Genomic DNA, 57,671 nt, shown 5'->3' with positions numbered 1-57,671 from the left:
GCGGAGATCATCGAGGCCGGCCGCGCGGCCCGCGGCCACATCTTCAACCTCGGTCACGGCGTGATCCCCTCGACCGACCCCGACCAGCTGGCCCGGCTGACCGAGTTCGTCCAGGGCTACCCCAGATAGTCGGCGAGGAGTCGGGCAGCTCAGCCGGGCAGCTCAGTCGGCGACGCCGGCCGTCCGCCGCCGCCGCACGCCGCGCACGGCGCCCCGGCCGGCCACCGCGAGCGGCGGCCCGACCAGCAGCAGCACCACCAGGAACGGGAGCAGCAGGCCCAGCGTGGTGGCCAGTCCGGTCCCGAGGGTGGTGAGCGCGCCCCAGCCGTCCCTCAGGCCGGGCAGGAACCCGCTCTCGTCCGGCTCGGGGGTGCCCGCCTGCTGTGGGGTGCTGGCGAGGTGCACGCTGATCGTGGACATCGAGGTCTGGTCCTTGAGGTAGGCCTGCTGCGACTTCAGCGAGTCGAGGTCGGCCTGGCGCCGGGTCAGCTGGCTCTCGATCGCGACGATCTCCTGCAGGTCCTCGGCGCGGGCGAGGAGCGCCTCGATCCGCTCCAGGCTCCGGGACTGGGCCCGGATCCGGACCGCGTTGTCGATGACCTGGGTGGTGACGTCCTCGGAGCTGCGCGACGACGACTCGAGCTCGGCCACCTCGGCCAGGTCGGCCATCGCCTGGTCGAAAGCGGCCGACGGCACCCGCACCACCAGCCTGGCCCGGCGCATGTCGCCGTCGTCGTCGGTGCTGGTCTCCTCGTCGGCGATCTCGCCGCGGTGCCGGTCCAGCACGGCCAGCACCTCGAACCGGGCGTCGGAGACCTTCGGGCTGGTCAGCTCGATCACCCCCGTCGAGATCACCGCCCGGGTCGCCGGCTCGGTGCGGGCCCGGATCGCGGTGTCCGCGCCCTTCCCCTCCTCACCTGACCCGGTCCGGTTGGCTAGGTCGGCCTGGGCATCGGACTGCGGATCGGACTGGGGATCGGGCTGGGAGTCAGCGCCGCCGCCGGCGGTGTCCGGGAGCCCGAACGCCGGCTCGCCCGCGCTGTCGGAGCCGCCGGCCGAGCCCGCGGAGCCGCAGGCCCCGAGCAGCACCAGGAGCATCAGAACCATCAGGACGGGGGACAGCAGCAGCGCCGGGAGGGTCCGGGGGCGCGGGCGGCGCCGGGCCGGGTCGGCGGGACGGGCGGTCCGGGGAGCGGTGGTGGTCGTCATGGCACTGGGACGCGGCGGGCCGCGCCCCGGTTCCCGGGGCACCGGACCACCCCGGTTCCAGCCCCGGTTCCCGGCCCGGCCGGACGGCCTCACCGGGCACCGGCCATGCTGGGGCGCATGGGACGCACAGTCGTGATCGGTGCCGGCATCGCCGGACTCGCGGCAGCACGGCTGCTGGCCCGCGACGGCGGCGAGCCCGACGAGGTCCTCGTCCTCGAGGCCTCGGCGGAGGTGGGCGGCAAGCTGCGGCTCGGATCGGTCGCGGGCGTGCCGGTGGACCTCGGTGCCGAGGCGATGCTGAACCGCCGTCCCGAGGCCACCGACCTGGCCCGTTCGCTGGGGCTCGACCTGGTGCACCCGGCCACCACCACCTCGGCGATCTGGACCCGGGACCGCCTGCGGCCGCTGCCGCGCTCGGTGCTCGGCGTCCCGGCCGACCTCGACCAGCTGGCGGGCTCCGGCGTGCTCTCCGCCGACGGCCTGGCGCGGGCCCGCGAGGAGCGGGTGCTGCCGGCACCCGACGGCGACCAGACGGTGGCCGACTTCGTGGGCTCCAGGCTCGGCGGCGAGGTGGTCGACCGGCTGGTGGAGCCGCTGCTCGGCGGCGTCTACGCCGGGCACGCCTCCGTGCTCTCGGCCCGGGCGACGATCCCGCAGGTGGTCGCCCTCCTCGACCGCGACCCGTCGCTGCTGTCGGCGGCGGCGGCGACCCCGCCCTCGCCGGACGTGCCGGTCTTCGCGGGCCTGGCCGGCGGGGTCGGCCGGCTGCCGCAGGTGCTCGCCGAGCGCGGCGGCTTCACCGTCCGACGCGGGACGACCGTGCGCGAGCTGCGACGCACCGCCTCCGGCTTCGAGCTGACCGTCGGCCCGACGCCGACGCCCGAGCTGATCGAGGCGGACCGGGTGCTGGTGGCGGTGCCGGCGGCCCCGGCCGCCCGGCTGCTCGGGGAGGTCGCCCCGGTGGCGGCCGCCGAGCTGGCCGGCATCGAGTACGCCTCCATGGCGGTGGTCACGCTCGCCTTCCGGACCGCCGACGTGGCCGGGCTGCCGCGGGAGTCCTCCGGCTTCCTGGTGCCACCGGTCGACGGGCGCCGGATCAAGGCCGCCACGTTCAGTGCCCACAAGTGGGACTGGGTGCGGGAGGCCGGCTCGGCCGAGGACGTCGTGCTGCTGCGGACCTCCCTGGGCCGCCACCGCGAGGAGGCCACCCTCCAGCGCTCCGACGAGGAGCTGGTCGCCGACTCGGTGGCCGACCTGGCCGCCGCCACCGGGATCACGGCCGCCCCGGTGGACGCGCACGTCCAGCGCTGGGGCGGCGCGCTGCCGCAGTACGCCGTGGGTCACCGCGACCGGGTGGCCCGGATCCGGGCCGACCTGGCGGTGCGGTCGACCGACGGACCGGGCCGGATCGCGGTCTGCGGGGCCGCCTACGACGGTCTCGGGATCCCGGCCTGCATCGCCTCCGCCCGGGCCGCCGTCGTCGCCCTCGCCTGAACACCGCCGACCCGTCGCTTGTGTCGGCCGCAGGACCGCCGACCCGTCGCTTGTGTCGGCCCCAGGAGCGCCGACCCGTCGCTTGTGTCGGCCCGCCCCTCGTGGCCGGGGCTGCCGGCACCCCCGGCACAATGGGCCCATGGCAACGAAGGCAGCCCGGACCCGCGACCTCAACGACACGATCCGCTACACGATGTGGTCGGTCTTCCGCCTCGACGAGGTCCTCGGGGACGCCGACCGGGCCGCCGAGGCGGCCGACGTCGAGGCGCTGTTCGAGGTGCTGGCCGAGCAGGACGTCGTCGTCCGCGGGGTGTACGACGTCTCCGGCATGCGGGCCGACGCCGACGTCATGGTCTGGTGGCACGCCGAGACCTCCGAGCAGCTCCAGGGCGCCTACAACGCGCTCCGCCGTACGGCGTTCGGTCGCCGCCTCGCGCCGGTGTGGTCGCAGATGGCGCTGCACCGGCCGGCCGAGTTCAACAAGAGCCACATCCCGGCCTTCCTCGCCGACGAGGAGCCGCGGGCGCACATCTGCGTGTACCCGTTCGTGCGGTCCTACGAGTGGTACCTCCTCGAGGACTCCGAGCGTCGCGGGATGCTGGCCGAGCACGGCAAGATGGCTCGCGACTTCGCCGACGTCCGGGCCAACACCGTGGCCTCGTTCGCGCTGGGCGACTACGAGTGGATGCTCGCCTTCGAGGCCGACGAGCTGCACCGGATCGTGGACCTGATGCGGCACCTGCGCGGCTCGACGGCACGGCGGCACGTCCGGGAGGAGCTGCCGTTCTACACCGGCGCCCGGACCGCGGTCGCCGACCTGCTCGACCGGCTGCCCTGAGCGCCGGGCCGGCCCTTCCGAGGAGACACCGGGAACCGGTGACGGGCCGAGTGCGTCCCATCGGCATGAAGAGCCACCTCCTCGTCCTGGCCTGCCTCCTGCTCGCGGGGTGCGGGGGCGCCGGCGACGTGCAGGCCACGGACCCCGGCGCCGAACCCAGCGCCCAGCCAGGCGCCGAGGCGATGCCGACCGACATCCCACCCGCGGACGGCACCGTCGCGACCCGAGCGCTGGGCACCGTCCTGGACACCGGCTCGCCCGAGCTGTGCCTGGGCGCGGTGGCCGAGTCCTGGCCGCCGCAGTGTCGGGGGATCCCGCTGCGGGACTGGGACTGGTCCTCACTCGACGGGGTCTTCGAGCGCTCCGGGGACACCCGCTGGGGCGAGTTCTTCGTGGCCGGCACCTTCGACGGCACCGCGATGACCGTGCGGCAGGCGGTCCCCGCCGCCCTGCACAGCCCGGTCTCGGAGCCGCCCGGGCCGGAGCCCGATCCCGGGGACGCCTCGGCCGGCGAGCTCGAGTCGATGGCCGAGGAGCTGGGCGACCTCCCCGGCGTCCTCACCGTGGTCCCGACCGACGGCCGGCTCGACGTCTCGGTCGTCCACGACGACGGGACGCTGCAGGCGTGGGCGGACCGCACCTACGGGCCCGGCCAGGTCGTCCTCGAGTCCGCGTTCGTGCCGGTCGGCTGAGTCACCGCCGACCCGGCAGCGGGTGGTTGCCGAGGAAGACCCCGTCCGGGTCGATCTCCTCCTTCAGCCGCACCAGCCGCGACCAGGTCTCGTCCGGGTAGCCGGTCCGCGGGTCCACCGACTCCTCGGCGAAGTTGAGATACGTCCGCGCGGAGGACCACGGTCGCAGCGCCTCGACCACCCGGGCGGCGTCGGCCGACCCCCGCTTGGCCAGCTCCGGGGTCATGGCGACCGCGACGCAGTAGAGCGCGTACTCCGTCGGGAGGTGGCTCAGCGCCCCGGCCCCCGGCGGTGCCGTGGCCAGCGCGCCGCCGAGGTGCCGGAGCTCGGCGAACAGCAGCGAGGTGTCGGCATCGGGCCCGACCTCCGCCAGGAGCGCCGCCACGGCCTCCTCCGGCACCGACTCGATCATCGCGTGGCCGGAGACGGCGGGCGTGGGCTGCGGCGGGTCCATGTGTACGTCGATCAGGCCGGCCGCCGGCATCCGCGCGAACGTGTCCATCTCGGGGCCGAGATCCCGCAGTGGCCGCAGCAGGTCCTCGGCCGTCCCGTCGTCCTCGAGGACGGCGCCGTCGACCACGACCAGCCGACGCCCGCTGAGGAACGGCGGGAGCTCGGGCAGGGGCGGGAAGCTCATCACCCGCACCGAGGTGGTCACCGAGTCCGGGAGGTGCCGCGTCCACGTCGTCCAGGCGCGGAGCACCTCCGGGGCGTGCGCACGATCCCACAGCAGCATCCCCCCGTAGACGTCGGCGAGCGGCAGCAGCCGGAACTCGAGGGCGGTGACCACGCCGAGGCCTCCGCCGCCACCGCGCAGCGCCCAGAACAGGTCGGCGTGGTGCTCGGCGTCCGCCCGGAGCAGCGTGCCGTCGGCGGTCACGATCTCGACCGCGGTCAGCTGGTGCGCGGCCAGTCCGTGCCGGCGTGCGTACCAGGACAGCCCGCCGCCCAAGGAGTAGCCGGCCACCGCGACGTCCGGGGAGCTCCCGTGCAGGGCCGCCAGGCCGTGCGGTGCGGCGGCTGCGACGACGTCCTGCCACAGGGTCCCCCCGACCACGCGGGCGGTCCGGGCTCCCGGGTCGATGTCGACCCCGGTCATGTCGGAGAGTCGCACGAGCACCGTGCCCTCCAGTCCGGCATGGGCGAGGGGTCCGGCGTTGTGGCCGGTGCTCTGGGGCGCCACCCGGAGGCCGGCCGCCGCGGCGGCCCGGACGACGGCCACCACGTCGTCGACGTCCTGGGGGAGGGCCACCGCGGCCGGGCGCTGGTCCACGGCCAGGTTCCAGGCTGCCCGGGCCGCGTCGTACCCGGGCTCGCCGGGCAGGTGCACTCTCCCGCCGCAGAGGCCCCGGAGGGACTCGGCGGGACCGGAGGCGGGGGGCTCGAGCGTCTCCTCGATGGTCATGTCGTCTTCCTTCTGCATCGGTGGGTGGTCCCGGGTAGGTCCGGGTCGGGCGCGAGGTCAGCGGGGGGCGGCCACCTGTGGCAGCCAGGTGGTCTCGACGGGGCCGCCGGGCCACGGGGGATCGACCCTCCGCAGCCGGTCGACGGCGAGGAAGCCGCGCTGCAGCTCCGGGCCCATGGCATCGAACGGCGGCACCTGCGAGGCATGGGTCCGGATCGCCTGCCAGCGACGGTCGAGGTGGGCCGAGACGTCGACCAGGGTGGTGATCTGCTCCGCAGGTGTGCCCAGCGTCGGGTCGCCGGTGAACTCCGTCATCAGGGACCGGGCCAGGCAGAACAGGTAGGTGCGCCGGGGTCGGTGCGCGGCGCGGTCGAGCGCCGCCAGCGTGGCGTCCCGCATCGCGGCGTGGTCGCGGTGGCCGTCGCTGGCGTCGAGGGTGACCACGACCTCGGGCCGGACGTCGTCCAGGAGCCGCGCGACCCGGTCGCGGAGCTCGGCGGGGTCGGCCGCGGCGAGGGACCCCGGGGCGGGATCGCCGGCGACCCCGGAGTCGGTGTAGTCGAGCAGCTCGACCCGACCCACCCCCAGCAGCTGGCAGGCGCGACGCAGCTCGGCCTCCCGGACCCGCGGGAGCCGGTCGGGGTCGACGCCCGAGCCGGGGGCGGGCTCGCCCAGCTCGCCTCGGGTGGCGCAGACCACCACGCTCGCGAGCCCGTGGGCGCTCGCGTGCGCCAGCACCGAGCCGCACCCGAAGGCCTCGTCGTCGGGGTGGGCGACCACGACCATCAGCGTCCGCGGCCGCAGCCGCCCGGTCAGACCGACCAGCATGCCGGGGACCGCCAGCCCCGGCACCGGCTCGACCCTCAGCCGGGGTCGCCCCGGGGCCCTGCCCAGCCGCTCCTCGACGACGTCGAGCGCGGAGCCCAGGGCCTCCGGCTCGGTGGTGCGGACGGTCAGCTCGGCGAGGTCCCGGGTCCCCAGGCCCTCCTCGGCCAGGGCCTCCTCGAGCCGTGCCATGGAGAGCGCCAGCTGGGCCACGAGGTCGTCCTCGTGCAGCAGGCGGCCGTGCTCGTCGAGGGGACCGTGCTCGTCGAGGGTCAGGTCGTCGGCGCTCATGGGAGCCAGCGTCCTCGCCCGGAGGGCCGCGCACCATCCCACCGTCGGGGGGTCTGCGGCCCCGGGTGCCCCGGGGGCGCCGGGCCTCCAGAAAACTGGGATGGTGCCCGGGGCCCGGGAGGTGGACACTCGTGCCATGGCACTGGGTCTGACCGCGGAGCGGGTGCGCCGCGACGTCGACGTGGTCGCCCGTGCCGGCCTCGACCTGGACTCCTTCATCGGCGAGGCGGTCGAGTCGCTGGGTCGTGCGGTGCCGTTCGTGGCGGGATGCCTGGCCAGCATCGACCCCACCACGCGTCTCATGACCGGCGCCCGCAAGTACGGCGACCTGCTGGGGCGCAACAGCCACGACCGCGAGTGGGGGCTGCTGGAGTACGGCGTCCCGGAGCCGACCGCGTTCACCGAGCTCGCGGAGCACGGCATCGCGGCGGCGGGGGTGCACGCCCTGACCGAAGGCCGGATCGAGGAGTCGGCCCGGATGTCGCGCTTCATGATCCCGCACTTCGGGTACGCCGACGAGCTCCGCGCGGTCTGCCGGGAGGGCGAGCGGGTGTGGGGTGGCGTGGCGCTGTTTCGTGGTGCCGACGACACCCCGTTCACCCAGGAGGAGGCCGCCTTCGTCGGGTCGCTCTCCGACGTGCTCGCCCTGGGCATCCGCGGAGGCATGTTGGCCTCGATCGCCACGGCCACGACCGGGCCGCGGCCGTGCGACACCGGCCCGACGGTCCTGATCATCGGTCGCGAGGACACCGTCCTCCAGCGCAGTCAAGGGGCGGACGAGCGGGTCGCCGATCTGCTCTCGGGCGACAACAGCGCCTCGCCGGAGGCGGTGATCGCGGGTCTGGTCGGCGCCGCCCGTCGCTACGCGCGTGGCGAGACCTCGCGCCCGCCCCGTGGTCGGTTGCGCGGTGCCAGCGGGATGTGGCTGGTGCTGCACGCGGCTCCGCTCTCGGGAGCGGGCGCCGACGGCGCGGACGTCGTCATCACCATCGAGGAGGCCCGGCCGCCGGAGATCGTGCCGCTGGTCGTGGCCGCGTTCGACCTCACCCGGCGCGAGCGCGACGTCACCTCATTGGTGCTGCAAGGGGTGCCGACCAAGGAGATCGCCATGGCGATGAGCGTCTCCGCGTACACCGTCCAGGACCACCTGAAGTCGGTCTTCGCCAAGGCCGACGTCCGTAGCCGCCGCGAGCTGATCTCGCGGATCTACTTCGACCAGTACGTCCCACGCATGGGGACCGAGCTCGGCCCGTCGGGGTGGTTCGCGACCGCGGACGGGCCGCGGGTCAGTCCTTCGGCTCCAGGGTGAGCGCGATCGAGTTGATGCAGTAGCGGTCCCCGGTCGGGGTGCCGTAGCCGTCGGGGAACACGTGACCGAGGTGCGACCCGCAGTTCGCGCAGCGGACCTCGGTGCGCTTCATGCCGTGCGAGGTGTCGTCGAGGTACTCCACGGTGTCGGACACCGGCTGGTAGAACGACGGCCACCCGCAGCCGGAGTGGAACTTGGTGTCCGACTCGAACAGCGTGGCCTGGCAGGCCTTGCAGCGGTAGACGCCGGTGGTCTCGGTGTCGGTGTACTCACCGACGAAGGCCGGCTCGGTGCCGGCCTTGCGCAGGACGGCGTACTCCTCGTCGCTGAGCTGGGCGCGCCACTCGGCGTCGGACTTGTCGACTTCGTAGGCCATGCCCCCACGGTAGTTCCCCCGCGGTAGGGCGGGCACCGCTCCCGGGTCCCGGACCGCCGGTTGACACCAGTCAGTGAACATGTGTTCACTGACGACCTGCCCCCTCACCCTCGACCCGGGAGGTCACGTGAGCGACACCGCGCTCGGCTGGGACCGGGTGCGCGGACTCGGCTCGAAGCTGACCACGCCGCTGCACCCCGACGACTACCTCTCCCTGCTCAACCCGTTGTGGAGCACCCGCGAGCTGCGCGGGCGCGTCGAGCAGGTCGTCCCGGAGACCGACGACGCCGCCACCCTCGTGATCCGGCCCGGCTGGGGCTGGCGTTACGACCACCGGCCCGGACAGTACGTCGGGATCGGGGTCCAGGTCGCCGGGAGGTTTCAGTGGCGCTCCTACTCGGTGAGCTCCCCTCCGCGGCGTCGTGGGCGGACCATCTCGATCACCGTGCGGGCGATGCCGGAGGGCCTGCTCTCGGCCCACCTGGTGCGCGGCCTGGCGCCGGGCACCATCGTCCGCCTCGCCCTCCCCGAGGGCGAGTTCGTCCTGCCGGACCCGCCCCCGGCGCGCCTGCTCTTCCTGGTGGCCGGCAGCGGCGTGACGCCGGTGATGGCGATGCTCCGGACCCTCGACCGTCGCGGCACGATGCCCGACGTCGTCCTGCACTACTCCTCACCGACGCCGGAGCGGATGATCTTCCGCGACGAGCTGGCCGCCCTGGCCCGGAAGCACGCCGGCCTGACGCTGCACGAGCAGCACACGGACCGGGACGGGATGCTCGACCTCGCGGACCTGGACCGGCTCTGCCCGGACTGGCGGGAGCGGGACACCTGGGCCTGCGGCCCGGGGCCGATGCTCGACGCGGTCGCCGCGCACTACGACGCGGCGGGCGTCGAGGACCGGCTCCGCCTGGAGCGGTTCTCGCTCGCCCTGGACGGGCAGGGCGGCGAGGGCGGCACGATCACGTTCCGCAACTCCGGCAAGCAGGTGGTCGCGGACGGAGCCACGACGGTGCTCGAGGCGGGGGAGCAGGCCGGGGTCGGCATGCCGTACGGCTGCCGCATGGGCATCTGCCACACCTGCACGCTGACGCTGGTCTCCGGCACCGTCCGCGACCTGCGCAACGGCACCGAGCTCGGCCAGCCCAACGAGCAGGTCCAGACCTGCGTCACGGCGGCGGCGGGCGACTGCACGCTCGACGTCTGAGGGTCCCGAGACGCTCGTCGGCGCTCGCTCCGTGACCACTGACACCGACCACCGACCACCGACCACCGACCACCGACCACCGACCACCGACCACCGACCGAAGGAGACACCGATGGCCATCTCGGACGTCAAGGAGTACACCCACCTCTCCGAGGAGGACGTGGAGCAGCTCGGCCGTGAGCTGGACGCGATCCGCGCCGACGTCGAGGAGTCCCGCGGCGCCGCGGACGCGGCCTACATCAACCGGATGATCACCGTGCAGCGCTCGCTGGCGGCGGCCGGCCGGGTCACCCTGCTGGTCGGTGCCCACGCCCGGCGCGGCTCCCGGCCGGCCTGGGTCGCCGGGACCGCGATGCTCGGGCTCGCGAAGATCCTGGAGAACATGGAGATCGGGCACAACGTCATGCACGGCCAGTGGGACTGGATGAACGACCCCGAGATCCACTCCAGCAACTGGGAGTGGGACACCGCCCAGCCGGCCGAGCAGTGGAAGCACTCGCACAACTACGTGCACCACCAGTTCACCAACGTCCTGGGCCACGACAACGACATCGGGTACGGCGTGCTGCGCATGGCCCGGGAGCAGCGGTGGCACCCGCTCAACCTCGGCCAGCCGGTCTACAACGCCCTGCTGGCGGGGCTGTTCCAGTGGGGAGTCGCCCTCCACGACCTCGACCTCGACGCGATCCGCAAGGGCCGCAAGGACCCGCAGGAGATGAAGCGGCAGCTGCGCCAGATCGTGAGGAAGGGCCGCAACCAGATCCTCAAGGACTACGTCGTCTACCCGGCCCTCTCCGGCCGCGGGTGGAAGGGCACGCTCAAGGCCAACGCGACGGCCAACCTGAGCCGCAACCTGTGGTCCTACATGATCATCTTCTGCGGGCACTTCCCCGACGGGGCGATGCACTTCACCGAGGAGGAGCTCGAGGACGAGACCCGCGCCGAGTGGTACCTGCGGCAGATGCTCGGCTCGGCGAACTTCGAGGGCGGCCCGGTGCTGCACATCGCCTCGGGCAACCTGGGCTACCAGATCGAGCACCACCTCTTCCCGGACCTGCCGAGCAACCGGTACGCCGAGATCTCGGTGCGGGTGCGCGCGCTGTGCGAGAAGTACGACCTGCCGTACACGACCGGACCGCTGGCCAGGCAGTACGGACAGGCACTGCGCACGATCCTGAAGCTGTCGCTGCCGAACTCCATGACCGCCCCGGACACCCCCGAGCCGCCGTCGCCGCCGGTGGAGCGGGGCCGCCGCGCAGACGCCGAGCGCCCGACCCGGCGCACCGAGACCGGCGCCTGGTCCCGCTCGCGGACCGCGTCGTGACCCCCGCGGCCGGCACGGCGCCGTTCGCCTGGGCCGAGGACGGGACGCTGGACACCCGGCGCGTCACCCAGTGCGCGCTGAGCCGGATCTGTGGCGTCTGCGGTGCCGGCCTCGGCCGGCCGATCGCGTTCCTCGGCACGCAGGAGGAGGTCGACCGGAACGCGTTCCATGCCCCGCCGCTGCACCTGGCCTGCGGGGAGCGGCTGCTGGCGACCGGGGGCGCCGACGGGGCCGCAGGGTCGGTGCTGGTCACCACCGCCGGCTTCGAGTACGTCCGAGCGGCGAAGGAGGACGCCGACCGGCGGGCGACGTTCCGCCCCAACTCGCTGCTCCGATCCCGCTAGCGTGGGGCCATGGCCAAGCCACCAGCCGCGGAGGTCGACGCGGGCGGGCGCGCGGTGCGCGTCTCCAGCCCGGACCGGGTGATCTACCCGGCGACCGAGCGCACGCCCGAGGTCACCAAGCTCATGGTCGCCCAGTACGTCGCCTCCGTCGGCGACGGCCTGATGCGCGCGCTGCGGGACCGGCCGACGGCCCTCGAGCGCTGGCCGTCGGGCGTGCTGCCCGGGATCACGCTCGGCACCGGCCGCCCGGGCGAGAAGGCCGAGGCGTTCTACCAGAAGCGGGTGCCCAAGGGGGCTCCGGACTACCTCGAGACCGCCGAGGTGACCTTCCCCTCCGGCCGCACCGCCGAGGAGATCTGCCCGACCGAGATCGCGGTCCCCGTCTGGTGCGCGCACATGGGGACGCTGACCTTCCACCCGTGGCCCGTCCGCCGCGACGACGTCGACCACCCCGACGAGCTGCGGATCGACCTGGACCCGCAGCCGGGGACCTCCTTCGCGGACGCGGTGCGCGTCGCCGGGGTGGCCCGCGAGCTGCTCGAGGAGCAGGGGATCACCGGCTTCGTCAAGACCAGCGGCAACCGGGGCGTGCACGTCTACGTCCGGATCGAGCCGCGCTGGGAGTTCACCGACCTGCGGCACGCCGCGATCGGCTTCGGGCGCGAGCTGGCCCGCCGCGACGACGGGGTGACGATGGAGTGGTGGAAGGAGGAGCGGGGGGCGCGGATCTTCGTGGACTTCAACCAGAACAACCGCGACCGGACCATCGCCTCCGCCTACTCGCTGCGCCCCCAGCCTGGGGCCCCGGTCTCGACGCCGCTGTCCTGGTCGGAGCTGTCCGCGCTGGGCGACCCGCGCGAGCTCAACCTGTTCACGGTCCCGGACCGGCTGAAGGACGGCGACCCGTGGGCCGGCATCGACGACGTGGCCCACTCCCTCGACCCGCTGCTGCGCCTGTGGGAGGAGCTCCCCGGTGGTGAGATGCCGTTCCCGCCGGACTACCCGAAGATGCCCGGCGAGCCGCCGCGGGTGCAGCCGAGCAAGAAGGTCGAGTCTCACTGGGACGCCGAGGGCAACCGGATCGAGTCGTGACCGAGGACCAGCGGGCGGCGCGCCACCCCGAGGAGCCCCCGAAGCGCGGGCCGGCCGGTGCGGCCCGCTGGTCGGCGTACCTCGACTGGCTCCGCGCGGATCTCACCGCCGCGGTGCTCGCCCTGCCGGAGGACCAGCAACGCCGGGCGCTGGTGCCGTCCGGCTGGACGCCGATCGAGCTGCTCTCCCACGTGCTGCACATGGAGCGCCGCTGGTTCGTGTGGGGCTTCCTGGGGGAGCCGGTCGACCGACCGTGGGGCGACTGGACGGTCGAGGAGCCCTGGGAGCACGAGGCCGGCGAGGCGGCCCGGTGGCAGGTCGCCGACGACGTCACCGCCGAGGAGCTGGCCGACCGGCTGGCCGCGGTCGGGGAGCGGACCCGGGCCGTGCTCCGCGACGTCCCGCTGGACACCCCCGCCGCTCCCGGCGGCCGGTTCGCCGAGGACCCACCGACGCTGGAGTGGATCTGCTTCCACGTGGTGACCGAGTACGCCCGGCACGCCGGTCACCTCGACATCGTGGTCGAGCTGGGCGGTGCCCACCCGACGCGCTGAGCGGGCTCAGCGCTCGCGGCCGCTGCCGGCGGCCTGGCGGAACCGTGGCGGCAGGTCGGTCGGCCGGTGCTCCTCCACCCAGGCGTCGATCCGGTCCCACCAGTCGAAGAGCCACTCGATGCGGGCCTCGCGGTCCGCGGGGATCTCCGAGCGCGGCACCCGCCACCACCGCATCACGATCCGCTTGTCCATCGGCAGCGAGGTCCACACGTCCCGGACGGTGAGCACGTGGTCGAGCCCCGTGTGCGCCACCAGCAGCACGTCGGCCTCCGGCGCGGCGTCCAGGGCCGCCACCACCCCGCCCGGGCGGGGCGCCAGCACGTGCCGCATGCGCTCGGCGCGGTCGGCCATGCCGTCGAGGCCGAGGCGGCGCAGCCGGGCGATCGACCGCTCCCGGCGGGCCGGGGTGAAGTTGCCGCCCTCGGGGAAGATCACGAACGCGTCGTTGTCGTCGAGGTCGCGGGCCATCGAGGCGATCTCCGACTCGACGTCGTGACCCGGCCGCGGCGAGGGGCTGATGAAGCGGCTCGGCAGGCGGTGCAGGAGGACGCCGACCATCGGCTCCCACGCGAGCGTCTCCTTGAGCACGACCCGGGGCTCGCGGTGGTACCAGTGCATGAGCGCGTACATCAGCGTGAACGAGTCGCCGGGGCCGGCGTGCCGGCAGCACACCACGAGCGGGTGGCCCGGGAACGCGTCCGGCGTCGGCCCGACCGTCTCCACCTTCAGCCGCAGCACCCGGCGGGACTCGCGGAAGAACACGACCAGGTAGGCCTGGGCGATGTCGTAGTGGATCCGCTCGAAGAACGGCCGTCGCAGGAGCAGGCCGAACCCGCTCGCGATCCAGAGGCCGAACAGCTCGACGAGGATCAGGCTCTCGAGCGTCAGGTGCACGATCAGCAGCCACCCGAGCCGCAGCGGCCGCAGCCAGCCGGGGACGAAGGCGGAGGCGACCCCGGTGCCGATCAGCCAGAGCGGTGCGGTCACCCAGAGGAAGGCGGTCAGCCCCAGCACGACCGGGGCCAGCAGCACCCGGCGTACGGCGGCCGCGGCCGGGGTCACAGGTGCTCCTCGAGGTATCGCAGGCTGGCCTCGTGGGCGGCCTCGATGCGGGGCCGGACCCGGCTGAAGTCCCGGTAGGCCAGGGGGTTGTCGTCGCGGGCCGACCCGGCGGCGGGCAGGACGTGGGTGACCACCCCCTCGGGGAGCTCGGCCAGCTCCCGGGTGAACCGGTGCCGCCGGGCGATCTCGAAGGACACCCTGGCCACCTCCCACGGGCGGCGCGGCACGGCCAGGGGACGGTCCACCCGACCGACCTGCAGCACGAAGATCCGGGTGGCGCCGTGCGCGGCGGCCCGCCCGACCGGGATCGAGTTCACGATCCCGCCGTCGAGGTAGTGCTCGTCGCCGACCCGGGCCGGCGGCAGCAGGCCGGGGACCGCGGCGCTGGCCATCACCGCGTCCACCACGGGGCCGTCGGTGAACCAGTGCTCGGCGGCGCGCTCGATGCTGGCCGCACAGCACTGGAACTCGACCTCGAGGTCGGCGAAGCCGGTGCCGCCGAAGCGCTCCTCGAGCCGGCGCCGCAGCGGCGTCGCCGACTGCAGGTGGGTGCCGGTGGCGAGGGCGCGACGCACCTGGCGCAGCGCGCTGTCGGCGTAGATGTCCCGGCTCTCGGCGGCCGAGCGCCAGAGCTCCTCGAGGGACTCCACCGCCGCCGGGGTGGGGTCGGCCGCCACGACCAGCCCGTTCAGCGCGCCGACCGAGGTGCCGAGGACCAGGTCGGGTCGGACGTCGTGCTCGAACAGCGCACGCAGCATGCCGATCTCGACGGCGCCGAGCAGGCCGCCGCCGCCCAGCACGAAGGCCGTGCGCCCCCCGTCACCCACGCCGTCGTCCCGGCTGCTCAGAGACCGCTGACGCCCTCGCCGCCACCGGCCTGCTCCTCGAGCGTCTCGTGCTCGAGCAGGTGCAGGCAGGGCACGCCGATCCTGCGGCGCGCCCGGGAGGTCCAGTCGACGTGGAAGAACTCAGCGACCACGTGCGGCCGGGTCAGGATGATCGCCTCGCGCCCGTCGAGCTCGGCGACCGCCGCGGCGAGCGCGTCGATGGGGTGCTCGTGGACCACGGTCCCGGTCGCCGTTCCGCCCGCGGCGTGCAGCCGCTCGAGGGTGAGCGCCAGGTCGCGCTGGGAGCGCTCGAGGCACTCGCGGCGGACCTCCGCCAGGTCGATGTCCGCCAGCGCCATGGCGGGGGAGGCCATCACCTCGCCCGCGGCCAACGAGCCCATGGCCGCCTCGACCCGGGCGGCGGCGTCCTCCACCGGGAGCAGCACGTGGTAGCCCACGGTCTCGCCCTCGTCGCGCAGCTCCTCGTGCAGGTCGCACACCTGTCGGGCGTCCTCCGGTGACAGCGCCTGCTCCACCAGCAGCACCACGTCGTATCCGCTCACTGCGACCTCCGCTCGTTGGTTCGATTCTAGGCGCGTTCCGTGTCTGCCGCCGAGTACCTCGGCTCCCTCAACCGCCGAGTACCTCGGCTCCCTCAACCGCCCAGTACCTCGGCAAGGTCGTACCCCACCGGCTCCTCCAGCTGCCCGTAGTCGCACGACGCCGGGTCCCGGTCCGGACGCCACCGCTTGAACTGCGCCGTGTGCCGGAACCGCCGGCCCTCCATGTGGTCGTAGCCCACCTCGAGCACCCGCTCGGGCCGCAGCGGCGTGAACGAGAGGTCCTTGCCCTGGCTCCACCGGCTCTGGGTGCCCGGCACCCGGTCCGGGTTCGCGATCGCCCACTCCTCCGAGCCCAGCCAGCTCCCCCAGGGGTGGTCCTCGATCGCGCACACGAGCGGCTGCAGCTCCGCGAGGAGCTCCGCCCGACGGGCCGCGGTGAACGAGGCCGAGACCCCGACGTGCTGCAGCGCCCCGTCGGCGTACAGGCCGAGCAGCATCGACCCGAGCAGCGGCTGCTCGGGGGTGGAGGTCTTGTGCTCCCGGTAGCCGCAGAGCACGACGTCGGCGGTGCGGGTGTGCTTGATCTTGAGCATGGTGCGGGCGTTCGGCTGGTACGTCGCCCCGAGCGGCTTGGCGATCACGCCGTCCAGCCCGGCGCCCTCGAAGCGCGTGAACCACTGACCGGCCTCGTCGGGGTCCGTGGTGGTGCGGGTCAGGTGGCAGGGCCCGCCGGCCCCGGCCAGCCCGGCCAGGGCCTCCTCCAGCGCGGCGCGGCGCTCCGAGAACGGCCGGTACAGGAGGGCGTCGTCGCCGAGCGCGAGCAGGTCGAAGGCGACGTACGACGCAGGAGTCTTCTCGGCGAGCATCGTGATCCGGGACTCGGCCGGGTGGATCCGCTCCTGGAGGACCTCGAACTCCAGCCGGGCGGCGCCCGGCGACCCGAGCGCCACGAACAGCTCGCCGTCCAGGACGCACCGGGCCGGTAGCTGCTCGCGCGCCGCGGCCACCACCTCGGGGAAGTAGCGGGTCAGCGGCTTGGTGTTGCGGGAGGCCAGCTCCACCTCGTCGCCGTCCTTGAACAGCAGGCAGCGGAAGCCGTCCCACTTCGGCTCGAACGAGAGCCCGCCGTGCTTGCCGGGATCGGGGATCCCCTTCACCGGCTTGGCCAGCATCGGCTGCACCGGCGGCATCACAGGCAGGTCCACGTCCGACACCGTAGCGGCATCGGCCGTATGGTGTCGGACGGAAACTTTCCCCGGTTGGTCTGCCGGCAGGGCCCGCCTGACTTTGAATCAGGACAAGCGACGTAGGTTCGACTCCTACCCGGGGAGCATGGACAACCTCACAGTGATCGTGCTCGCCGCGGGTGGCGGCACCCGGATGAAGTCGAAGACCATGAAGGTCCTGCATCCGGTGTGCGGCCGCTCCATGATCGGCCATGTGCTGACCGCGGTGCGGGCCATGGAGCCACAGCGGGTGGTGGCCGTGGTCGGCACCCAGCGCGAGCAGGTCGCTCCGCACATCCAGGAGCTGCTCCCGGACGTGGTGCTCGCCGTCCAGGAGACCCAGGACGGCACCGGCCACGCGGTGCGGGTGGCGGTGGAGTCCCTCGGTACGCCGCTGGAGGGCACCGTGGTCGTGGTCACGGGCGACACTCCCTTGCTCGAGGGCGAGAGCCTGCGGGCGTTCGCCGAGGAGCACGAGGCGGCGCAGCGGGCGGTGAGCATCCTGTCCGGGGTGGTGCCGCAGCCGCGCGGGTACGGCCGGATCGTGCGCAACGGCGAGGGCGACGTGGAGGGGATCGTCGAGGAGAAGGACGCCTCGCCCGCCGAGCGCGAGATCGGGGAGATCAACTCCGGGATCCTGGCCTTCGAGGCCGGCTTCCTGCTCGAGGCGCTGGAGCGGATCGGCAACGACAACGCCAGCGGCGAGTACTACCTCACCGACGCCGTGGGCATCGCCCGAGAGTCGGGGATGACCGTCGGCGCGCACCCGCTGGACGACGTCGTGCAGACCGAGGGCGCCAACGACCGGGCCCAGCTGGCCGAGCTCGGCCGGGAGATGAACCGCCGGATCCTCACCCGGTGGATGAGGGCCGGGGTCACCGTGATGGACCCCGCCAGCACCTGGGTGGACGCCGACGTGGTCCTCGAGCCGGACGTCACCCTGCTGCCCGGTGTGCAGCTGCTCGGCGCGACCGTGGTCGCCGAGGACGCCGTCGTCGGCCCGGACACCACCCTCCAGGACTGCGAGGTCGGCACCGGCGCCCGGGTGGTGCGCTCGCACGGGCAGCTGGCCGTGATCGGGGCGGGCGCCACGGTCGGGCCGTTCTCCTACCTGCGACCCGGGACCCGGCTCGGCGAGGGCGGCAAGATCGGTGCCTTCGTGGAGACCAAGAACGCCCGGATCGGGGTCGGCTCCAAGGTCCCGCACCTCTCCTACGTCGGCGACGCCGAGATCGGCGACGGCACCAACATCGGGGCCGGCACGATCTTCGCCAACTACGACGGCACCCGGAAGCACCGCACCCGGGTCGGTGACCGCGCGCGCACCGGCTCGAACAACACCTTCATCGCCCCGGTCGAGATCGGGGACGACGCCATGACCGGCGGCGGCACCACCGTGCGCCGCGACGTACCCCCGGGGGCGCTGGCGGTCTCCAGCGGCCCGCAGCGCAACATCGACGACTGGGCCCGGCGGCGGGCCGCCCGGGACCCGGGCGGGGCGGGGGACGGGTCGTCTCAGGACACGTGACCCGGATTCGCGGGAGGGGGACCCGGCAGGCACAATCTGCAGTAGCGAGCCACGCAGCCGACGCACCACCACGAGGAGCCCCGCCGTGAGCGGAATGAAGCGGACCACGGAGAAGAACCTCATGGTCTTCAGTGGTCGGGCGCACCCCGACCTGGCCGTCGAGGTGACCGAGCTGCTCGGCACCGGCCTGGTCCCGCAGTCGGCGTACGAGTTCGCCAACTCCGAGATCTACGTCCGCTACGAGGAGTCGGTCCGCGGCTGCGACGCGTTCGTGATCCAGAGCCACACCGCTCCGATCAACGAGTGGATCATGGAGCACCTGATCATGGTCGACGCCCTCAAGCGGGCCTCGGCCAAGCGGATCACGGTGGTGATGCCGTTCTACGGCTACGCGCGCCAGGACAAGAAGCACCGCGGCCGCGAGCCGATCTCGGCGCGACTCATGGCCGACCTGTTCAAGACCGCCGGCGCCGACCGGCTGATCACCGTCGACCTGCACGCCGACCAGATCCAGGGCTTCTTCGACGGCCCCGTCGACCACCTGATGGCGCTGCCGATCCTCGCCGACTACGTCAAGGGCAAGTACGGCGGCGAGCAGCTCGCCGTGGTCTCCCCGGACGCCGGCCGGATCAAGGTGGCCGAGCGCTGGTCGGCCCGGCTCGGCGGCGCGCCGCTGGCCTTCATCCACAAGTCCCGCCGCACCGACCGTCCCAACGAGACGGTCGCGAACCGGGTGGTCGGCGACGTCAAGGGCCGGATCTGCGTGCTCGTCGACGACATGATCGACACCGGCGGCACGATCGTGAAGGCTGCCGAGGCGATCATGGCCGACGGCGCGGCAGGCGTGGTCATCGCCGCGACCCACGCGATCCTCTCCGACCCGGCCGTCGACCGGCTCAAGAACAGCCCCGCGACGGAGGTCGTGGTGACGAACACGCTGCCGCTGGCCGAGGACCGGCACTTCGACAAGCTGACCTGCCTGTCGATCGCGCCGCTGGTGTCGCGGGCGATCCGCGAGGTCTTCGAGGACGGCTCGGTCACCTCGATGTTCGACGGCCACGCCTGACGGCTGACGCCCGGCTGGTCGGACGGTGAGGCGATTTTCCCGGCACCGTCACACTGTCGCGCGGGGCCGGTTAGAGTACGCGTGGCCTGTCGCGTAACGGGACGCACAGGTGCGGGCTGGCGGTGACGACCAGCCCACGATCCAACGGGGGCTCAGCACGCATGTCGAACATCGTCGTCCGGGAGATCTCTGTCCGCAGGGTGCTTCCGGCCACTGTCGTCCTGGCCCTCGTGGCCGCCCTCGCAGCCGGCGTGGCCACGCCCGCCGCCGCGGCACCGGAGAAGGTGCTGCAGTCGGTCTCGGTCTCGCTGGGCGCCGACTCCTCCATCGGTGACATCTCCAGCACCACGGTCCGTGCCGGGGAGGGTCAGGAACTGTCGGGTGAGACCACCGTGCTGGACCCGAACGAACACTCCGAGGAGCTCCCGGTCAGGATCCTCTCGAGCTACCGGCTGGGGGACCGCGTCGGCACGGACCTGAGTGACATCGAGGGTGAGTCCGGCCGGGTTGTCGTCGACGTCACCGTCCAGAACATCACCGCAAGGCCGGAACGTCTCACCTACGACGTCAGCGGGGTTCAGCAGGAGCACAACGCGCTGGTCGCGACCCCCATGACGGTGGTGGCGTCCGCCCGGCTGGGCGAGGACTCCCTGGGCAGCATCGTCACCTCCGACGACGTCCGTCCCGACGCCGTCACCAACGGCGTCGTGGGCGGTGGCGCCGAAGGGACGGCCGACGTGCAGTGGGCAGCCCTGCTCGCCCCGCCCCGCCTCGGTGCCAGTGCCACCTTCCGACTCGTGCAGGACACCACGGACTTCCAGGTGCCGCGATTCGACGTCTCCGTGCAGCCCGGCTTGGTGACCGACACCTCGGTTGAGCGGCTGCTGGAGGCGGCCTTCGCCGACGATCCGAGCTCGACGCTGAAGCTGGAGTCCGCGACCATCGAGCTAGTCGGGAACGTCAACACGATCCTCACCGGCGCCAGCGGCGTGCTGGCCCAGATCCAGGGCGTCCTCGGGGCCTCGGCCGACCAGCTCGGCCAGAAGACCATCGGCGAGCTCGAGTCCAGCGCCGCACTTGTCTCCTCCTCGCTCACCGGCCTGGCGGGAGACCTGTCCTCCCTCAACGGCCAGATGGCCGGCGAGATGAGCACGGCCAACGCGGAGACCGTCCGTCAGTTCCGCGAGACCGTCTCGTCGATGAAGAAGCTCCTGGGCGATCCGGCGGCGTTCGACGCGGCGCCGACCGCCAAGCCGGTCAAGTGCACCGCAGGCCGATCGCGGCTGCGCACGTCGGGCAGCATCAGCGAGCAGATGGTCGCCATCGCCGCACAGCTTCGGTCCATCAGGTCCGCGACCGGTGACTGCCGGCAGCGGATCAAGGACGGACTGGCCGAGGCGATCGGCACCGCAGGTGACACGGCCGTCGACGACACCGTCATCGGCACCCTGCGCAAGACTCAGTCCGAGCTCGGCGGACAGGCCGACCAGCTGGTGGCGGACGGCCAGGACCTGGCCGACCGGTTCGACGGCAACCTGCTCGGCGGTCTTGGCGTCGGCATGACCGGCCTGCAGGACAGGGTCTCGCTGATCAGGGAGAGGGCCCGTGGCCTCGGAGGCATCGGCGGTGACTCGGCACGACGCACCCTGGAGGCCATGCTGGCGATGCTCGGGGAGCTCGAGGCCGCCCTGACCGCGGCGGACGGGCTGCAGGGCACCCTCCGGCAGGTCAACGACCGGGCCGAAGCGGCACAGTCCGCTCTGGGAGGGGACGACGTCGACAACGCCACGTCTCAGGTGACGGCGGCGGCCGAGACGGTGTGCTCCATCCATGCCGGCGCGGACGACGCGCAGAAGCTGGTGCTCGACCGGGCGAGCGTCCTCCTGGTCGGCAGGACGTGCGCCGAGGTGGAGGCCGCGCCGACGGGCTTCCCCCAAGACGTGCGCGACCGGATCTCAGCCAGCCAGTCCGCGCTGGCCGAGGTCGTGGCAGGTTCGGACATGAGCGCGGGCAGCGACAACGCACGGGCGTTCACGGAGCTGCTGGGCACCGTCGACGACCTCCAGACGAATGTCTCGGACCTGTTGGGGGACCAGCAGCCCCAGCGCGACAAGGTCGCGGCCCTGCAGGCCGCGGTGGATGCCCTCTCGACCGGGCCGGTGCCCGACTGGGACTGTGACGACCTGCCGGCGCTGCCCGTGGAGGGTGAGGTCAACCCGTTCGAGCCCCTCGAGCTGCTCGTGCGCAACTATCGGGCACTGCAGTGCAACCAGGACGGTCTCGACGATCAGATCCTGGGATACTTCACCCAGGGTGAGGCCCTGCTGAGGGACACCGCCGGCGTCCTTGACGACCAGGCAGACGACATCGACGACGCCAGGGCCCGGGCCGAGCTCGACGTCGACGACCTGGTCGGCACCCTCTCCACGGCCCTCGACGACTCGATCACCTCGATCAGGACCCAGGGCAAGAAGTCCGTGACCACCCAGCAACGCACCCTGGACCGGGAGCAGAAGCAGCTCGCGGCTTCGCTGGACCGCAGGGTCACCAAGGCCGTCCGGCAGATCGAAGGCACCGTCAACGACGCGAACCGGAACCTGGTGGCCTCGGAGCGAGCTCTGCTTGCCGATCTCAGCGACGTGCTGCTCGATCTCGGCGACCGGAGCAACGACGGCACGGGGCTGCTCGGTGCGCTGGTCAAGGGGTCGGCCGACACCGGCACCGCCGCCGACAGCGTCGTCCGGGCCAACCGGACCGCCTCGGAGTTCGCCGGAGTCCGCAGCACCGCGCTGGGCGACGTGTTCCTGCAGCAGGCCCAGCTCGCCCGGTCTCTCGAGCTGCTCGAGGCAGCGCCGGCCTTCGGCCTCGACCTGCCCGAGGGCAGCAGCCACCTGACAGTGTTCGCCTTCCGGCTGGGGGAGGACTGACGTGCGTGGAGTCGTCACCACCGTGCTCTTCATCAGCGGCCTGATCCTGGCCGGTTGCTCCTCGGGAGAGGAGGAGCGCACCGACACCGGGCGACCGGTCGTGTCGTCCCCGGTGGAGCTGTCCGTCGAGACACCCACGGCCGAGCCGATTCGGATCGGGGTCATCACGACCCTGAGCGCGGTCCCCGGCCAGGGCGCGGACGCGCTGCCCGGCGCCGAGGGCGCCCAGGTCGCGGCGTTCCGTCTCGGACTCGGCGACCAGCGCGTGGAGCTCGACGTCGTCGACGACGGCGGCACTGAGCGCGGCGCGCGGGCAGCCGTGGCGCAGCTCGTCGACAGCGGTGTCGCCGGCATCGTGGCGGCCAGCACCGGGGACCACCTGCTCCCCGCGCTGGGCGACGCGGCGGCAGCCGAGACAGCCGTCCTGCTTCCCTACCTGCGGGTCGGCGACGAGCTGCCGGACGGGACCTACCTCACCGGTCCCTCGGCCGACGCAGTCGGCTCGGCGCTGGCAGGCGTCATGCGGTCCCACGACCTGTCGAAGCCGTTCCTGGTCTCCGCCGACGGCGTCCTCGCTCCGGGCATCGATCCCCCCCAGCAGTCCTTCCTCTCCGGACGCGACAGCGATGACGTTCTCGTCGCCCGGATCCGTCGGGCCCGGCGGGCCGGCGCGATCGACAGCGCCGTCATTGCCGCGTCCGCCGGCAGCCAGGCGCGGGTCGTCAGCCGTCTGCAGGGCGCCGTCGGCGACCTGCCACTGGTGCTGACCCCCGAGGCGCTCAGCCCGGTGTTCGCCGACAAGCTCCAGGAGACCGCCGGCACCACGTCCGCGCGGTTCCTCACCGTGGGGGTGGACTCAGCGGACACCGCGACGCTGACCGCCGGCCCACGCGCCGAGTCAGTCGCGTCCTACTTCGCCGCCCTGCGACTGCTCAGCCAGGACGACCAGGCACGGGACCTCACCGACTCGCTGCCGTTCAGCGAGGTCGCCGCCGGCGCGGACACCCGCAGCCACGACGCGGTCGTCGCGCTGGTGACCGCAGCCCTCGACGCCGGGTCGGTCTCGGCGCCCGACGTCCTCGTCTCCCTCGACGGACTTCAGGTCGACTCCGGCGACGGCCTGGCCGGCCCGGAGCTCGACTTCTCCTCCGCCGCAGCTCTCCCGACCGACGCAGTGGTCGAGCTCAACGCGACCACCCAGGACCCGGGCGTGCGACCGGTAGCCGACCCCGGCACCGTGTTCTGGTTTGCGGTGCCGACGCGATCCGGATGAGCGCTCGATGAGCCCCACGCCCCCACGACCCCTCGGAAGTCGCTACGAGCTGCTCGACCTGCTCGGCACCGGCGCCATGGGCGAGGTGTGGCGAGCGCGGGACCGGGAGACCGGCCAGGAGCGGGCAGCGAAGGTGCTGCGCTCGGAGTTCGCGCGCGACACCGAGATCGTCACCCGCTTCATCCAGGAGCGCTCGATCCTCATGGGGCTGCGCCACCCGAACATCGTGCGGGTGCACGACCTGGTGGTGGAGGGTGACCGGCTCGGCATCCTGATGGACCTGGTCGACGGTGGTGATGTGCGTGGCCGTCTCAGGGCCGACGGCACGATGACCGGACGCGATGCGGTCGTCGTGGTGGGGGCCGTGCTCGATGCGCTCGCCGAGGCGCACTCCCAGGGCTGCCTGCACCGCGACGTCAAGCCCGACAACGTCCTGCTCGACGGTGCGCTCCTGGCGGACCCGGGCGCGGTCAAGTTGTCCGACTTCAGCATCGCCAAGCTCGCCCAGGAGTCCACCGTCATGGCGACCGGGCTTCTCGGCACCCCGGGCTACATGCCGCCGGAGCTCTTCCTCCACGGCCAGTTCAGCGCTGCCTCCGACGTGTACGCCGCCGGCATCCTGCTCTACGAGCTGCTCGGTGGGCGTACCCCGTTCGCCGGACCGGGCACGGCCCACACCGTCGGGCACCGGCACGTCATGGCCGAGCCGCCTCGACTGCCGGTCGACGACCGCCTGTGGCACGTGCTGGGGACGATGCTCGACAAGGACCCACGCGTCCGGCTCACTGCCGCCGGTACCGCCCGGACGCTCCGCGATCTCCCGGACGCGGTCCTCGACCGACCGCGGCTTCCGGTGCAGGGCCATCCGGAGACCTGGGCAACCTCCGGCGGCACGGGCGAGCGGTCCGAGCCGATCCACGTCCAGGAGCGTCCGGCTGCCCTCGACCCCGGTGTCACGAACCTCCACGCAGCCCCCGTCGCGTCGGCTCCGCTCGCCGGTACGGGCCAGGTCCGGGCCTGGGGGCCGGCCGATGCGCCGGACGAGGGTGTGACGTCCGTGGGCCGCGCAGCACCCGAGCACCAGGCTCCCGTGCTCACCCCGGGAGCCGCCGTCGACGCGACGCCGGTGCGCAGACCGTGGCTGGTGTGGCTCACCGTTGCTGTGGTCCTGCTGGGACTGATCAGTGGGGGAGTCGCGTTCGCGCAGTCGCGAGACGGCGGCGCCGCTGCGCCGCCGGAAGCCCCCGGGAAGGGTGCCGTGGCCACGACGGCCGTCCAGGCCGACGACGCCCGACCGAGCGGGCTCACGGTGACCCGGGAGGTCGCCTTCGACCCCGCCAGCCGAACGCTCCGGCTGACCGTGCGCTACGCGACCCAGAAGGCCGCGCTGACCGGCCCCTTCCTCGAGGTCGTCCCAGCGGCCGACGACACCCAGCAGTGCCCGGCCGTGGACTGGCAGGGTGCCCCGCAGCCGTCGAACATCGGTCGCACCACGGGAATCCTCACGGCCTGCGCCTACGCGATCCAGGCGCCGACCATCCCGGCGCAGAGCTCCTGGGAGGTCACCGCCGTCGTCGACCTCGACCTCGGGGACGACCCCGAGGCGGTCTCGACGTGGCTCGAGCGCGCCGCCGGTCTGACCGCCGAGGCACTCGGCGGGGCCAGCGTGCAGCCTTCGGCCTACCCGGTGCAGCGGCTGGCCGACGTACGTGTCGATGTGCCGGCGGGCGTCACCGTCCGCACGCGCAACCTGCGGGTCGTCCTCCGGCCGGTGTGGGTCAGCGGGCCGGACGACAGCATCACCCTGCTCTACGACAGCTCGACCGGCCAGTCCTCAGGGCTGCTCGACCAGGTGGCCGGTGGCCTCGAGGGCGTCTCGCTCGACGAGTCCTGCGGGGGTGCGCTGTCGATCAGCCGGCAACGCGCGGTCTCGGTACTCCGCCCCACCGAGGACTGTCGGATCGGCGCGGACGTCGGCAACTTCGACGTCGAGAGCTCTCCGTTCACCATCTCGTCCCTGGGAGGCTGACCGATGCGCATCACCGTCACCCTGGAGGGTCCGCTGGGCGCCTCCGACATCCTGGTCGAGTGCGACGACGCACTCTCGGGCCGGGAGCTCGTGTCGGCACTGCAGACGCACGGAGGGGGCGGAGACGATCTCGTGATCCCGCCGAAGCTCGGGGTCGCCCACGTGTCGTCCCACGACGGCCCGGTCGGCGACCTGGGGCTGCGAGACGGCATGCGGGTCGGGATCGGCGATGCCGGGACTGCGAGCCCGCCCGTGCCGTGCACGGGACTGCAGCTGCACGTCGTGGGCGGCCCCGACGCGGGCCGGGTGTTCGCGCTGCCGGTCGGAACGCACGAGATCGGCCGCAGCGGAGTGATCAGCTGGTCCGACCACTCACTCTCCCGTCGGCACCTACGCGTCGAGGTGACCGCCGACGAGGTGTCGATCACCGACCTCGGGTCCAGCAACGGGTCCCGGATGGAAGGCCGGGAGCTGACCGCCGACGAGCCGGAGACCTGGGCGGTCGGCGACTTGGTGGCGGCCGGCGACTCGCTGTTGCTGCTGCGCTCCGCCGACGTCCCGGGGGCCACCGTGGAGCCCGCGGAGCCCGGCTGGCTGAACTTCCTCCGCCCACCGCGGATCCAGGCACTCCACGTGACGCCGCACGTCGTGGTGCCGGAGGCTCCGGAGAAGCGCAAGGGACGTCGGCTGCCCGTGATCGCCATGGTCGCGCCGCTGATCTTCGGCACGGTGATGGCCATCGTCTGGAATCCGTTCTTCCTGATGTTCGCCCTGATGAGCCCGATCATGATGGGCGCCAACTTCCTCTCGCAGCGACGAGGCGACGCCAAGGAGCACCGGGACGCGGTCGCGCAGTACGACCAGGATCTCGAGGCCGCCCAGCAGGCGCTCGACCAGGCCCTGCGCTCGGAGTCGCACCGGCTGCGCGACGAGCTGCCCGACCCCGCAGCCACCCTGGTGACCGCGCTGCTGCCGGGCCAGCGGCTGTGGGAACGACGGCGTCACGACGACGACGCGTACGCGCTGCGGTTCGGCACCAGTGACGTCCCGTCCACGGTGCAGGTCACGGGTGCCGACGACGGCTCGGACCACCGGCTGCACGCGATTCCGGTCGGTGTCTCGCTCACCCAGTCGAAGGTGGTGGGGATCGCCGGGCCCGACGCGCAGGTCGACGATTCGCTGCGATGGGTGATCAGTCAGCTCGCGACCTACCACGCGCCGCGCGACCTGAGCCTCTCGTTCGTGACCAGCCGCGGTGGTGCCGAGTGGGGCTGGCTGCGCTGGCTCCCGCACCTGCGCCCGGAGACCACCGACGCATGCCTCGCGATGGTCGGCAACGACCCCGACACCGTCGCCGCGCAGGTAGCGGTGCTGACCGCGATGATCAAGGCCCGCCAGGAGGCCGCCCGCGGCTCCAACCGGATCGTGGCCGAGAGCTTCCCCGCACACGTCGTGCTCGTGCACGGGTACCGCGAGCTGCGCGGCACAATCGGTCTCGCGCAGGTCCTCGAGGAGGGCCCGCTCGTGGGCGTGTACGCCGTGTGCACCAGTGACGACGAGCGCTCGCTGCCGGAGCGGGCAACCGCCACTCTGGTCGTCGACGCCGGGCAGCCGTCGTACGGTGCCTTGCGTCGTAGCGGCGCGGCCCGTCTCCCGTCGGTGCTCCTGGACGCGGTGTCGGCACCCTGGTGCGAACAGCTGGCCCGCGAGCTCTCCCCGCTGCGTGACGTCGGCGCGACCACGCAGGGGGAGTCCCTCCCCGACAGCGCCCGGTTGCTGGACGTGGTCGGCTTGGAGCCGCCGAGCGAGGACGCCGTGCGAGGACGGTGGCGGGCCCAGCCACGCAGCACCACGATGACGCTCGGGATCGGGCTGCAGGGCCCCTTCTCGCTCGACCTCGCCGGCGACGGACCGCACGGACTCATTGCCGGCATGACCGGCTCTGGCAAGACCGAGCTGCTGCAGACGATGATCGCCTCGCTCGCGGTGGCGAACCGGCCCGACCACCTCAACCTCGTGCTGATCGACTACAAGGGCAACGCGGCGTTCAAGGACTGCGTCCACCTCCCCCACACGGTCGGCAACGTGACCAACCTCGACAAGCACCTCGTCGAGCGGGCGCTGGCCTCCCTCAATGCCGAGCTGAAGTGGCGGCAACGGTTCCTCGACGAGGCCAAGGTCAAGGACATCGAGGACTACCAGCTGCTGCAGTCCAAGGAGACCGGTCGGGCGCCGCTGCCGCGGCTGCTCCTGGTCATCGACGAGTTCGCACAGCTGGTGAAGGACCTGCCGGAGTTCGTGACCGGGCTGGTCAGCATCGCCCAGCTCGGGCGGAGCCTGGGCATCCACCTGATCCTCGCCACGCAGCGGCCCAGCGGGTCGGTCTCGCCGGAGATCCGCGCGAACACGAACATGCGGATCGCGTTGCGTGTCGCCGACACCGCCGACAGCGCCGACGTGCTCGAGAGCCCGGACGCGGCCCGGATCCCCAAGAGTGCCCCCGGCCGCGGGTATGCCCGCCTCGGTGCCGGCGCGCTCGTGGCCTTCCAGGCAGGCCGGGTGGGTGGCCGACGGCCGGGCGTCGTGGCGACCGACGTGGCGCCGCCGTTCCTGGCGCCGGTGGGCTGGCACTCGCTCGGCTACCGGCCGCCCCAGCCAGTCACCCGCGCCCAGGAGGAGGTCTCCGACACTGACCTTGCCGCGCTGGTGGAGGCCGTTGCGGGCGCCGCCGACGCCGAGCAGGTCGGCGAGCAGCGCAGCCCGTGGCTCGACGCGCTCCCAGAACGCCTTCTCTGGGAGGAGATCGTGGCTGGGAAGGCGGTTCGGGGCGTGGTCCCGCCCCTGCCGTACGGACTGCGCGACCTGCCGGACGACCAGCGGCAGGAGACCGCGTCCCTCGACCTCGATGGCGAGGGACACCTGCTGGTCTTCGGCTCGGCAAAGAGCGGCCGCTCCCAGGTCCTGCGTACGTTGGCCGGATCCATCGCCCGGCTGACCGACCCTGCCGACGTGCACCTCTATGCGCTCGACTGCGGCAACGGTGCGCTCCACCCCCTGGCCGCGCTGCCGCACTGTGGTGCCGTGGTGAACCGCACGGAGGGGGAGCGGGCGCACCGGCTGCTGAACCGGATCACATCCGAGATGGATCGCCGGCAGGGCCTGCTCGCGGGCGCCGGGTACGCCGACATCCGGGAACAGCGCCGGGACGCATCCGAGCCGTTGCCACACCTGGTGCTGATGCTCGACCGCTGGGAGGGTTTCGTCCCGACCTTGGGGGAGAGCGACGACGTGCTGAACGCGATCCTGCGGATCCTGCGGGAGGGCGCCAGCGTGGGCGTCCACGCGGTGCTCACGGGTGACCGGACGATGGCCAACAACTCCCGGGTGGTCTCGATGAGCGAGAACAAGCTCACCCTCCGGTTCGCCGACCGCAGCGACTACGGGTTGGTGGGCCTGTCGCCGCGGCAGATGCCGGACCGGGTCCCCGCGGGGCGGGGCTTCGCCACCGGACCCCGCGAGACCCAGGTCGCCCTCCTGGCTGCGGACGACTCCGGCCAGGCACAGGCGGCGGTCCTGCAGACGCTCGCCGAGGAGTCCCGGGCGTCCGCGTCCACCGATGTACGGCCGTTCCGGGTGGACGTCCTGCCGGCCCGTGCGACTCTGGAGCTCGCCCTCGGCCTGGCGGCCGCGCCGCAGGAGCCCCTGGTGCCGGTCGGCGTGGGCGGTGACGAGCTGACGCTCTTCGTCGCCGACCAGCGCAACCCGGCGTTCGTCGTCGCCGGTCCCAACCGTTCGGGCCGCAGCTCGATCCTTGTGGCGGCGGCCCGCGGCTTCCTGCGCACCGGTGGTCAGGTGCTCGCGGTGGCGCCGCGCTCCAGTCCGCTGCAGGACCTCGCCGGCGAGAAGGGTGTGCTCGGCGTGGTCACGGACGTCGCCGCGCCGCCCGATCAGTACGACGCCCTGCTGGCCGCTGCCAGGGGTCCGGTGCTCCTGGTCGTGGATGACGGGGAGGCGCTGCGGGAGTCAGGGGGAAACGACTTCTTCCAGCGTGCTGCTCGGGGTCAGCTCGAGTCGGTCTTCCTCCTGCTCGGCGGACACCGCGACGGGCTGTGCTCCGGATTCTCCGGCTGGCAGGTCGATGCCCGGAAGAGCCGGCAGGGCCTGCTGCTCTCCCCGCAGGAGCTCGGCGACGGAGATCTCATCGGCACGCGCTTGACCCGGCAGCTGATCGGCCGGCCGACGCAGGCGGGAACAGGTTGGCTGCACCAGGGGGACGGGGCGCTGCGACAGGTGGCCACGCTGCTCTGAGGTGCCGACGCAGGAAGGGCCGCTGCCTCACGGCAGCGGCCCTTCCTCGTGCGTGCTGGAGGCGCTCAGCCCTTGAGCGCCGAGGCGAGCTCGGAGTCGACGCTCTGGAAGGCCTCGGCGGCCTTGTTCAGGTAGTTGCCCATGCCGTCGAGGCCCTCGATGGTCTGAGAGGCCCCCTTGCTGAACTCGTCGTAGGAGGACTGGAAGGCGGCCGAGGCCGAGTCGGTGACGAAGCCACCCGACACCAGGCTGTCGACCTGCCCCTTGAGCTCGTTGAGCTTGCTCTCGATCTCCTGACGGCCGGCGGCGAGCTTGGTCGCCTGGCTCTTCATCTCTTCGTAGGTCACGTTCACATTGGCCACGGTGGGTCCCCCTTGCGGTAAGTGCTCCGAGTGTCGGTCCGGCGCGGCTGCGTCAGCACCACGCCGCACCGGCGTCAGGTTACCCGAGGAGCAGCCGGTGAGTCAGGACAACCACCGGACTCTTCGGGTGCGGGCTGCAGCGAGTCGGCGATGGCGTCGAACAGCAGGACCAGGGGGCCGGAGACCTGGTCGGTGGTGGTCGCGAACGTGAGGACGAGCAGGTCGGTGTCGCTGACCTCGATGACGTGGTCGACACACGTCTCCCATCGGCGCTGCCCGTCGGTCCCGGCGTCCTGGGACTGCACCCGACGGACCCGACGCAGCGAGGCGTAGGGACCGGCCTGGGACGGGCCGTGGTCGAGCACCCCCTCTGAGCTGCCGAGCGCCCGCTCTATGGCAGCCGGGAACGAGCTGTCCTGGATGTTGTCCACGACGGTCACGACCAGAGACGCCGAGATGGGTACGCCGCGCATCGGCTCGGTCTGCACGTGCAGCTGCTGAGCCCCCTGCTCCGCAGCCTTCGCGAGCTGCTCCTCGAGTGCCTGGGCGATCTGATGGCGGGCCGTGGCCACCGCGTCCCGCGACACGCCGGCCAAGCGCCGGTCGAGCAGCCTCTTGATCTGGGCGCCCCGGCTCCGCTCGTCCGTGGTGAGGCTCGACCAGCCCTTCGGGATCACCAGGGACCAGCCTCGGCCGTCCGGCGTCCGGACGGTGGTGCTGCGGGTCTCCGCCCTGACCGCATCGCTGCCCTGGGTCACAAGCCGTGCACCCCCGCTGCGAGCTGGTGAAGGGCACCCGGCAGGCTGACGGCGGACACGAGATCGACACTGTGGCACGACAGGACGACGGCATAACCGCGATCGGGACGCAGCCACACGACGGCGTTGTCCTCGTGGATCTCGCGATCCACCGTGCCTGTGACGACCGATCGCCAGCGAAGGGTGTGGGCAGGACCCGACGCCGTGTCGATCTCACCGCGCTCCGTCGATCCATGGGGCGGGTCTCCAGCCGCCAGGAGCTCGGCCAGCTCGGACACGTCGTCCCCGGCGTGGGCGACCCCGCGAAGTGCCGCGATCTCGAGTGGGATCAGCTCGTCGTCGCTCAGGGTTCGCACCCAGGCGGCGAGCGTGACCGTGCCGTCGGTGTCGTCCTGGCCCAGCTGCGCGGCGATGCCGCCGATGCCGGCCGCCGCGGTGGCGGTGGCCTCGTCCGTCCCGAAGTGCTGCATGAGCTGCTCCGCGTTGTCGGACGCGGGGGCGTCGAGGTCCAGGGGGACCCAGGTCGAGAGCCCGTCCACGTAGAGGTCGTCCATGGTGTCAGGGTGTCCCTTCGTCAATGGTGGCCGTCGGCAGGCGGCGCGCCCTGTCACCCGACTGCCACCCCGCGAGCAGCCGCCAGGCGTGCAGCACTGTGCCGAGCAGTGCGAGCGCGAGAGCGGCCGGGACCAGTGCCACGAGCGTGAGCTGCAGCGCGAGCAGCGAACCGGCCAGCAGGATGGCGGTGGCGCCGAGCGCCATCGGTGGCGTGACCATCGTCGTGCTGCCGGACTCGACCTCCGACAACCGCGCGTGGTCGACCACGCGCTCGAGTGCCGCGTGCGGCACCGCCGGTGCCCCGGCGGCAAGCGGCGTCGTCTCGAACGCCAGTCCTGCCCGGGTGCAGCCGGCTCGCACCTGATCGTGGTCGAACACGCGGGCGTCGACACGGCACAACGTGCGATCGGAGGCGTCCAGGAACACGAGGTGCTGGTCTCCGTCGATCACGCAGCGGTCAGCGCCACCCAGGGCCGGGCCGGGCGTCCAGACCTCCTGTCCACGCGCGTGCAGCACGATGTAGTCGTGGCCGATCTGGAGCTGCGCCTGCGCCAGCCCGGCCCATTCCCGGGTGAGGCCCGACGTCACGACCTGGCGCCCCTCCGCCTCGGGTGGGGTGGTGACGAGACGGTGGAATGCGCGGCGTCGTGCATGGAACCGGAGCACGATCGGTGTCGCGAGCATGAATCCGAGCAGGGTGAAGGGCAGGCTGAGCCAGCTGTCGGCGAGTGGCATGCCGAGGAACGTGACCACCACGGCGAGGACCAGCAGGGCGTCCTCGGTCTGGCCCGCGACACGGGGGCGAGGCCGGGTCACGCCGCGCCGCCCGGCGCGACGGACGGCGCCTGCCTCGTCGGGGGAGGCCGCCTCGACGGTCAGGCCGAGCGCCTGGGCGAGCGGCTCGATGCCGCTGGCGATCCGGAGGTCCTTGCCCTCCAGGGTCTCGGCGTGCGGCACCCAGTGACGTGGGTCGAACACCGCGAGCGGCGTACTCCCCTCTCCGGGCATCAGGGCGACCAAGCCGCGGAAAGAGCGTCGGAAGGCCCGTCCGAGATCGCCGGGTTCGACCTGGACGACTCGTGCCACGGCTCCGGGAGGCGCCAGTACCTCGTCCTTGCCGGTGTCGGCGGCGTGCAGCACGACGGCACCCTGGCCGTCACAGCGCACCCGCGTCTCACGCGCGTCCGCGATGGCCGTCCCGCCGCACACGCCCGGGACCAGGAGGGGGCGCCGCATCACCGGATCGCGGACAGGCGCCAGCGCAGGTCGGAGGCCTCGTCCACGATCTCGTCGACCAGCTGCTTCGGCACGTCAGCCGGGGAGACTCCGGTCGCCCGGCCCAGGGCCGCATCGGCACCGGTCGCGAAACCCGCCCAGTTGACGTAGGTGAGTCTCCGGACGTTGGCTGCCGCCTCGTCGAGGTAGGCCGCGGCCGCGGGCACCCGGAAGCTGCGCATCACGCGGATCTTCTCCAGTGCCGTCGCCGCCCCGCTGTCCAGGACCCGCAGCCTCGCCCAGACGGACGGGTCGACCCGCAACATCTGGTCCACCCGCGTCACGGCATCGTCGACCGCATTGAGGTGTCGCGCCTGGGCGTAGTTGCGCAGGCCGCCCAACAGGCCGCTGCGCGCCGGGTTGATGCGGGAGAACCACCGCACGTGCCTCGGCAGACTGCGCACCGCCTGCGCCCGCTGGGCGACGACCACGACGTCCCGGGCGCGGCTCAGCGTGCCCGGAAGTGCCTGGGCAGCCCGGATCGTGGCCCGGCCTCCGACGGCGGCGAGCAGCAGCCCCGCGGTGTCCCACGCGATGTCGCCCCACGTGGCCTCGCCGACGCTGAGCAGCAAGGCATCCCCGGCCAGGATCGCTGCCGCGAGGGCGACGCCCACGCCCACGATGAGCGCTGTGATCCACAGGGGTGCGGTGAAGAAGAGCGCCACGACGATGCCGATGGCCGCGACGGCCAGCGCGACCCACTTCAGCACGTCGACGATCATCCTGATGAGGTCGGCATGGTCACGGACCCAGCCCTTGACGTGGTCGAACCAACCGTCGCTGAACTTCTCCGACGCCTCCTTGATGTCGTCCGCGCACTCGGAGGCCCGCTGCCGAAGCCTCTCGACGGCGTCCTCCACGTCCTGGGCTGCCCTGCGCCGGGCCGACTCGGCGTCGTCGCGTCGGTCCCACTGCGCACTCCGGGCCACGAGCTGCTCGGGGGTGGGCTCGGCGACTCCCTCGAGGGGATCCTGGTCGAGCCGTCGTCGCTGCTCCTCGGCATCGAGCGCACGCTGCAGGCCGTCCCAGGTGTCGGTGCGGGCGGTGCCCACGTGGCCGGCGTACGTCGTGAGGGCGTCGGCCACCTGGAGATACTTGTCGGCGGCCTTGCCGAGGTCGTCGACACGGTCGGCGGCCTTCTTGGCGAACTCCTCGGCGGCCTCCCCCGTCCACCCGCTCAGCTGGCTCAGCCGCTGCAGCGTGCTGCGGCTGGATCCCAGGTCCTCGCCGCGGTCGCGGTACTGGCCGGCGACGCGCTTGACGTCCCACTCGTCTGCCGGGACCGGGTCGCTGGCCTGGTGGACGACGCTCCAGTCCGCGGATCGGCTGCTCACGAGGAGCCCTGCTCGAAGATCTCGGCGGCCTTCCGGGCCAGGTCCCGGTCGGCCTCGCCGAAGGTGCGCGCCGCCTCGCTGGCGAGGTTCCCGACGGACTCCACGTTGTTGGCGAGCTCCTCGCGCTTGTTCTCCCAGTCGTCGGCAAAACTGCCGAGCGCATCGATGACGGCTGTCTCCGCGACGTCGTACTTGTCGACGTGGGCCAGTCGGCCGTCCGTGCGCAGGTCCCCCGCCAGTTGCTCCAGGTGCGACCCGAGATCTGCCAGCTCGTCGCTGGCGTACTTCAGCGTGCCCGACACACGTTCCCCCTTCTCGCTGCGCAGACATGCTAATCGAAGGTGGGAAGCGTGCGGTGACGATTGGCCGACTCGGGCCGCTGTCGACGCTCGGCCACCGACCGAAGTGGGGTTCGCGCGCCCCCGAAGAACTCCCGGGAAGCACAGCGACGGCCGCCGATCCGGCTTACGGTTCGGCCATGCTCCGACCGCTCCTGACCCTCACCCTGGTGGCCGGCCTCCTGGGCCTCGCCGCCGTCCCTCGCCCCTCCGCTGCGAGCGCGGCGGCCGCCCCTGCCCACTCACTCTCCGTGACGGGCGAGGGTGTGGGCATGTACCCGGCCTACGATCCGGCCACCGAGCGCTACGCCGCGACGACCACGGGGGCGACCGACGGTCGGCTCACCGTCGAGGTGACCACCGCCGACCCCGCCGGTGAGATCTGGATCGACGGCCGGCCGGACGGGAACGGGCGGGCCACGGTGACCGGTCTCGAGGGTGGCGACGAGGTGGCCGTCTTCATCGAGGACGCCGGCGGCCGCGCGGTGTACTCGGTGGTCTACCTGCCGGTGGGCTTCCCGGAGCTGGGCACCCCCACGAAGACGACGTCGGTCGCACCCGGTGACGTGCTCCTCACATTGAGTCGCTTCGACCGGACCGACGCACCCACGTTCGAGACGAGCGTGAACGTCGACGGCGTCCCCTCCTACGTCAGGTCATCCGAGCCGCCGTACTCCTCGCTGGACCTCAAGCCCAACGGGTACGGCGGCTACACCGTCGCTCGCCAGCCGACCGACACCCCGGGCCGGCTGGGCGCGCGGATCGTGGAGCTCGACGGCGCCTTCCGCGAGGTGCGCAGTCTGGAGACGGTCGGGCTGCAGCACACCGACACCCACGACTCGATCGTGCGCGAGGACGGCAGCCGGATCCTCACCGGCTACGAGCCGAACGCCGACAGCGGGTTGACCGACGCCGTCATCCAGGAGGTGGGCCCGGACGGCGAGATCGTCCACACGTGGAACAGTGCCGACCACCCGGGCCTGCGCGCCGCGTCGCTGGCCCGCGAGAGCAACCCCGACTACATGCACATCAACTCGATCGAGGTCATGGCCGACGGCCACATCCTCGCGTCCTTCCGGCACACCAGCCAGGTGCTCAAGATCGCCTGGCACACCCGAGACGGTGATGCCGTGGGTGACATCATCTGGCGGCTCGGGGGGCGCGACAGCGACTTCGAGTTCGTCGACGACCCGTTCGCCGGCCCGTGCGCCCAGCACACCGCGAACGAGCTTCCGAACGGGAACATCCTGATCTTCGACAACGGGTCGCCGACGCCGAGCGGCCTGTTCCCGGACAGTGAGCTGTGCGTGGACCCGGACGACCCACAGGGCGAGGCGATCGGTCGCAACCACACCCGGGTCACGGAGTACGCCCTCGACGAGTCCTCCGCCTCGGCCACCGCGACCCTCGTCCGGTCCTATCGCCGCGAGAGCTGGTTCGCGCTGTTCGCCGGCTCGGTGCGGCCGGTGCCGGGCGAGTCGGGGAACACTCTCATCGGCTGGGCGTCCGCACGCCAGGCGATCGCCACCGAGATCGGCCCGGACGACGAGGTGGTCTGGGAGCTGAGGGATGTCGGCGCCGACGGGGCCGAGCGGCCGGCGTACTTCAGCTATCGGGCGGTGAAGGCGCAGGTCCCCGACGCCGTCGACCCTGTCGTGGACCTGCGGGTCCCGGGTGTGGACGGAGAGGTGGTGCAGGGGTCGAAGGGGAAGGTCCGCTACTCGTGCCGTGATCGCGGGGGCTCCTCCCTGCAGGAGTGCACCAGCGACGCAGGACGGCGCGTGGACACATCGACCCTCGGACCGGGCAGTGTGACGGTGACCGCGACCGACGGCGCCGGCAACAGCTCGACGATCACCCACGACTACACCGTGGTGGAGCGGCTCCGCCCGGACGCGTGGATCCGCCGCCCGGGCAAGGCATGGCAGGGCAAGGACGTCTACGGGCGAGCGAAGACCCAAAGCGTCGGTCTGGGCCTCCGGCGGGTCGGTCGCGACCGGGACGTGGTGGTGGCGCTGCAGAACGACGGCGCCGGTACGGCACGGGCCCGGGTCCGCGGCACCCGGGGCAACGCGGACTTCCGGGTGCGCTACCGCGCGGGTGGGCGGAACGTCACCGACGCCGTGGTGGCGGGGACGTACCGGACCGGTCGTCTCGGATCGGGGGCGCGTGAGCGCCTCAGGATCGTGGTCTCGCGCCGTCCAGGCTCGCGGGCCGGTGACGAGCGGACGATCCGGGTGCGGATGCTCCCTGCCCAGGGGCGGGATCCCCGCGACGCCGTCGCGGCAGTCGTGACGGCGACCGGGTGACCGGCTGACCTGAGCCGATTGGTACCCGGACCGCGCAGTCGGTAGGATCGACGGGTTGCCTCGGCGAGGGAGCACTGCGGAAGCGCAGCGGACTCCGTGATCGACAGGGCGGGTGCTCCACGCCGCGCGTCCGATCCGGACCAGCGCGGCGTTTCTCGTCTCCGGCCCGACGCACCCCACGACCAGCCCGCAGGCACCACGCCTGGCACCACCCGCACGCACGAGGAGAGACATGTCCGCCGAGAAGATCACCGCCGAGTCCCGCACCGAGTTCGGCAAGGGCGCCGCGCGCCGCATCCGTCGCGCCGACAAGGTGCCGGCCGTCATCTACGGTCACGGCAACGACCCGATCCACGTGACCCTGCCCGGCCACGACACCTGGCTTGCGCTCAAGCACGGCGGCGCCAACGCGCTGCTCGAGCTGTCCTTCGAGGGCAAGACCCAGCTGGCCCTGACCAAGCAGGTCCAGGTGGACCCGATCCGGCGCACCCTGGAGCACATCGACCTGGTCGCCGTCCGCAAGGGTGAGAAGGTCACCGTCGACATCCCGGTCCACCTCAACGGCGAGGCCGCCCCCGAGACCCTGGTCGTGACGGAGAACTCGGTGGTCTCCGTCGAGGCCGAGGCGACGCACATCCCCGAGTGGGTCGAGATCTCGATCGAGGGCGCCGAGGTCGGCACGATGGTGCTGGCCTCCGACCTGGTTCTCCCGGAGGGCACCTCGCTGCTCACCGACCCGGAGACCCTGATCGTGAACATCACCAACGCGCCGACCGCCGAGGAGGTCGAGGCCGAGCTCGAGGAGGCCGAGGCCGAGGCCGGCATCGAGCGCGAGGATTCCGACGAGGACGCCGAGTCGGGCGAGTCGGGCGAGGGCGAGTCCACCGAGGACGGGGAGTCCGCCGGCGAGTGACTCGCCCCCACGGACACCGGGCCGGGATACTCCAGCCATGACCGCGACCACCGACGTGTGGCTGGTGGTCGGGCTGGGGAATCCCGGCCCGACCTATGCCCGACACCGGCACAACGTCGGCCACCTCGTGTGCGAGGAGCTGGCCGACCGCATGGGAGCGCCCTTCAAGGCGCACAGGTCGCGGCAGGCCGACGTCGTGGAGGGTCGGGTGACGGCACCTGGCACGCCCGGGCCGCGCGTGGTGCTGATGCGCCCGCGGTCCTACATGAACACCTCCGGCGGGCCGGTCTCGACCGTGGCCGGCTTCTACGGCGTGCCGCCCGAGCGCATCGTCGCCGTCCACGACGAGCTCGACCTCGACTTCGGCCGGCTCCGGGTCAAGCTCGGCGGCGGCGACAACGGGCACAACGGGCTGCGCTCCCTGCGCGGATCCCTCGGCACCGGCGACTTCCACCGGGTGCGGGTCGGCATCGGCCGCCCCCCGGGTCGCCAGCCGGTCGCCGACTACGTCCTGTCGGACTACTCGACGGCGCAGCGCAAGGAGCTGCCCTTCCAGGTCGCGGACGCCGCCGACGCGGTCGAGTGCCTCGTCACGGAGGGTCTCGCGCAGACCCAGCAGCGCTTCAACACCTGACCCCAGGGACGCCCTCTGGGGTTCTGTGGGTGTGCTGCGGCCACCCCAGTGCCCCTCCCCTGGGGACTGCGTGGCCCAGTTGACCCGCCCCCCAGTAACCGAAGTGACCCTCCCAGTCTTGTCTCCGAACCCATTCCCGTCGCTCCTACCCGGCGCAAGACTCTTCTCGTGCCCAGGGGAACGAGGGGTGGGCGCGTCAGACAGGTGGGGGAGCAGTGACGGCATCACAGATCCGTCCGTCGGTGGCGTTCCATGACGCCGACATCAGGACGGTGCCAGGGACGGGGAGGGGTGGAGGCGCAGGTCGCCTCCTGATCCCGCCGCCACGGCGCGAGCGGGACGTCGCGGTTCCGGGCCTTGCGAGGCCCGGAGCCGCGGTGCCGGCCCGTCGACGGCGTCCTGTGGTGCAGGAGCTCCCGCTCGCACTTCTCGTATCGGTCCCGGTCGGCCTCGTGCTCGGCCTCGGATGGCCGGTCGTCGTGGGGGCCCTGGGCGTCTGGGCCGTCGCCGTCTATCACTCGTGTGCGGGCTCGACCGCACCCGGATGCCCGCCCTTGCGGGGCCTCCCGGCCGCGGTCACCCCCCCCATGGCTGCGGTCGGGTTGGCATCCGGGGTGACCGGTGTGTCGTCGGAGGCCGTCCTGTCGGCGGCCGTGATGCTTCTGATGGCGACCGCCGTGGTGCTCGGCGTCCGTCTCAGCCGTGGGGCCAGGCCGACCCGGGTGGTCGTCGTGGGGGACGGGACGTCGCTCGAGCGGGTGGTGTCCGGCTGGCCGGAGGACCCGGCGATGACGGTGGCCGGGGGGTGCGTCGTCAGCGGCCTGACCTCGGTCGGTTCGCTGCGCCAGGTCTGCGAGGCCCCCGTGGCCATGGGCCTGCACCGGCTGCCCGACCTCGTCGAGGACTCGGGGGCGGACCTGGTGCTGGTGGCGAACGGGACCGATCCGGCGCTGATCCGCGAAGCAGCCTGGCGGCTGGAGCGGACGGGGGTGCCGATGGCGATCATCGGCGCGCTGGACTTCGTGAGCCCGCACCGGGTCAGTGCCACACAGGCGTTGGGGACCACGTTGCTGAACGTCAGCCCGAGCCGGCCGTCCGCGGGGGGACGTCTGGCCAAGGCGGCCATCGACAGGGTGGGGGGTGTGCTGCTCCTGGGGGTGGCGCTCCCCGTCCTGGCCCTGCTGTTCCTGCTGGTCCGGATCGACTCCCCGGGCAACCCGGTCTTCCGGCAGACCCGGATCGGCCGGGACGGCGTGCCGTTCCGGATGTTCAAGCTGCGGACGATGTACGTCGACAGCGAGGCGCGGCTGGCCGAGCTGCTCGACCGCAACGAGGTCGACGGGAACCTCTTCAAGATCCGGCACGACCCGCGCGTGACCCGGATCGGCAGCTTCCTGCGCCGGTCCTCGCTCGACGAGCTGCCGCAGCTGCTCAACGTAGTGCGCGGCGAGATGTCGCTGATCGGTCCCCGTCCCGCCCTGCCGGAGCAGGTCACCCGCTACGACGACACCATCCGGCGTCGGCTCGCCGTGAAGCCGGGGATGACCGGCCTCTGGCAGGTCAGTGGCCGATCCGACCTCCCCTACGACCAGGCAGTGCGTCTGGACCTGCACTACGTCGACAACTGGCGCCTGTGCGACGACGCCGTGATCGCGTGCCGCACCGTCGGTGCCGTCATCAGTCCACGGGGGGCCTACTAGCCGTGGACTTCCTTGCCAGCGTCGTGATCCCCGCCCACAACGAGGAGGCGGGGATCCTCGCCACCCTCGACGCGCTCCACACCGGCCTGGGCACGGACGAGCTCGAGGTCGTCGTGGTGTGCAACGGCTGCACGGACCGGACCGCCGCGGTGGTGCGCGAGGCGTACACCGCCGTCCGGGTCCTGGAGATCCCGGAGCCGTCCAAGGCACAGGCCGTCGCGGTCGGGAACGCCGCCGCCACGCGGTTCCCGCGACTGCACCTGGACGCCGACGTCGTCGTCTCGGCGTCGTCGCTGCGGATGCTGCGCGCCGCCCTCGGAGCCAAGGGCGTGCTCGCCGTCGGCCCCGGCCGCTCCATCGACCGCACCGGCAGCAGCCGGGCGGTGGCCTGGTACTACGACGTCTGGGAGCGCCTGCCGCAGGTGCGGCAGGGGCTGTTCGGTCGCGGTGCCTACCTGCTCAGCGAGGAGGGCCAGGCCCGGGTCGAGGCCCTGCCGGCCCTGATGAGCGACGACCTGGGGATCTCCGAGGTGTTCGCACCGTCGGAGCGGTGGGTGGTCGAGGCCGCCGAGGTGGTGATCCGGCCGCCGCGCACGCTCGCGGACCTGCTCCGTCGCCGGATCCGGGTCGCGACCGGCAACGCCCAGGCCAGTGCCCTCGGGGTGCGCACCGCGGCGTCCCGGACCAGCCTCACCACGTTGCGACACCTCGCGCACGCGGAGCCGCGGCTCGCGCTGCGGATGCCGCTGTTCCTCTCGGTCGCGACCGTGGCCCGGCTCAGGTCGGCGCGGGCCGTGCGGGCCGGCGACTTCACGACCTGGCTCAGGGACGAGAGCTCCCGTGCCTAGCGCCGTCCTCCGTGAGGAGGCCATCGACCTCGCGGTACCCCATGCCGGTCCGGGGGCACACGAACCTGCCCTCGCCCCGGTCCTCCAGCGGGACGCCGGCGCGGCCGACCCAACGGACCCGACGGGCGGGCACCCCCGCCACGAGCGCGAAGTCGGGGACGTCAGCGGCAACGACCGCGCCGGCGGCCACCAACGCCCAGCGGCCGATGCTCACCGGGGCCACGCAGACCGCCCGGGCGCCGATCGCGGCGCCCTCGCGGACCAGCACGCCGACGGCGTCCCAGTCGTCGGCCGACTTCAGCACGCCCTCCGGGGTGACGGCGCGGGGGAACTCGTCGTTGGTGAACACCACCGCCGGACCGACGAAGACGCCGTCCTCGAGCACCGCGGGCTCGTAGACCAGAGCGTGGTTCTGGATCTTGCAGCGGTCACCCACCCGGACGCCGGGGCCCACGTAGGCGCCGCGGCCGATCACACACTGCTCGCCGATCTCGGCGTGCTCCCGCACCTGTGCCAGGTGCCAGACGACCGTGCCTGCCCCGATCTCGGACTTCTCGTCGACATCGGCGGATACGGCCACGCGCGCGTCAACCTCGGGCGTTTCGATCTCGGGCACGGGGATGTTCCATTCGGTCTCGGTCCAGCTGAAGAGGTATTGCCATGCTAGGTGCAGCGTCATCCCGCCGCACTCGGATCAGGGCTGTCGTCGCCGCCCTCGCCGTGGCTGCGGCCACGCTCGTCGTCCCGTCCCTCGTGGCCGCCCCCGCGAACGCCGCCGACCCCTGCGGGCCGTCGGGCAACAAGATCGCGTGCGAGAACTCCAAGCCGGGCTCGCCGACCAGTGAGTGGGACGACTTCTACGGAGCCGGGGACGACTCCATCCAGGGCTTCTCCACCGAGATCAGCGTCAACGTGGGGAACCGGGTCGACTTCAAGATCGACACCGACGCCTCGCAGTACTCCGTCACGATCTACCGGCTCGGGTACTACGGCGGCATGGGGGCGCGGAGGATCGCCAACGTCACCCCCTCCGCCTCGCTCCCGCAGAACCAGCCGCAGTGCATCACCGATGTGTCCACGGAGCTCTACGACTGCGGCAACTGGGGGGTCTCCGCGTCCTGGAACGTGCCCTCGACGGCGGTCTCCGGTGTCTACATCGCCCGACTGCACCGCCCGGACACGGGCGGCGCCAGCCACATCACCTTCGTCGTCCGCGACGACGCGAGCCACTCCGACCTGATCTTCCAGACCGCCGACACGACCTGGCAGGCCTACAACGAGTACGGCGGCTCCAACTTCTACACCGGCGGTGCCAACGGCCGGGCCACGAAGATCTCCTACAACCGCCCGGTCCTCACCCGGGGTGGCATCGGCGGGCGGGACTTCTTCTTCGCCAACGAGTACCCCATGGTCCGGTTCCTGGAGCGCAACGGCTACGACGTCAGCTACCAGTCCGGGATCGACACCGACCGCCGCGGCCAGCTCCTGACCAACCACAAGACCTACCTCTCGGTCGGGCACGACGAGTACTGGAGCGGTGCCCAGCGCGCCAACGTCGAGGCCGCCCGTGACGCCGGCGTCAACCTGATGTTCCTGGCCGGCAACGAGATGTACTGGCGGACCCGCTACGAGCCCTCCGCGGACGCCAGCAACACGCCGTATCGGACCATCGTGTCCTACAAGGAGACCTGGGAGCAGGCGAAGATCGACCCGTCGCCGCAGTGGACGGGCACCTGGCGGGACCCGCGGTACGCACCTCAGGGCCAGGGCGCCGGCAGGCCCGAGAACGAGCTCATCGGCACCATGTACATGGTCAACCACGACGACCTCCCGGTGACGGTCAATGCCGACGAGGGAAAGCTGCGGCTGTGGCGGAACACCCCGCTGGCCTCGCTGCCGGCCGGTGCGACCAGACAGCTGGCACCACACACGATCGGCTACGAGTCGAACGAGGACGTCGACAACGGGTTCCGGCCCCCGGGGCTGATCCGGCTCTCCACCACGACGGGTCCGACACCGCAGTACCTGCAGGACTTCGGCAACAACGTCGCGCCCGGGACCACCACGCACCACCTGACGATGTATCGCGCCTCCAGTGGGGCGCTGGTGTTTAGCGCCGGATCGATCCAGTGGACCTGGGGCCTGGACGCCGTCCATGACTCCGACTTCGCGCCCGAGCCGGCAGACCCGCGCATGCAACAGGCCCAGGTCAACCTGCTGGCCGACATGGACGCCCAGCCCACGACGCTGCAGTCCGGGCTGGTGGCCGCGACGAAGTCGACCGACACGACCGGGCCGACCGCGGTGGTGAACACCCCGGCCGCCGGAGCAGCGAGGCCTAACGGCGTCCAGGTGACCGCGACCGGCACCGCCAGCGACGTCGGAGGCCGGGTCGCCGGGGTCGAGGTGTCCACCGACGACGGGGCGAGCTGGCACCCGGCCACGGGCACCACGTCCTGGTCCTACAGCTACGTCCAGCACGGGCAGGGCACCGTCCCCCTGAAGGTCCGGGCCGTGGACGACAGCGCCAACATCGGCCCCACGGCCACCCGCAACATCGCCGTGAGCTGCCCCTGCTCGGTGTTCGGCAGCACCGTGCCGGAGACTCCCTCCGCGAACGACGCGGGCGACTACGAGCTGGGCCTTCGGTTCGCGCCCACCACCGACGGCTTCGTCGACGGTGTCCGCTTCTACAAGGGACCCGCCAACACCGGCACCCACACCGGGACCCTGTGGACCACGCAGGGACAGGCGCTGGCCCGCGCGACCTTCACCGGGGAGACGGCGACCGGCTGGCAGTCCGTCACCTTCGACACCCCGGTCGAGGTGACGGCGGGGACCACCTACATCGTGTCCTACACGGCCCCGCAGGGCGGGTACGCCGTCCAGCCCTGGGCCTTCGCCTCCAAGCCGACCGTCGCGCCGCCGCTCGCGGTGGCCGGAGGCTTCGAGTCCCCGCCCTCCGGTGTCTTCGCCAGCGCCGGCCGGTTCCCGGACCGCAGCTCGCGCAACGCCAACTACTTCGTGGACGTCCTGTTCACGACGCTGGGCGAGGCTCCACTCATCGGGACTCAGCGCTCGCCGCTGCCCGGATCCACCAGCGTGCCGCTGAGCACCACCGTCGGCGCGAAGTTCAACAAGCCCGCGTCTGCGGTCTCCGTCCGGCTGGAGGACCCGAACGGCAACGTGGTGTCCGGCAGCTCCACCTACGACGCCGGCCCCCGGACGGTCACGTTCACCCCGTCAGCGCCACTCGACGGGTTCGTGACCTACACCGCGACCCTTCAGGGCCAGGACGACCAGGGGAACCAGGTGAGCGAGGGCAAGACCTGGTCGTTCACCACGGCCAAGCCGCCGAACGCACCAGGAGTCTGCCCCTGTGGGCTGTTCGACGACTCCACGATGCCGCAGGTGATCGACTCGGGCGACACGAGCGCGGTCACGCTGGGGATGAAGTTCAGTGCCGACCGGAACGGATCCATCCTCGGAGTCACCTTCTACAAGGCTCCCGCGAACAAGGGCACCCACACCGGGGCGCTGTGGACCACGTCGGGGTCGCTCCTGGCCCAGGGGACGTTCACGGGCGAGTCGACCGCCGGCTGGCAGACACTGCTGTTCGACGAGCCGGTGCCGATCACCAAGAACACGCAGTACGTCGCGTCGTACCGCACCAACGTCGGGCACTGGTCGGCCAACATGGACCAGTTCCGCAACGCCGGACTGTCCCGGCCGCCGCTCCAGGCGCCGCGGGAGGCGGGTGCCTACACCTACGGGACCGGCTTCCCCAGCAACTCGTCCTCGCACAGCTACCTGGTCGACGTGGTCTACGAGCGGGGTGCGCCGACGATCGCGGTGGCCGCCCAGGACCCGGCGCCCGGCGCGGTCTCGGTGCCCCGGGGCACCTCGATCAAGATCGACTTCACCGAGCCCATCCAGTCCGGCTACTCCATGCAGGTCGAGCACCTGACCGGCTCGGGTGCCACCCCGATCGCCGGGGCCACATCGCTGGCGCCGTCAGGGAGCAGGCTCACGTTCGTGCCGTCCGCGAAGCTCCCGGCCGACGCCGACATCCGGGTGCGGGTCTCGGGCGTGACGTCCACGGAGGGGGCCGCCCTCGCGGACCAGACCTGGACGTTCCGCACGCGCACCCCGGACGGGGTGGACAGCCAGACGCTGTTCAGCGACGAGGTGCCGCAGGTGTCCGCCGCGACCACGGACGGGTCGTCGGTCGAGCTGGGCACGGCGTTCACACCGGCCAAGAACGGCACGATCACCTCGCTCCGGTTCTTCAAGGGCATCGGCAACAACGGGACCCACGTGGGCTCGCTCTGGTCGTCCTCAGGGGTGCGCCTGGCGACGGTGAACTTCACCAACGAGACCGCCTCGGGATGGCAGACCGCCGTCCTGCCGTCACCGGTCCCGGTGACGGCCGGGACGACCTACGTCGTGTCCTACCTCGCACCGCAGGGTCACTACGCCTACACGCCGGCGTTCTTCGCCGACGGCTGGAGCAAGGGTGACCTGAGTGCGCCGGCGACCAACAACGGTCGCTACCTCTACGGCTCCGGCGGCTTCCCGACGTTCTCGCACAACGCCACGAACTACTTCGTGGACGTGGTGTTCGCACCGGACCCGCCGACGGTGTCGATCGACTCGAGGAACCCGAGCCCGGGAGCGACCGACGTACCCAGGAGCGCCACCCCGTCGGTGACCTTCAGCGCTCCCATCGAGGACGGCTGGGCCATGCGGATCGAGGCGGGCGGCGCAACGGTCCCGGGCTCCGCGACGCTGTCGGCGAACGGCAAGAAGATCACCTTCACACCGAGCTCGTCCCTGGCCGCGGACGTCGAGCACACGGTCACGCTCACCGGGGTGGTCTCCACGGAGGGCGCGGTCCTGGGCACCAGGACCTGGACGTTCCGCACCGAGGCGGGAACCTCGGTGATGACCTCGCTGTTCGAGGGCGTCACCCCCGCGACGCCGGCCGCGAACGACGGCAGCGCCGTCGAGCTCGGCGCCGCGTTCACGCCGTCCGTCAACGGCTCGGTGACCGCCATCAAGTTCTTCAAGGGCACGGGGAACACCGGCACCCACACCGGCCGGCTGTGGTCGGCGTCGGGGACGCTGCTGACCACGGTGACGTTCACGGACGAGACGGCCACCGGGTGGCAGACCGCGCAGCTGCCCACGGCCGTCCCGCTCACGGCAGGCCAGACGTACGTCGTGTCCTACCACGCGCCGAACGGTCGGTACGCGGTCACCGGGGCCTACTTCAGCAGTCCGCGGACGGTCGGCCCGCTGACCGCCCCGGCGAACAACAACGGGCGCTACCGCTACGGCAGCGGCGGGGTCTTCCCGACCTCGTCGTGGAACGCGTCGAACTACTTCGTGGACGTGGTGTTCCGGCATACGCCGTGACCTCGTCGACAAGACGCCGGCAGCGCGAGTGCTGCCGGCCGACAGTCAGGAGAGACAGATCAAGGGGGGAACGATGAACGACAAGCGATCCGCGCGTCTGCGCGGCGCCCGAGTGCTCGTCACCGGAGGTGCCGGCACCATCGGCTCGACGCTGGTCGACCAGCTGCTCGAGGCTGGGGTCGGCCACGTCGACGTGCTGGACAACCTGGTCCGCGGCCGACGCGACAACCTGGCGGCGGCACTACCGTCCGGTGCGGTCCGGCTGGTCGAGGGGGACATCCGGGACCGGGACCTCGTGCACGACCTGACCCGCGGTGCGGACCTGGTCTTCCACCAGGCCGCGATCCGGATCACCCAGTGCGCCGAGGAGCCACGGCTCGCCCTCGAGGTGCTGGTCGACGGGACCTTCAACGTGTTCGAGGCCGCCGCCGAGCACCGGGTCGCCAAGGTCGTGGCCGCCTCAAGCGCCTCGGTCTACGGACTGGCCGAGGAGTTCCCCACCACCGAGCGGCACCACCACCACAACAACGACACGTTCTACGGTGCGGCGAAGTCGTTCGGGGAGGGCATGCTCCGCCACTTCCGGGCCGCGAGCGGGCTCAGCCACGTGTCGCTGCGCTACTTCAACGTCTACGGCCCCCGCATGGACGTCCACGGCGTCTACACCGAGGTGCTGGTGCGGTGGATGGAGCGGATCGCCCGGGGCGAGGCGCCGATCATCTTCGGCGACGGCCGCCAGACGATGGACTTCGTCTACACCCGCGACATCGCCCGCGCCAACGTGCTGGCCGCGGCGGCGGACGTGCACGACGGGGTCTACAACATCGCCAGCGGGACCGAGACCAGCCTGCTCGGGCTGGCCGAGGCCATGCTCCGCGCCACCGGCTCCGAGCTGGGGGTCGAGTTCGGACCCGATCGGCCGGTCAACGGGGTCACCCGACGCCTGGCGGACGTGGAGGCCGCCCGCCGGGATCTCGGGTTCGAGGCGGCGGTCGGGCTGGAGCAGGGCCTGCGCGAGCTCGTCGAGTGGTGGCAGGCGGAGCGGGCCGAGGTGGCCGAGGCGGTGTCGTCGTGAGGATCACCGCGTCCGAGGAGAAGCTGCCCGGCGTCCTGCTCCTCGACTACGAGGTCTTCGCCGACGACCGCGGTTTCTTCTACGAGTCCTACAGTCGCCGGAAGTTCGCCGACCTCGGGATCGACCTCACCTTCGTCCAGGACAACCACTCCCGCTCCCGCGCCGGCGTGGTCCGCGGGCTGCACTACCAGGCGCCGGGGTCGGAGCAGTGGCGCCTGGTGCGGTGCACGGTCGGTGAGATCTTCGACGTCGTCGTGGACCTGGACACCGGGTCGGCGACCTTCGGCCAGTGGATCGGGGTGCGGCTGAGCGCGGAGAACCGTCGCCAGCTGCTGATCCCGCCCGCCTACGCCCACGGGTTCGCGGTGGTCTCCGAGGTGTGCGAGGTGCAGTACAAGTGCAGCGCACTGCACGACCCGGCCGCGGAGCGCGCCCTCGACCAGGCCGACCCCGACCTGGCCATCACCTGGCCGGTCACCGAGCCGATCACGTCCGCCAAGGATGCCGCGGCACCGTCCTTCAGGGCCTACCAGTCCGATCCCGACTTCCCGCAGGGGTGGAACCGATGATCCCGATCACCCGACTCAGCATCGGCGAGGAGGAGGCCCGCGCGGCCGCCGACGTCGTCCGCTCCGGCTGGCTGATGAACGGACCGCAGACCGCCGAGTTCGAACGGCTGGTCGCCGAGTACGTCGGCGCCGAGCACGCGGTCGCCGTCAGCAGCTGCACGACCGCCCTGCACCTGGGACTGGTCGCCGCCGGGGTGCAGCCCGGGGACGAGGTGATCTGCCCGTCCTTCAGCTTCATCGCCACGGCCAACGCCATCCGGTACGTCGGGGCCACGCCGGTCTTCGTCGACGTCGACCCCGGGACGTTCAACATCGACCCCGAGCTGATCGAGCCCGCGATCACCGAGCGCACCACGGCGATCCTGCCGGTGAGCCAGATCGGCCTGCCGGCCGACATCCCGGCGATCATGAAGATCGCCGCGCGGCATGGGCTGACCGTGGTCGAGGACGCCGCCCCCTCCTTCGGGGCCACCGTCCACGGACAGCGACTCGGCACCCTGTCGGACATCACCTGCTTCTCGTTCGACGCCCGCAAGATCCTCACCACGGGGGAGGGCGGCATGGTCACCACCGACGACGGTGGGGTGGCCGACCGGATCCGGCTGCTCCGCGCCCACGCCGCCTCGGTGTCGACCGCCGACCGCGACCGGGCCGGCCGGGTCATCCTCGAGACCTATCCGGAGGTCGGGTTCAACTACAAGATCACCGACATCCAGGCCGCCATCGGCGTGGTCCAGATGGGTCGGGTGGACGAGATCGTCGCGGAGCGGCGCCGGCTGGGGCGTCGCTACGACCTGCTGCTCGACCGGGTCGACGGCGTGGTGGCACCGCTGGTGCCCGAGGGCTTCGAGCACGTCTACCAGTCCTACAACGTGCGCCTGGAGACCGACCGCACCCAGGAGCAGGTGATGACCGACATGCTCGACCTCGGCGTCGCGACCCGCCGGATCTTCGCCATCCACACCCAACCGGCGTTCCGTCGGCCCGAGCAGCCGGACCTGCCGGTCACGCTCGAGGCGGCCGACCGGACCATCCTGCTGCCGCTCTTCGTCGGGCTGACCAACGACGAGCAGGACCAGGTCGTCGACGCCCTCGGGAAGTGCCTGTGAACGCCATGGACCCGATCAACGGACGGAGCAAGAGCATGTCACGTGAACGACTCGGCGTCGCCGTCGTCGGCGCCGGCTACTGGGGCCCGAACCTGATCCGCAACTTCCTCGCCTCCGAGGACTGGGAGCTCCTGGCCGTCTGCGACCTCGACGTCGACCGGGCCCGGTCCATCGTCCGCGACCGCCCGGATGTCGCGGTGCTCTCCTCCCTGGAGGAGACCCTCGCCCTGGACGGACTGGACGCGGTCGCGATCGCCACGCCGGCCGGCACCCACCGGGGACTGGCGATCCAGGCGCTGCGGCACGGCAAGCACGTCCTGGTGGAGAAGCCGCTCGCCCACGACGTCGAGAGCGGCAGGGCGATGGTCCGCACCGCGGCCGAGAACGGACTCGTGCTGATGGCCGACCACACCTACTGCTACACCCCCGCGGTCACCAAGATCCGGGAGCTGGTCGCCGACGGCGCCCTGGGCGAGGTGCTCTTCATCGACTCCGTCCGGATCAACCTCGGGCTGATCCAGCCCGACGTCGACGTGTTGTGGGACCTGGCGCCGCACGACCTCTCGGTGTTCGACTTCATCCTGCCCGGCGGTCTCGACCCGGTCGGGGTGTCGGCGCACGGCGCCGACCCGCTGGGCGCGGGCAAGGCCTGCGTCGGGCACCTCAACCTTCCCCTCAAGAACGGCGCCATGGCGCACGTGCACGTCAACTGGATGAGTCCGACCAAGATCCGGCAGATGGTGATCGGCGGGTCCGAGCGCACCCTGGTGTGGGACGACCTGAACCTCGTCCAGCGGGTCAGCGTCTACGACCGCGGAGTCGAGCTGATCGACAAGCCGTCCAGCGGCGCGGAGCGGGCGGCCCGCACGATCGCCTACCGGGTCGGCGACACCTGGGCGCCCGCGCTGGAGGAGAGGGAGGCGCTGAGCTCGATGGTCGGGGAGTACGCCGCGAGCATCCGCGAGCGCCGTACCCCCCGCACGGACGGGACGGCCGGGCTCCGGATCCTCGGCATCCTCGAGGCCGCCGGCCAGAGCATGGCGATGTCGGGCGGGATGGTCACGCTGGAGGGCCGCGACCCGGGAGCGGACGGGTCGCGGGAGGACGGCCGCACGCTGGTCGGATCCGGGGGGAGGGTCGGCGCGTGATGGCTCGGCCACGGGCGGGCACGGCCTGGGCCTCCAAGGTGCGCCAGGAGGGACCCCGTGAGCTCGCGGCCAGGGTGGCACGGCGAACCTACCGGCGCCTGGATGCCGGGCGGCTGGAGTTCCCCCTGCTCGAGGAGGACGTCGCCGACTCGGCGGCGGTCAGCGCACCCACCCCGGTCCCGGTCACCGGGGCGCTGCGGGTCGGCTGGCTGGTGACGCCACCGGGTCTCGGCTCCGGGGGCCACACGACCCTCTTCCGGATGGTGGAGGCCATGGAGGCCGCCGGGCACCGGTGTGTGGTGGTGCTCTACGACCGCCACCACGGGGACCCCGTCACCCAGGCGAGCGTCATCCGGGAGGGTTGGCCGGACATGCGCGCCGAGATCCGCGGCGTCGACGAGGGATTCGCCGACCTCGATGCCTGCGTGGCGACGAGCTGGCCGACCGCCCACGTGCTGGCGCGCCGCGCCACCCGGCTGCACCGGTTCTACTTCATCCAGGACTTCGAGCCGTTCTTCCACTCCCGCGGCGCTGACTACGAGCTCGCGGCCGAGACCTACCGGTTCGGCTTCACCCACATCGCCCTGGGTCACATGGTGCAGGACCGGCTGCTGCACGAGGTCGGTGCCTCCTCGCACATGGTCCCGTTCTCGTGCGACACCGCCACCTATCGCCTAGAGAACCTCCGAGCGCGCGAGGGGGTCGTGTTCTACGCGAGGCCGGGCAACCCCCGACGCGGCTACGAGCTGGGGCTGAGGACGCTCCGCGAGCTGCACCGACGCCGGCCCGAGCAGACCATCCACCTCTTCGGGGACGATGCCGGCGACACCGACTTCCCCGTCGTGCGCCACGGCCGACTCACCCCCGCCGAGCTGAATGCGCTCTACAACTCCGTGGCGGCGGGTCTCGCCCTCTCGTTCACGAACATCTCCCTCGTGGCCGAGGAGATGCTGGCCGCCGGCGCCATCCCGGTCGTGAACTCCTCACCCGACGCCCGCGCCGACCTCGACAGCCCGCACGTGGCCTGGGCGGCGCCGTCCCCCGGGGCCCTGGCCGACGCGTTCTGCCGGGTCCTGGACCATCCGGACCCGGCCGGCCGGGTGGTCCACGCGGCCGGCAGCGTCAGGGCGGACAACTGGGCTCGCCCGGGGCGGGAGCTGGTCGAGATCGTGGAGGCGGCGACGGCTGGGGGGCTGGCTGGGGGGCCCAGGGGATCGATGCCGACCCTCGAGGGAGCGGAAGGGCGGAGCGGGTCATGAAGCTGATCGTCGTGGCTGCGAGTGGGTTGGCGCGGGAGGCGCTCAACGTCGCACGGCTCCTGGGCCGGGCGACCGAGGTCCGGATGCTCGACGACGATCCCGGGCTCTGGGGGACGAGTGTCGGCGGCCACCCCGTCGTGGGAGGCCTCGAGCTCGCGGGCGAGTACGACGACCACCAGTTCCTGGTCTGCGCGGGACGGGGGTCAGCGCGGCGGGGGATCGTCGATCGCCTGGCGAGGCAGGGTGTCACCCGCGACCGCTACGCACCTTTGGTTCACCCGGACGTGCGCGTCCCGGTCGGGTGCAGCGTCGGGCGGGGCAGCGTGGTGCTGGCCGGCGCCGTGCTCACCGCCGACGTGCGGATCGGCGACCACGCCGTCGTCATGCCGCACGTCACGCTGACCCACGACGACGTGGTCGAGGACTTCGCCACCCTCTGCGCCGGCGTCGCCCTCGGAGGCGGTGTCCGGGTACGGCAGGGGGCCTACCTGGGCATGGGCTGCTCGGTCCGGGAGGGGCTCGTGGTCGGGGTCGACGCCACGCTGGGCATGGGCGCGACCCTGGTCCGGGACCTGCCCGACGGGGAGACCTGGGCCGGGACCCCGGCCAGGTCGCTCGAGTCCTCGCGACTCCTGGGCGGTGCCTGAGATGCGCGTCCACCGGCCACAACCCCTCCGCTCCCGGCCCACGGTGGCGGTGGTCATCCCCTGCTACAACTACGGTCACTTCCTGCCGGACGCGGTGGCCAGCGCGCTGGACCAGGACGGCGTCGACGTGGAGGTCCTCATCGTCGACGACGCCTCCACCGACGACAGTGCCGACGTGGCCCGGTCGCTCGCGGAGGCGGACGCCAGGGTGCGGGTCCTGGTGCACCCGGCGAACACCGGGCACATCCAGACCTACAACGACGGCCTGGCCGTGGTCGGCGGCGACTACGTCGCCCTGCTCTCCGCGGACGACCTGCTGACCCCGAACTCACTCACCCGGGCCGCGGCACTGATGGAGCACCATCCCTCGGTGGGCCTGGTCTACGGCTTCGCCCGGTCCTTCTCGGACCATCCCCCGGCGACGTCGGGCGAGACCCGGAACTGGTCGGTGTGGAAGGGGGACCAGTGGCTCCGGACCGCCGCTCGCAAGGGCCGCTGCTTCCTGCAGAGCCCGGAGGCGCTGATGCGCCGGGAGGCGCTCGACCAGACCGACCTCTACGATCCGCGGCTTCCCCACTCCGGTGACTTCGACATGTGGATGCGGACCGCGGCCACCTGGGACATCGGACGGGTCAACGGTCCTGCCCAGGCCCTCTACCGGGAGCATGCCAACAACATGCACCTGACCACGTACGCCGGCTGGCTGACCGACCTGCGGGAACGACGGACGACCTTCCAGGTGCTGTTCGACGAGCGGGAGCCGGACCGCCCTGACGTCCAGGCGCTTCGGCCGGTGGCTGCCCGGGCGCTCGCGCGTGAGGCGGTGCGCCGCGCCCTGGCCGCCCACCGGGAGCTTCCCGACTCCGGCGAGGCGGAGGCCCTGATGGCCTTCGCGGCGACCACGGACCCGACGATCCGGCGCACCGTCCGGTGGCGCGGCACCCGGCTGGTGCTGCGCCCCACGTGGCCGGCGCCGGCGAGTCTGGCCCACCGGTTCGGCGAGCGGGTGCGGATGCACCTCACCTGGCGGTACTGGCGGCGGTACGGCACATGAGTGTGGTGGATGCGCCCGACTCGGCGGCGTCGCGGGTCTCCCGGGGGCTGGGCTGGAGCCTGGTCGGCAGTCTCGTGCTGCGGATCGGCAACTTCGCGGTCAGCATCGTGGTGGCCCGGCTGGTGGTGCCCGAGGAGTTCGGGATCTTCGCGGTCGCCCTCACCGTGTGGACCATCCTGGGCATGCTGGCGGAGTTCGGCCTCGGCACCGACCTGATCCGGTCGCGCGACCCCGAGAGGCGGGCGCCGACGGTGGCCACGCTCGCTGCCGCGGCGAGTGCCGGCCTGGCGATCACGATGGCCCTGGGGGCCGACTCGCTGGCGCAGCTGTTCGAGAGTCCGGGGTCGGCCCCGGCGATCCGGCTGATGGCGGTCGCGCTCGGGCTGTTCGGTCTGACGGTGGTGCCCTCGGCGTTCCTCACCCGCGCCTACCGGCAACGGGCGCTGTTCCTCATCAACCTCACGGGACTGGTCGTCTCCACCACGGTGGTGGTCGTGGTCGCGCTCGATGGCTCCGGTGCCCTGGCCCTGGCCTGGGGTCAGATCAGCAACTACCTCGTGCTGGTCGTGGGGCTGCACGTGGTGGCACGGCGCCGCCCGCGCTTCGGGTTCCGTCCCGAGGTGGCCAGGGAGTCGGTGGCCTTCTGCCTCCCGCTCGCGGTGGCCAACCTGCTCTCGTGGCTGCTGTTGAGCGTGGACAACCTCATCGTCGCCCGGGAGCTCGGCACCCACCAGCTCGGCCTCTACGTGCTGGCGTTCAACGTGTCGTCCTGGCCCATGGCCGCCATCGGGCAGGCGATCCGGGTGGTCGCGCTGCCGGCCTTCTCGAGCCAGGAGTCGCCGGTCGAGCGCAACCGTGCCCTCCTGCGGTGCAGCGCGCCGCTCTTCGCGGTCGCTGCCCTGATGGGGATGGTGCTGGCCACCCAGGCGACGTCCGTCGTCGCCCTCCTGTACGGCGACCGCTGGCTCGGCGCCGCGACCGCGCTCGCCGGGCTGGCGGTCTTCGGTGCCGTGCGCGTGCTGCTGGACCTGGTGGCGACGTTCCTCATCGCCGTCGGCACCACCCGGGCCGTGCTCGGCGTCCAGGTCGTGTGGCTGGTCGCCATGGTTCCCGCGATGTGGCTGGGCGTGCGTTGGTTCGGCCTGGCGGGCGCGGCCTGGACCCACCTGGTGGTGGCGCTCGGCGTCGCGCTCCCGGCCTATGCCGTGTGCCTGCGACGGGTCGGCGTGGACGCGGGGGCGTTCGTCCGCGCCTGGACACTGCCTCTGCTCGCGGCGATCCCGGCCACCGGAGCCTGCCTGTGGGTGGCGACCTGGGACCTGGCGCCACTCCCGGGACTGCTGGTCGGCGGGACCACGGCTGTCGTGCTCTACGCGCTTCCACTCGCACCGTGGTGGCGCGGTCGGATCCAGGTCCTCCGCGCCCATGCCTCAGGAACCGACGACGAACGGAGCTCGACATGACCGATCCGGCGCAGGCCCGTGGTCCCATCCCCTTGGTGGACCTGGGGATCCAGACCCGGGAGATCCTCGCTCCGGCCATGGCGGCCATCCACGAGGTGCTGGAGTCCGGCTCCTTCGTGCTCGGCCCCGCGGTGCGGCGCTTCGAGGAGGAGTACGCCGCGTTCTGCGACGTGGACCACTGCGTCGGCGTCGCGAACGGGACCGATGCCGTCGAGCTGGCCCTGCGCGCGGCGGAGGTGGGTCGCGGGGACGAGGTCATCGTCCCTGCCAACACGTTCGTGGCCACCGCCGAGGCGGTGGTCCGGACCGGGGCGGACCTCGTCCTGGCCGACTGCGACGACGACGGTCTGATCGATGTGTCGCGAGTGGCCGACCGGCTGACGAACCGGACCCGGGCCGTCGTGGGCGTCGACCTCTACGGGCAGGTGGCGCCCTTCGACCTGCTCGCTGAGGCGGTCGGCGATCGGGTGGTGCTGGTCGAGGACGCAGCCCAGGCGCAGGGCGCGACCCGGCACGGTCGGCCCGCGGGGTCCTTCGGGCTGGCGGCCGGCACCAGCTTCTACCCCGGCAAGAACCTGGGTGCCGCAGGTGACGCGGGCGCGGTCACGACCGACGACCCGGTCGTCGCGGACCGGGTGCGGGCACTGCGCAACCACGGCGGGGTGAACCGGTACGAGCACCGGGTGGTGGGTGGCAACTCGCGGCTGGACTCGATCCAGGCGGTGTTCCTCTCCCTGAAGCTCCCGCACCTGAAGGAGTGGAACGAGCAGCGGGATCGGGCTGCGGAGTCCTACCGGACGCTCCTGTCGTCGGTCCCCGGTGTCCGGACGCCGCGCACCGCACCGGGCAACACCCACGTCTGGCACCTGTACGTCGTGCGGGTGCCCGACCGTGATCGGGTGCTGGCGGCGCTGAACGCGGCGGGCATCGGCGCCGGCATCCACTACCCGATGCCGGTCCACCTGCTCCCCGCCTTCGCTCATCTGGGACACGGCCCGGGCTCGTTCCCCGTGGCTGAGCGGTTGGCGGAGGAGATCATGTCCCTGCCCCTGTTCCCCGGGATCACCGGCGGTCAGGTCGAGCGCGTCGTGGACGAGCTGCGCGGGATGTTGGCGCCGGACCCGGGTCGGGACCGGACATGAGCCGGACGTCCACCGGGTCCGGCGCCCACCGGTCGGTGACCGACGTGGCGGTGGTGATGGTGACCTGGAACAGCGCGGAGCACCTGCCGGTGGCGCTGGCGAGCCTGGAGGCGGGTCTGCGGGGGCTCAGGTGGAGACTCGTCGTGGCCGACAACGACTCCGCCGACGACACGGTCGCCGTGGTGCGCCGACTGGCGCCGGACGCGGCGATCGTGCACACCGGGCGGAACGCCGGCTACGCCGCCGGACTGAACCTGGCCATCGATCGCGCCGGGGAGGCCGACGCCGTCCTCTGCCTGAACCCCGACGTCCGGCTCGAGCCCGACTGCGTCAGGACCATGGTCGAAGCGGCCCAGCACCCCGGAGTCGGCATCGTGGCGCCACGGCTGGTCGACGAGCAGGGGCGTCTGCACCGCTCGCTCCGCAGGGAGCCGCGGGTGACCCGAGCGCTGGGGGAGGCGCTGATCGGAGGCTCACGGGCCGGGCGGTTCGGGATCACCGGCGAGGTGATCACCCGGCCGGAGGCCTACGAGTCAGGACGCGACGTCGACTGGGCCACCGGTGCCGTGCTGCTGGTGACCTCGGCGTGCCAGCGGGCCACGGGCCCCTGGGACGAGTCGTTCTTCCTCTACTCGGAGGAGACCGACTACGCCCTGCGGGCCCGCGACGCCGGCTACACCGTCCGCTACTGCCCCGAAGCCGTCGCCATGCACGTCGGCGGCGACTCGGGGGTCTCGAGCCGGTTGTACGCCCTGCTCACGGTGAACCGGATCCGCCTGTACGGCATGCGGCACGGCCGCCTGCCCACCTGGCTGTTCCGGGGCGCCGTCGTGCTCGGGGAGCTGGTGCGCTCCCGGCGTCCGGTCCACCGTGCGGCGCTGAGAGCGGTGGTCAGGGCCTGACGAGACGTCCGCGGCGCGGACCGTCGACCCAGGTGTTGTCCGACCACGTGTTCCCGCGCTTGCGCCAGTCGTAGACGACGCCGTAGTAGCCCGAGCGATCGAAGAACCGGGTGGAGAAGACGTTCTCGGTGATCCGGATGCCCTTGCGCTTGCCCCGCGTCTCACCGGTGCCGGAGTAGACGGTGTAGCCGCCCCCGGCCAGGTAGTTGCGGCGCAGCTTGCCTGCGGAGGGGGCGTAGCGCGAGTCGCCGACCCAGACGGCGGCGGTCTGGCCCTTCTGGTTCAGGATCGTGTTGCGGCGGATCCGCCACCCGGTGTGCCCGTCGGCGGTGACGGCGTCGTAGTGCGAGGACCTGTCCCCGGCCAGCTTGTGGATGAGCGAGCGGGCCAGGATCGAGTCGTCGCCGAGCCGGACACCGTCCTCGGAGCCGCGGACCTCGACCTTACGGGCGATGAAGTCCCCGCCGTTGATGGCCGCGATCCCCGCCAGGGTGTACGGCGCCTTGCCCTCGACCGTGGAGTGCTCGATGCGGAGGTTGTCGCCGTAGTTCAGGATGCCGTAGTAGTCACCGGTCTTGATGAAGACGTTGCTCAGGGTGACGTTGTCGGCGCGGATGGTCATCTGGCCCGAGATCACCCGGTTCTTGATCACCGCGCCGTTGCGGGTGACGGTGCGACCCTGCATCGGCTTCAGGGTGCCGGAGTGCCCGGTGTTCTCCGGGTTGGGCCATCCGGCCGGGATGTAGCGTTCCGAGGTGGTCGACTCGGCCTGCGTCGCGGCGGTGGCCGACGAGCCGAGCGCGGCGGCGGTCGTGGTGCCAGGACCTGCCGCGGCCTGGCTGCCGGCCACGAGTGCGATCGCTGCGCCGAGGGTGGCGACGCGGCGCCGCGCGCGGGGCTGCACGCGACGATGACGGGGGGTGGGGGTGGGGGTCATGCCGAGATTCCTTCGATCTGTCGGACAGTGCCGTGACGGTCACCCCTGGGGGTGCCGCGCGCCACACTAGGGAAGAGATCGAAAAGTTACAAACCGGACATGTCGTCCGGTCGGTCGGAATTCGACTGGTCAGTTCGGGGTCACGGAGTGACCCGT

49 protein-coding genes and 1 tRNA gene (2 of these 50 running past the window's edge) are annotated in these 57,671 nt (G+C 72.3%); 33 read left to right on the top strand and 17 right to left on the bottom strand.

Annotated features, from left to right (window positions below; genetic code table 11):
- Positions 1-129, top strand: partial view of a uroporphyrinogen decarboxylase gene (gene hemE, locus IE331_RS12920; RefSeq protein WP_192143817.1) — the final stretch only. It extends 930 nt beyond the left edge of the window; the window shows 129 of its 1,059 coding nt (coding positions 931-1,059); its start codon lies off the left edge, out of view; its stop codon occupies positions 127-129.
- Between the two features lie 33 nt (positions 130-162).
- On the opposite strand, the gene IE331_RS12915 is transcribed toward hemE, so the two are convergent.
- Positions 163-1,209 (bottom strand): DUF4349 domain-containing protein, encoded by a 1,047-nt coding sequence (locus IE331_RS12915; RefSeq protein WP_192143816.1) that lies wholly within the window; start codon positions 1,207-1,209, stop codon positions 163-165.
- Positions 1,210-1,326: 117 nt separating this feature from the next.
- Here IE331_RS12915 and hemG point away from each other — a divergent pair, with 117 nt between their 5' ends.
- The 3 genes from hemG (at position 1,327) to IE331_RS12900 (ending at position 4,233) form a co-directional block, all read left to right on the top strand.
- On the top strand, positions 1,327-2,703 hold the full coding sequence (hemG, locus tag IE331_RS12910) for a protoporphyrinogen oxidase (protein ID WP_192143815.1): 1,377 nt from the start codon (positions 1,327-1,329) through the stop codon (positions 2,701-2,703).
- A gap of 139 nt (positions 2,704-2,842) precedes the next feature.
- On the top strand, positions 2,843-3,541 hold the full coding sequence (hemQ, locus tag IE331_RS12905; protein WP_192143814.1) for a hydrogen peroxide-dependent heme synthase: 699 nt from the start codon (positions 2,843-2,845) through the stop codon (positions 3,539-3,541).
- A gap of 65 nt (positions 3,542-3,606) precedes the next feature.
- Positions 3,607-4,233, top strand: coding sequence for a hypothetical protein (locus IE331_RS12900; RefSeq protein WP_192143813.1), 627 nt, complete (start codon positions 3,607-3,609; stop codon positions 4,231-4,233).
- A 1-nt stretch (position 4,234) separates the two neighbouring features.
- On the opposite strand, the gene IE331_RS12895 is transcribed toward IE331_RS12900, so the two are convergent.
- Together IE331_RS12895 and IE331_RS12890 are read right to left on the bottom strand one after the other, a co-directional pair.
- Positions 4,235-5,638 (bottom strand): FAD-binding oxidoreductase, encoded by a 1,404-nt coding sequence (locus IE331_RS12895; protein ID WP_192143812.1) that lies wholly within the window; start codon positions 5,636-5,638, stop codon positions 4,235-4,237.
- Positions 5,639-5,695: 57 nt separating this feature from the next.
- The gene (locus IE331_RS12890) at positions 5,696-6,754 is read right to left on the bottom strand and encodes a PIG-L family deacetylase (protein ID WP_192143811.1); all 1,059 of its coding nucleotides are present in this window, start codon (positions 6,752-6,754) and stop codon (positions 5,696-5,698) included.
- A gap of 136 nt (positions 6,755-6,890) precedes the next feature.
- On the opposite strand from IE331_RS12890, the gene IE331_RS12885 reads away from it, so the two are divergent.
- Entirely contained in the window at positions 6,891-8,063 is a 1,173-nt protein-coding gene (locus IE331_RS12885; RefSeq protein ID WP_192143810.1) for a helix-turn-helix transcriptional regulator, read from the top strand.
- Here the strand turns inward: IE331_RS12885 and msrB are convergent.
- Entirely contained in the window at positions 8,041-8,439 is a 399-nt protein-coding gene (gene msrB, locus IE331_RS12880) for a peptide-methionine (R)-S-oxide reductase MsrB (RefSeq protein WP_192143809.1), read from the bottom strand. The genes IE331_RS12885 and msrB overlap by 23 nt on opposite strands.
- Before the next feature lie 127 nt (positions 8,440-8,566).
- Between msrB and IE331_RS12875 the strand changes: the two genes are divergently transcribed.
- From IE331_RS12875 to IE331_RS12855, 5 genes are all read left to right on the top strand, one after another.
- Positions 8,567-9,643 (top strand): ferredoxin reductase, encoded by a 1,077-nt coding sequence (locus IE331_RS12875; RefSeq protein ID WP_201931761.1) that lies wholly within the window; start codon positions 8,567-8,569, stop codon positions 9,641-9,643.
- A 112-nt stretch (positions 9,644-9,755) separates the two neighbouring features.
- Positions 9,756-10,967 carry a fatty acid desaturase family protein gene (locus IE331_RS12870; protein ID WP_192143807.1) on the top strand — a complete coding sequence of 404 codons (1,212 nt, stop codon included), beginning with the start codon at positions 9,756-9,758 and terminating at the stop codon, positions 10,965-10,967.
- On the top strand, positions 10,964-11,311 hold the full coding sequence (locus tag IE331_RS12865; protein WP_192143806.1) for a hypothetical protein: 348 nt from the start codon (positions 10,964-10,966) through the stop codon (positions 11,309-11,311). The genes IE331_RS12870 and IE331_RS12865 overlap by 4 nt, the downstream gene beginning before the upstream one ends.
- A 9-nt stretch (positions 11,312-11,320) precedes the next feature.
- Positions 11,321-12,403: a DNA polymerase domain-containing protein gene (locus IE331_RS12860; protein ID WP_192143805.1), complete on the top strand. Its 1,083-nt coding sequence runs from the start codon at positions 11,321-11,323 to the stop codon at positions 12,401-12,403.
- The gene (locus IE331_RS12855) at positions 12,400-12,957 is read left to right on the top strand and encodes a mycothiol transferase (protein WP_192143804.1); all 558 of its coding nucleotides are present in this window, start codon (positions 12,400-12,402) and stop codon (positions 12,955-12,957) included. Before IE331_RS12860 ends, IE331_RS12855 begins: the two co-directional genes overlap by 4 nt.
- 6 nt (positions 12,958-12,963) lie before the next feature.
- Here IE331_RS12855 and IE331_RS12850 read toward each other — a convergent pair whose 3' ends face one another.
- The 4 genes from IE331_RS12850 to IE331_RS12835 form a co-directional block, all read right to left on the bottom strand.
- The gene (locus tag IE331_RS12850) at positions 12,964-14,019 is read right to left on the bottom strand and encodes a 1-acyl-sn-glycerol-3-phosphate acyltransferase (protein WP_192143803.1); all 1,056 of its coding nucleotides are present in this window, start codon (positions 14,017-14,019) and stop codon (positions 12,964-12,966) included.
- Positions 14,016-14,846, bottom strand: coding sequence for a patatin-like phospholipase family protein (locus IE331_RS12845; protein WP_201931760.1), 831 nt, complete (start codon positions 14,844-14,846; stop codon positions 14,016-14,018). Before IE331_RS12845 ends, IE331_RS12850 begins: the two co-directional genes overlap by 4 nt.
- A 17-nt stretch (positions 14,847-14,863) precedes the next feature.
- Positions 14,864-15,409, bottom strand: coding sequence for a hypothetical protein (locus IE331_RS12840; protein ID WP_192143802.1), 546 nt, complete (start codon positions 15,407-15,409; stop codon positions 14,864-14,866).
- 92 nt (positions 15,410-15,501) lie between these two features.
- Positions 15,502-16,614, bottom strand: a complete 1,113-nt coding sequence (locus tag IE331_RS12835; protein WP_192143801.1) for an ATP-dependent DNA ligase — start codon at positions 16,612-16,614, stop codon at positions 15,502-15,504.
- Positions 16,615-16,661: 47 nt separating this feature from the next.
- Here IE331_RS12835 and IE331_RS12830 point away from each other — a divergent pair.
- From IE331_RS12830 to IE331_RS12800, 7 genes are all read left to right on the top strand, one after another.
- Positions 16,662-16,740, top strand: a tRNA-Gln gene (locus tag IE331_RS12830).
- 1 nt (position 16,741) lies between these two features.
- A complete protein-coding gene (gene glmU, locus IE331_RS12825) occupies positions 16,742-18,163 on the top strand; it encodes a bifunctional UDP-N-acetylglucosamine diphosphorylase/glucosamine-1-phosphate N-acetyltransferase GlmU (RefSeq protein WP_192143800.1) in 1,422 nt (473 codons plus the stop codon).
- Between the two features lie 85 nt (positions 18,164-18,248).
- Positions 18,249-19,229, top strand: a complete 981-nt coding sequence (locus IE331_RS12820) for a ribose-phosphate diphosphokinase (RefSeq protein WP_201931759.1) — start codon at positions 18,249-18,251, stop codon at positions 19,227-19,229.
- Positions 19,230-19,390: 161 nt separating this feature from the next.
- Positions 19,391-22,156 carry a hypothetical protein gene (locus tag IE331_RS12815; protein ID WP_192143799.1) on the top strand — a complete coding sequence of 922 codons (2,766 nt, stop codon included), beginning with the start codon at positions 19,391-19,393 and terminating at the stop codon, positions 22,154-22,156.
- Between the two features lies 1 nt (position 22,157).
- A complete protein-coding gene (locus tag IE331_RS12810; RefSeq protein WP_192143798.1) occupies positions 22,158-23,429 on the top strand; it encodes an ABC transporter substrate-binding protein in 1,272 nt (423 codons plus the stop codon).
- A gap of 7 nt (positions 23,430-23,436) precedes the next feature.
- Positions 23,437-25,458: a serine/threonine-protein kinase gene (locus IE331_RS12805; protein ID WP_192143797.1), complete on the top strand. Its 2,022-nt coding sequence runs from the start codon at positions 23,437-23,439 to the stop codon at positions 25,456-25,458.
- Positions 25,459-25,461: 3 nt separating this feature from the next.
- Positions 25,462-29,766 (top strand): FtsK/SpoIIIE domain-containing protein, encoded by a 4,305-nt coding sequence (locus IE331_RS12800; RefSeq protein ID WP_192143796.1) that lies wholly within the window; start codon positions 25,462-25,464, stop codon positions 29,764-29,766.
- A gap of 65 nt (positions 29,767-29,831) precedes the next feature.
- Here IE331_RS12800 and IE331_RS12795 read toward each other — a convergent pair whose 3' ends face one another.
- The 6 genes from IE331_RS12795 to IE331_RS12770 form a co-directional block, all read right to left on the bottom strand.
- A complete protein-coding gene (locus IE331_RS12795) occupies positions 29,832-30,113 on the bottom strand; it encodes a WXG100 family type VII secretion target (RefSeq protein WP_201931758.1) in 282 nt (93 codons plus the stop codon).
- An 89-nt stretch (positions 30,114-30,202) separates the two neighbouring features.
- Entirely contained in the window at positions 30,203-30,805 is a 603-nt protein-coding gene (locus IE331_RS12790; protein WP_192143794.1) for a hypothetical protein, read from the bottom strand.
- Between the two features lie 77 nt (positions 30,806-30,882).
- Positions 30,883-31,440, bottom strand: a complete 558-nt coding sequence (locus IE331_RS12785; protein WP_192143793.1) for a hypothetical protein — start codon at positions 31,438-31,440, stop codon at positions 30,883-30,885.
- 4 nt (positions 31,441-31,444) lie between these two features.
- On the bottom strand, positions 31,445-32,581 hold the full coding sequence (locus IE331_RS12780) for a hypothetical protein (protein ID WP_192143792.1): 1,137 nt from the start codon (positions 32,579-32,581) through the stop codon (positions 31,445-31,447).
- A gap of 95 nt (positions 32,582-32,676) precedes the next feature.
- Complete coding sequence (locus tag IE331_RS12775; RefSeq protein WP_192143791.1) at positions 32,677-34,050, bottom strand: hypothetical protein; 1,374 nt, start codon at positions 34,048-34,050, stop codon at positions 32,677-32,679.
- The gene (locus IE331_RS12770) at positions 34,047-34,352 is read right to left on the bottom strand and encodes a hypothetical protein (RefSeq protein ID WP_192143790.1); all 306 of its coding nucleotides are present in this window, start codon (positions 34,350-34,352) and stop codon (positions 34,047-34,049) included. The genes IE331_RS12775 and IE331_RS12770 overlap by 4 nt, the downstream gene beginning before the upstream one ends.
- Positions 34,353-34,660: 308 nt before the next feature.
- Here IE331_RS12770 and IE331_RS12765 point away from each other — a divergent pair, with 308 nt between their 5' ends.
- The 5 genes from IE331_RS12765 to IE331_RS12745 all read left to right on the top strand — a co-directional run bounded on the left by IE331_RS12765 (position 34,661) and on the right by IE331_RS12745 (position 40,792).
- Positions 34,661-36,697, top strand: a complete 2,037-nt coding sequence (locus IE331_RS12765) for an aryl-sulfate sulfotransferase (protein ID WP_192143789.1) — start codon at positions 34,661-34,663, stop codon at positions 36,695-36,697.
- Between the two features lie 232 nt (positions 36,698-36,929).
- Positions 36,930-37,610, top strand: coding sequence for a 50S ribosomal protein L25/general stress protein Ctc (locus IE331_RS12760; protein ID WP_192143788.1), 681 nt, complete (start codon positions 36,930-36,932; stop codon positions 37,608-37,610).
- A gap of 37 nt (positions 37,611-37,647) precedes the next feature.
- Positions 37,648-38,244, top strand: coding sequence for an aminoacyl-tRNA hydrolase (gene pth, locus IE331_RS12755; RefSeq protein WP_192143787.1), 597 nt, complete (start codon positions 37,648-37,650; stop codon positions 38,242-38,244).
- A 587-nt stretch (positions 38,245-38,831) separates the two neighbouring features.
- Positions 38,832-39,944 carry an exopolysaccharide biosynthesis polyprenyl glycosylphosphotransferase gene (locus tag IE331_RS12750; protein WP_192143786.1) on the top strand — a complete coding sequence of 371 codons (1,113 nt, stop codon included), beginning with the start codon at positions 38,832-38,834 and terminating at the stop codon, positions 39,942-39,944.
- A gap of 2 nt (positions 39,945-39,946) precedes the next feature.
- Positions 39,947-40,792 carry a glycosyltransferase gene (locus tag IE331_RS12745; protein WP_192143785.1) on the top strand — a complete coding sequence of 282 codons (846 nt, stop codon included), beginning with the start codon at positions 39,947-39,949 and terminating at the stop codon, positions 40,790-40,792.
- Here the strand turns inward: IE331_RS12745 and IE331_RS12740 are convergent.
- Positions 40,767-41,399, bottom strand: a complete 633-nt coding sequence (locus tag IE331_RS12740) for an acyltransferase (RefSeq protein ID WP_318646826.1) — start codon at positions 41,397-41,399, stop codon at positions 40,767-40,769. The genes IE331_RS12745 and IE331_RS12740 overlap by 26 nt on opposite strands.
- Positions 41,400-41,512: 113 nt before the next feature.
- Between IE331_RS12740 and IE331_RS12735 the strand changes: the two genes are divergently transcribed.
- From IE331_RS12735 to IE331_RS12685, 11 genes are all read left to right on the top strand, one after another.
- Positions 41,513-46,210 carry a DUF4082 domain-containing protein gene (locus IE331_RS12735; RefSeq protein ID WP_201931756.1) on the top strand — a complete coding sequence of 1,566 codons (4,698 nt, stop codon included), beginning with the start codon at positions 41,513-41,515 and terminating at the stop codon, positions 46,208-46,210.
- A 73-nt stretch (positions 46,211-46,283) separates the two neighbouring features.
- Complete coding sequence (locus IE331_RS12730) at positions 46,284-47,285, top strand: NAD-dependent epimerase/dehydratase family protein (protein WP_192143782.1); 1,002 nt, start codon at positions 46,284-46,286, stop codon at positions 47,283-47,285.
- A complete protein-coding gene (rfbC, locus tag IE331_RS12725) occupies positions 47,282-47,854 on the top strand; it encodes a dTDP-4-dehydrorhamnose 3,5-epimerase (protein ID WP_192143781.1) in 573 nt (190 codons plus the stop codon). Before IE331_RS12730 ends, rfbC begins: the two co-directional genes overlap by 4 nt.
- Complete coding sequence (locus IE331_RS12720) at positions 47,851-48,963, top strand: DegT/DnrJ/EryC1/StrS family aminotransferase (RefSeq protein ID WP_192143780.1); 1,113 nt, start codon at positions 47,851-47,853, stop codon at positions 48,961-48,963. The genes rfbC and IE331_RS12720 overlap by 4 nt, the downstream gene beginning before the upstream one ends.
- A 35-nt stretch (positions 48,964-48,998) precedes the next feature.
- Entirely contained in the window at positions 48,999-50,111 is a 1,113-nt protein-coding gene (locus tag IE331_RS12715; protein ID WP_201931755.1) for a Gfo/Idh/MocA family protein, read from the top strand.
- Positions 50,111-51,370 carry a rhamnosyltransferase WsaF family glycosyltransferase gene (locus tag IE331_RS12710; RefSeq protein ID WP_404821750.1) on the top strand — a complete coding sequence of 420 codons (1,260 nt, stop codon included), beginning with the start codon at positions 50,111-50,113 and terminating at the stop codon, positions 51,368-51,370. Before IE331_RS12715 ends, IE331_RS12710 begins: the two co-directional genes overlap by 1 nt.
- Positions 51,367-52,017, top strand: a complete 651-nt coding sequence (locus IE331_RS12705) for a NeuD/PglB/VioB family sugar acetyltransferase (protein ID WP_192143777.1) — start codon at positions 51,367-51,369, stop codon at positions 52,015-52,017. The genes IE331_RS12710 and IE331_RS12705 overlap by 4 nt, the downstream gene beginning before the upstream one ends.
- Position 52,018: 1 nt before the next feature.
- Positions 52,019-53,071: a glycosyltransferase gene (locus IE331_RS12700; RefSeq protein WP_225580117.1), complete on the top strand. Its 1,053-nt coding sequence runs from the start codon at positions 52,019-52,021 to the stop codon at positions 53,069-53,071.
- Complete coding sequence (locus tag IE331_RS12695) at positions 53,068-54,534, top strand: oligosaccharide flippase family protein (RefSeq protein ID WP_192143775.1); 1,467 nt, start codon at positions 53,068-53,070, stop codon at positions 54,532-54,534. Before IE331_RS12700 ends, IE331_RS12695 begins: the two co-directional genes overlap by 4 nt.
- Positions 54,531-55,676 (top strand): DegT/DnrJ/EryC1/StrS family aminotransferase, encoded by a 1,146-nt coding sequence (locus tag IE331_RS12690; protein ID WP_192143774.1) that lies wholly within the window; start codon positions 54,531-54,533, stop codon positions 55,674-55,676. The genes IE331_RS12695 and IE331_RS12690 overlap by 4 nt, the downstream gene beginning before the upstream one ends.
- Positions 55,673-56,578 (top strand): glycosyltransferase family 2 protein, encoded by a 906-nt coding sequence (locus IE331_RS12685; protein WP_192143773.1) that lies wholly within the window; start codon positions 55,673-55,675, stop codon positions 56,576-56,578. The genes IE331_RS12690 and IE331_RS12685 overlap by 4 nt, the downstream gene beginning before the upstream one ends.
- On the opposite strand, the gene IE331_RS12680 is transcribed toward IE331_RS12685, so the two are convergent.
- A complete protein-coding gene (locus IE331_RS12680; RefSeq protein ID WP_192143772.1) occupies positions 56,568-57,515 on the bottom strand; it encodes a right-handed parallel beta-helix repeat-containing protein in 948 nt (315 codons plus the stop codon). The two genes, IE331_RS12685 and IE331_RS12680, sit on opposite strands and share 11 nt — an antisense overlap.
- A gap of 140 nt (positions 57,516-57,655) precedes the next feature.
- Positions 57,656-57,671: the final stretch of a hypothetical protein gene (locus tag IE331_RS12675; protein ID WP_192143771.1), read on the bottom strand. Its footprint extends 725 nt past the window's final position; 16 of the gene's 741 nt are visible here — the last part of the coding sequence; the start codon falls outside the window, past its right edge — the gene reads right to left on this strand; its stop codon occupies positions 57,656-57,658.

This window comes from Nocardioides donggukensis, from assembly GCF_014842875.1.
GTDB classification, from domain to species: Bacteria; Actinomycetota; Actinomycetes; order Propionibacteriales; family Nocardioidaceae; genus Nocardioides; species Nocardioides donggukensis.
Note: the sequence above shows the minus strand (reverse complement) of the source record. Positions and strands in the feature narration are given on the sequence as shown.

Coding starts and splice junctions, on each gene's coding strand:
- IE331_RS12915 (WP_192143816.1), bottom strand. CDS start 1,209: ATGACGACCACCACCGCTCCCCGGACCGCCCGTCCCGCCGACCCGGCC.
- hemG (WP_192143815.1), top strand. CDS start 1,327: ATGGGACGCACAGTCGTGATCGGTGCCGGCATCGCCGGACTCGCGGCA.
- hemQ (WP_192143814.1), top strand. CDS start 2,843: ATGGCAACGAAGGCAGCCCGGACCCGCGACCTCAACGACACGATCCGC.
- IE331_RS12900 (WP_192143813.1), top strand. CDS start 3,607: ATGAAGAGCCACCTCCTCGTCCTGGCCTGCCTCCTGCTCGCGGGGTGC.
- IE331_RS12895 (WP_192143812.1), bottom strand. CDS start 5,638: ATGACCATCGAGGAGACGCTCGAGCCCCCCGCCTCCGGTCCCGCCGAG.
- IE331_RS12890 (WP_192143811.1), bottom strand. CDS start 6,754: ATGAGCGCCGACGACCTGACCCTCGACGAGCACGGTCCCCTCGACGAG.
- IE331_RS12885 (WP_192143810.1), top strand. CDS start 6,891: ATGGCACTGGGTCTGACCGCGGAGCGGGTGCGCCGCGACGTCGACGTG.
- msrB (WP_192143809.1), bottom strand. CDS start 8,439: ATGGCCTACGAAGTCGACAAGTCCGACGCCGAGTGGCGCGCCCAGCTC.
- IE331_RS12870 (WP_192143807.1), top strand. CDS start 9,756: ATGGCCATCTCGGACGTCAAGGAGTACACCCACCTCTCCGAGGAGGAC.
- IE331_RS12860 (WP_192143805.1), top strand. CDS start 11,321: ATGGCCAAGCCACCAGCCGCGGAGGTCGACGCGGGCGGGCGCGCGGTG.
- glmU (WP_192143800.1), top strand. CDS start 16,742: ATGGACAACCTCACAGTGATCGTGCTCGCCGCGGGTGGCGGCACCCGG.
- IE331_RS12815 (WP_192143799.1), top strand. CDS start 19,391: ATGTCGAACATCGTCGTCCGGGAGATCTCTGTCCGCAGGGTGCTTCCG.
- IE331_RS12805 (WP_192143797.1), top strand. CDS start 23,437: ATGAGCCCCACGCCCCCACGACCCCTCGGAAGTCGCTACGAGCTGCTC.
- IE331_RS12800 (WP_192143796.1), top strand. CDS start 25,462: ATGCGCATCACCGTCACCCTGGAGGGTCCGCTGGGCGCCTCCGACATC.
- IE331_RS12785 (WP_192143793.1), bottom strand. CDS start 31,440: ATGGACGACCTCTACGTGGACGGGCTCTCGACCTGGGTCCCCCTGGAC.
- IE331_RS12765 (WP_192143789.1), top strand. CDS start 34,661: ATGTACCCGGCCTACGATCCGGCCACCGAGCGCTACGCCGCGACGACC.
- IE331_RS12760 (WP_192143788.1), top strand. CDS start 36,930: ATGTCCGCCGAGAAGATCACCGCCGAGTCCCGCACCGAGTTCGGCAAG.
- pth (WP_192143787.1), top strand. CDS start 37,648: ATGACCGCGACCACCGACGTGTGGCTGGTGGTCGGGCTGGGGAATCCC.
- IE331_RS12750 (WP_192143786.1), top strand. CDS start 38,832: ATGGCTGCGGTCGGGTTGGCATCCGGGGTGACCGGTGTGTCGTCGGAG.
- IE331_RS12730 (WP_192143782.1), top strand. CDS start 46,284: ATGAACGACAAGCGATCCGCGCGTCTGCGCGGCGCCCGAGTGCTCGTC.
- IE331_RS12720 (WP_192143780.1), top strand. CDS start 47,851: ATGATCCCGATCACCCGACTCAGCATCGGCGAGGAGGAGGCCCGCGCG.
- IE331_RS12715 (WP_201931755.1), top strand. CDS start 48,999: ATGTCACGTGAACGACTCGGCGTCGCCGTCGTCGGCGCCGGCTACTGG.
- IE331_RS12710 (WP_404821750.1), top strand. CDS start 50,111: ATGGCTCGGCCACGGGCGGGCACGGCCTGGGCCTCCAAGGTGCGCCAG.
- IE331_RS12705 (WP_192143777.1), top strand. CDS start 51,367: ATGAAGCTGATCGTCGTGGCTGCGAGTGGGTTGGCGCGGGAGGCGCTC.
- IE331_RS12700 (WP_225580117.1), top strand. CDS start 52,019: ATGCGCGTCCACCGGCCACAACCCCTCCGCTCCCGGCCCACGGTGGCG.
- IE331_RS12695 (WP_192143775.1), top strand. CDS start 53,068: ATGAGTGTGGTGGATGCGCCCGACTCGGCGGCGTCGCGGGTCTCCCGG.
- IE331_RS12690 (WP_192143774.1), top strand. CDS start 54,531: ATGACCGATCCGGCGCAGGCCCGTGGTCCCATCCCCTTGGTGGACCTG.
- IE331_RS12685 (WP_192143773.1), top strand. CDS start 55,673: ATGAGCCGGACGTCCACCGGGTCCGGCGCCCACCGGTCGGTGACCGAC.
- IE331_RS12680 (WP_192143772.1), bottom strand. CDS start 57,515: ATGACCCCCACCCCCACCCCCCGTCATCGTCGCGTGCAGCCCCGCGCG.